The organism is Streptomyces sp. NPDC050636 (assembly GCF_040654775.1).
Taxonomy (GTDB): Bacteria; Actinomycetota; Actinomycetes; order Streptomycetales; family Streptomycetaceae; genus Streptomyces.
Map to the genome: position 1 here is coordinate 1 of NZ_JBFAIP010000020.1, position 57,671 is coordinate 57,671.

Sequence of the window (57,671 nt, forward strand, 5' to 3'; positions counted from 1 at the left end):
TGCGGCGGGGCGGTTGCCGCTGCGCGGGGCTGTCGGGTGCGGTTCCGGACCTCCGGACTCCGTCCTGCGGTCCGGCCCCTCCCGTTGAGTGTGGGAAAGACCGGTGGGGGTGCACGTAGTCGATCACGCGCGCCCAGTGGACGAGTCATAGGGAACTGAACACTCAACGTCCGCCCCCACTCAGCTTCTCCACCCACCCACGGGAGGGGACAGCCCGCAGGACGGAGTCCGGAGGGCTGTCACCGCACCCGAAAAACCACGCCCGCCGCAGGCGCAACGGCGAGTAACCCCAACGGCGGGACAGCCGAAAACGGCCAGCAACCAAGCCGGCTCAAGCCAAGCGCAGCGTCACCGCATAGCGCCCCGCGACGCGCAGATCGGCCTCGATGTCCGCGGCGGCCTCGCGTAGTGCGGGCAGGATGGTCTCCCGTGCCTCGTCCGCCGTGCAACGTCCGGCGTGTGTCGAGACGTTGACGGCGGAGACGACCCGTCCGGTGCGGTCCCGTACCGGTACGGCGATCGAGCGCAGGCCCTCCTCCAGCTCCTCGTCGACCAGCGCGTACCCCTCGGTTCGCACCCCCTCCACGAGTTCGGTGAGCCGCTCCGGATCGGTGACGGTGTGCCGGGTGAGCGGCTGGAGGTCGGTGAGGGCCAGCCGGGCGGACAGCTCGGCCGGGGGCAGGCCGGCGAGCAGCACCCGCCCCATCGAGGTCGGATACGCCGGGAACCGGGTGCCCAGCATGATGTTGACGCTCATGATGCGGACGGTGGGGACCCGCGCCACGTACTGGATGTCGTCGCCGGACAGGACCGCCATCGAGGCGGAGTCGTGCACCCGCTCCACCAGCGCGGCCAGATGGGGCTGTGCGATGGCGGGCAGCGTCAGACCGGAGAGATGCGCGAAGCCCAGTTCCAGGACTTTCGGCGTCGGCCGGAAGAGCTTGCCGTCGGTGGCGACATAGCCGAGGTGTTCCAGGGTGATCAGGGCCCGGCGGGCGGTGGCGCGGGCCAGGCCGGTGGCCTCCGCCACGGCGGTGAGCGGCAGTTCGGCGCGACCCGCCCCGAACGCGGTGAGGGTGATCAGCCCGCGCGCCATCGATTCGACGAATTCGGGGCCCAACTCCTCCTTGGACGCGCGCATCCAGGTCGCGTGGACCGGTCCGGATTCTGTATCGGAGGCGTGGGGAGAGGGCGGCTCCTCCTGGGGCGCGCTCAGGGCGTACTCCATGGCGGACACCGTCTCGCGGAGCCGGGGGAGTACCGCCTCCGGCAGCTCGTCCGCGCTCAGTCGGCTGGTGTGGCTCACGACGCTGAGCGCGCAGACCGTACGGCCGGCAGCGTCCCGGACCGGCATGGCCACCGCGATCAGGCCCGGCTCGATGAGCTGGTCGTCCAGCGACCACCCGGCGGCGCGGGCGGCGGCCACCCGGGCCTCGAAGCCGGCCGCCGGGGCGTCGTCTGCGCGCCGCGGCGGTACGGAGGGAAAGCCGGCGTCCGTCGGGTCCGCGGCGCGGCGCCGCCGCCAGCGCTCCCAGTCGTCCGCGTCCCAGTCGTCGGCGAACAGCGCACCCGGCGCGCCCCGCTCGGCGGGCAGCAGATCACCGATGCGGAAAGCGAGCGACATGGCGCGTCGGCGGGTCGCCTGATGGACGAAGCGCACCCCGTCGCCGTCCGGCACCGCGAGCGAGACCGACTCGTCGAGTTCGTCGGCCAGCCGGTCGGCGAGCGGCCCCAGCCGGTCGGGGAGTTCGGAGGCGGCGAGATAGGCGTTGCCGAGCTCCAGCAGGCGCGGCGCGAGCACCGCGTCCCGGCCCTCGGCCCGTACATACCCGAGCCGGGCGAGGGTGCTCAGCACGCGGTCGACGGTGGACCGCGCGAGCCCGGTGCCGCGCACCAGGTCGCCCACGGCCTGCCGGCCGCCGCCGGCCGCCAGCTCCCGCAGCACGGCCAGGCTGCGCATCAGCGGTCCCACCGCGTCCGGCGGCGGGGCCGGCGTGGACGGGGCGGTGGCTTCGGGGTCGGTCATGGACTCTCCACGGTGCGGCGATCTCGTCGGAACCGTACCCGGCGGACCGTTGACAGGGCCGGGGACGGGGGTGAAAATCGGTGGCGGCTCGATTATGAACTTAAGTTCACTCTGCGAACTAGCCGCCTGTGCAAGGCGCGTGCCCATTCGAACCGAGGGCGAGGACATGGCCGACATCCGTTCCCTGCATGACGCCGTCGAGGAGCTGATCCACGACGGGGACACCGTGGCACTGGAGGGGTTCACCCATCTGATCCCGTTCGCAGCGGCGCACGAGATCATCCGACAGGGCATCACGGACCTCACGCTCGCCCGGATGACCCCGGACGTGGTCTACGACCAGCTGATCGGCGCCGGCGCGGCCCGCAAACTCATCTTCTCCTGGGGCGGCAACCCGGGCGTCGGCTCGCTGCACCGCTTCCGCGACGCCGTCGAGAACGGCTGGCCCGCCCCACTGGAGACCGACGAACACAGCCATGCCGGGATGGCAAACCGCTATGCCGCGGGCGCGGCCAACCTCCCGTTCGCGGTGCTGCGCGGCTACCGCGGCAGCGACATCCCGGGGCGTACGCCCACGGTCTCCACCGTCACCTGCCCGTTCACCGGCGAGGAGCTCGCGGCCGTCGCCGCCCTCAATCCGGACGTCACGGTCATCCACGCGCAACAGGCCGACCGGGCCGGCAACGTCCAGCTGTGGGGCCTGGCCGGCGTACAGAAGGAAGCGGCGCTCGCCGCGCGGCGCGTCCTGGTCACCGTCGAGGAGATGGTCGACGCGCTGGAGCCGTGCCCGGGTGGCGTCGTCCTGCCCACCTGGGTCATCGATGCGATCGCGGTCGTCCCCGGTGGAGCGCACCCCTCGTACGCGGCCGGCTACTCGGTCCGCGACAACGCCTTCTACCAGGCGTGGGACGGCATTTCGCGGGACCGGAAGGCGTTCGGGCGGTGGCTGGAGGAGAGCGTCCTGGGGGAGGGGGGAGGGGCGCGCCCCGCGATGCCGGAGGCGGCCACCGCCACCGTTGCCGACACAGCCACTGACACGGCCACAGCCACAGCCACTGCCACGGCCACTCGCGCCGCCCCGTCAGCCGTCACCGCCTCGGCGGCCACTCTGGCCACCCCCGCATCCCCCGACCCCGCATCGCCCGCCTCCGACTGCCCTCCTGACTGCACCCCCGACGAACTCATGGAGATCAACGCCGCCCGTGCGCTCGCCGGCGCGCGCACCTGTTTCGTCGGCATCGGGCTCCCCAGTACGGCCGCCAACCTCGCCTGCCGGACCGTCAACCCGGACCTGGTGCTCGTCTACGAGTCCGGCACCATCGGCTCCAAACCGACCCGGCTGCCGCTGTCCATCGGGGACGGCGAACTCGCCGACACCGCCGACTCGGTGGTCTCCGTGCCGGAGATGTTCAACTACTGGCTCCAGGGCGGCCGGATCGACGTCGGCTTCCTCGGTGCCGCGCAGGTCGACCGCTTCGCCAACATCAACACCACCGCCGTGCACCGCGGCCCCGGCAAGCCCGAAGGGCGGCTGCCCGGCGCGGGCGGCGCCCCCGAAATCGCCGCCAACTGCGGACAGGTGCTGATGGTCCTCCGGCACAGCCGCCGCAACTTCGTCGGCACGCTCGACTTCGTCACCACCCTCGGCCACGGCAGCGGTCCCCAGGACCGTGCGGCGCTCGGACTGCCCGGTGCCGGCCCCACCGCCGTCATCACCGACCTCGGTGTGCTGCGCCCCGACCCGGTCACCGCGGAACTCGTACTCACCGAGCTACATCCGGGAGTGACGGTGGATCAGATTCGGGACGCCACCGGCTGGGACCTCAAGGAGGCCGCGCGGCTCGGCGTCACGGCCCCGCCCACCGCGGCCGAACTCGCCGCCCTGCGCGCCCTCAAGGCCGCGGCGGCACCCCAAGAGCCCGGCTCCCGTACGTCCGGCGGGCACACCGCCCAGAAGGGCACCTCGTGATCAAAGAACGCGGCACCGAACGCGGCACCGAACGCGGCACCGAGCGCGGCACCGAGCGCGGCACCGAAGGCATCGCCGCATGCGTGGCCGACCGCCCCCGGGACGTCTACGTCGTCGACGCCGTCCGTACCCCCATCGGCAAATACGGCGGCGCGCTCTCCGGCATCCGCCCGGACGATCTCGCCGCCCATGTCGTCAAGGCCCTGGTGGACCGAGCGCCGGGGCTGGACCCCGCCCGGATCGACGATGTGTACCTCGGCAATGCCAACGGTGCGGGCGAGGAGAACCGCGATGTGGCCCGGATGGCCGTGCTGCTCGCCGGGCTCCCGGTGACCGTGCCCGGCGTCACCGTCAACCGCCTCTGCGGCTCGGGAATGGAGGCGGTCATCCAGGCGGCCCGGTCCGTGGCCCTCGGCGATGCCTCCGTGGCCATCGCCGGCGGGGTGGAGTCGATGAGCCGCGCGCCATGGGTGCTGCCCAAGCCCGAACGGGCCTTTCCGGCCGGGCCGCAGACCCTGCACTCCACCACACTGGGCTGGCGGCTGGTCAACCCGCGGATGCCCGACGAGTGGACCATCGCCCTCGGCGAGGGCGCGGAGCTGATCGCCGACCGTTACGGCATCACGCGTGCGCAGCAGGACGCATACGCCCTCGCCAGCCACGAGAAGGCGGCGCGGGCGTGGAAGGACGGTGTCTTCGACGCCGAGGTCGTGCCCTATGGCGAGGGGAGGGGAGCCGCCCCGGACAGCAGCCGCCAGGCGACACCGGCCCGCGATGAGTGCATCCGTGAGCACACCTCCCTGGAGGCGTTGGCGGCGCTGCGGCCCGTGTTCCGTGAGGACGGAGGCACCGTCACCGCCGGCAACTCCTCGCCGCTGAACGACGGCGCGGCCGCGCTGCTGCTGATGGACGAACGGGGCCTGCGCGCCTCCGGGTGCGAACCGCTCGCCCGGATCCGCAGCAGCGCCGTCACCGGCATCGAACCGCAGTACTTCGGCCTCGGTCCGGTCACCGCGGCCGAACGGGCCCTGGAGAAGGCCGGACGGAGTTTCGGCGACCTGCACACCGTCGAACTCAACGAGGCGTTCGCCGCCCAGGCACTCGGCTGTCTCGCCGCCTGGCCCGGCCTCGACCCCGGCCTCGTCAACCCGCACGGCGGCGCCCTCGCCCTAGGCCATCCGCTCGGCGCCTCCGGGGCCCGGATCGCCGGATCCGTCGCCCACCAACTGGCGGCCGCGGGTGCCGGCACGGGGCTGGCGACGCTGTGTATCGGGGTGGGACAGGGGCTTGCCGTGGTATTGGAGCGGTAGTGCCGCACTGCGGTAGCCGCGGCACCGCGGTAGCGCCGCACTGCGGAAGCGCCCGCATCTCCGCCCGCCTTGGCCCTCCTCCGCCCGGCCCCCGCCGCCCGTCTCTCCCCGACTCCCGTACCCGGTCCCGGTCCCCGTCCCCGGACCAACCCCGTGACCCATGACCAGCACCGCATGGAGATGGCACTCATGGCCTTTGACCCACCCACCCCACCCGGCGGTGTCCCCGCCGCGGTGCCCGCGCCCGCGTCCCTGCCTGCGCCCCGGCCGCCGCTCCCCGCCGGGGCCAGGCCCCCTACCCAGGCAGACATCAGCCGCGAGATCGCGGCACTGCACGCCTCCGCCGCACACCACCGCGAGACGGGCAACCCCGCGCCCGACCACCCCGCACGGGACTTCACCCCGTACCGCAGCAGCGCCTCGCGTCACCCCCGGCAGCCGCTGGTCGAGATCGACGGACTGGCGGACCCGGAGGCCGTCGAGCTGAGCGGCCCCGCGTTCGGCGTCACCGACATCACCGACCTGGACGCCGACCTCACCCGCCGGCACGCGGGCGAGCCGCTCGGCGAACGCATCACCGTCACCGGCCGCATCCTGGACCGCACCGGACGCCCCGTACGCCGTCAGCTCGTCGAGATCTGGCAGGCCAACGCCTCCGGCCGGTACGCCCACCAGCGTGACCAGCACCCGGCCCCCCTCGACCCCAACTTCACCGGCGTCGGCCGCTGTCTGACCGATGACGACGGCCGGTACGAGTTCACCACCATCAAGCCCGGCGCCTACCCCTGGCGCAATCACGACAACGCCTGGCGCCCGGCCCATATCCACTTCTCGTTCTTCGGCTCGGCGTTCACCCAACGGCTGGTCACCCAGATGTACTTCCCGGGCGACCCGCTGTTCCCGTACGACCCGATCCTCGCCTCGGTCACCGATCCCGCCGCCCGGGCACGGCTGGTGGCCGCCTACGACCACGAACTGTCCCGCCCCGAACAGTCCCTGGGCTACCGCTGGGACGTGGTCCTCGACGGACCGTCCGCCACCTGGATCGAGGAAGGCCGCTGATGCCCCGCACCGCCTCCGAGCCCCCGGCGCCGGCCCCGCGCGCCGACCCCCCGTCCCCGCTCGCCCCCACCCCGTCGCAGACCGTCGGCCCGTTCTACGGCTACGCCCTGCCGTTCCCCGGCGGTGAGCAGATCGTGCCCGTCGGTCATCCCGACACGATCACGGTGCACGGATGTGTCCACGACGGGGTGGGCGCGCCGGTACCGGACGCACTGCTGGAGTTCTGGCAGGCGGGTCCGGACGGCAGCCTGACGGGCGCGCCCGGCTCGCTGCGCCGCGACTCCGCCACGGGGGCCGTCATCGGCCGCAACGGCATGGACTTCACCGGCTTCGGCCGTGTCCCGACCGACGCCGACGGCCACTACGCCGTACGGACACTCCCGGCCACCGCCCCGGCCGGGCGCCCGTCCGCCGCGCCCTACCTGGCCGTCTGCGTCTTCGCCCGCGGACTGCTCCACCACCTGTTCACCCGCGTCTACTTCCCCACGAACGAGACGGTCAACGCCGCCGACCCGCTGCTGTCAGGGCTGCCCGCGAACCGCGCGCGCACGCTCCTCGCGCGTCCCGACGGCCCGGCCCGTTACCGCTTCGACGTCCGCATGCAAGGGACAGAGGACGGCACGCATGAGGAGACGGTGTTCCTTGCTTTCCGATGACCTGCGGCATGGCCTCTCCGATGAGGTGCCCGGCGGCCTGTCCGATGACCTCTCCGATGACGTGTCCGACGACCTGTCCAATGGTCAGTGCGATGGCCCGTCCGAGGGTCCGCGGCGGGCCGGAGAGCCGCCTCTACCACCCGAAGTGGCCTGCGAATCGGCTGACTTGGGGCTGCTCGCCCCTTCCTGGGCCGGATCGGCAGTTGCCGACGCCACCGGCGACGCCGGATATCTGCGCGCCATGCTCGACGCCGAGGCCGCGCTGACCCGCGCACAGGCCGCACTCGGACTCGCGCCGCAGTCCGCTGCCGCCGCCGTCACGGCTACCGCCGCCGACACCCGCCGCCACGATCCGCGTGACCTCGCGCTGCGGGCCCGAGCCGGCGGCAACCCGGTGGTCCCGCTGGTCGCGGACCTGACCGCCGCCGTTGCCGACCGCGACCCGACGGCCGCCGCATACGTCCACCGGGGCGCCACCAGCCAGGACATCCTGGACACCGCCACCATGCTGGTCTGCGCCCACGCCCTGGACACCGTCCTGACGGACCTGCGCCACACCGCCGACGCGCTGCGCCGTACGGCCGTCGCACACCGCGACACCCCGATGGCCGGCCGTACCCTCACCCAGCACGCGGTACCGACCACCTTCGGCCTCAAGGCCGCGGGCTGGCGCGCCCTCGTCCTCGACGCCCACGACCGGCTCGCCGCCGTACGCACCGCACTGCCAGCTCAACTGGGCGGCGCGGCGGGCACACTCGCGGCGTTCCAGGCGTACGCGGAGGCCGAGGGCACTGCCGGGGAGAGCATCGCGGGGGAGGCCGAGGGCAATAGGGGGGAGGGCGACCTGGGCGAGGGCGCCGGCTCGGCTGCGACCGGGCCCGACCTCGCCGCCCGCCTCCTCGCCGCCTACGCCGCCGAGACCGGGCTCGCCGAACCGGCTCTGCCCTGGCACACCTTGCGCACCCCCGTCGCCGATCTCGCCGGCGCCCTCGCCTTCACCGCCGGTGCCCTCGGGAAGCTGGCGGCCGACGTCCTCACCCTCGCCCGTACGGAGATCGGCGAGCTCGCCGAGGGCAGCGGCGGCTCCTCATCCGCCATGCCGCACAAGACCAACCCGGTGCGCGCCACCCTGATCGCGGCCGCCGCCCGTCAGGTCCCGGCGCTGACCGCGGTCCTGTACGGGTCCCTCGCCGCCGAGGACGAGCGCCCGGCCGGCGCCTGGCACGCCGAATGGCAGCCGCTGCGCGACGCCCTGCGGCTGGTGGGCGGCGCGGCGCGGGACGCGGCCGAGCTGACCGCGGGGCTGCAGGTCCGCCCGCACCGGATGCGGCGGAACCTCGACGCGACCGGCGGCCTGATCACCACCGAACGCCTCGTCGCGGCCCTCACCGCCCTGACCGGTCGTGGCGAGGCCCGCCGCACCCTGGACGCGGCGGCCCGGCGCACCACGGACGACGGCGTCGACCTGTACGAGGCGCTGCGCAAGGCCCTGTACGAGGACCCCGCCGGTCCCCTGTCCCCGCCCCTCCCGGAGAACGAGAGCCGACTCCGCCAACTCCTCGACCCGACGGACTACTTGGGGTCCGCGGCCGTCCTCGTCGACCGGGCGCTGGCCCGCCGCCCCGAGAGCGACCCGCAGGAGCCCGCATGACCCACCCGCCCGCAGGCCCGGTCGTGCACCACAGCGTGGACGGCTCCGAAGGCGCCCCGCCGCTCATCCTGGGCCCCTCGCTCGGCACTTCCCTTTCCATTTGGGACCCCCAACTCCCCACCCTTTCAAGGCATTTCCGTGTCATCCGCTGGGATCTCCCGGGCCACGGCGGCACCTCCACCGATGTCCTCACCGCCGCCTCCACACCCACACCCGGACTCACACCCACCGCCACACTCCCCGGCCTCGCCCGCCTCGTCCTGGACCTCGCCGACTCCCTCGGCGTCGGCCGCTTCGCGTACGCCGGGATCTCGCTGGGCGGGGCCGTCGGGGCATGGCTCGCCGTGCACCACCCGGAACGGATCGCCTCGCTCGCCCTGATCTGCTCCTCCGCCCGGTTCGGCGCACCGACGGGCTGGCGTGAGCGGGCCGCGCTCGTACGGGAAAGGGGCATCGGCCCGGTCGCGGAGACGGCCGCGGCCCGCTGGTTCACCCCGGCCTTCGTCGGCTCCTCCGAGGCCAAGTGCCTGCTCGACGCGCTGCGCGGCACGGTGGCTCCCGCGGGCTACGCGGCCTGCTGCGACGCCCTCGCCGACTACGACCTGCGCGCCGACCTGGGACACATCACCGCCCCCACGCTCGTCGTCGCGGGCCGCGCGGACCCGGCAACCCCGCCCGCCCACGGCCGCGAACTCGCTGACGGCATCCCGGACGCGAGCCTCGTAGAGCTGTCCGGGGCCGCCCACCTCGCGAGCGTCGAACGCCCGTCCCCCGTTCTGGGCGCGCTCCTCGGCCATCTCACCGACGGCGCCCACGGCTTCGTCCCCGTCCCTGCCCCCTATCCCGATCCCGATCCCGTCCACGATCCCGGCTCCGCCCCCACCCCGGCACTCGCCCCCGCCCCGGCACCAGAAACGGACACCTGATGCACACAACGCACCACACCACGGTCGGCATCATCGGCGGCGGCCCGGCTGGTCTGCTGCTCGCGCGCCTGCTGCACGGGTCGGGAATCGACTGCGTCGTCCTGGAGAACCGCGACCGCGCATACGTGGAGCATCGGCAGCGCGCGGGCGTCCTCGAACAGGGCACCGTCGACGTACTGCGGGCCTGCGGGGCGGGGGAACGGATGGACCGGGAGGGCCTCGTCCACGACGGCATCGAACTGCGCTACGACCGGCGTGCCCACCGTCTCGACTTCCCGAAGCTGACCGGCGGCCGCAGAGTGATGGTCTACGCCCAGACGGAGCTGGTGAAGGACCTGATAGAGCTTCAACTCGACTCCGGCGCACCGCTGTTGTTCGAGGCGCAAGCGCTCGCCGTAGAGGGCGCGGACACCGGCCGCCCGCTCATCCGCTACACCCACCACGACCGCGAACAGACCCTCACCTGCGATTACGTGGTCGGCTGCGACGGCTCCCACGGCGTCACCCGCGACGCGATCCCGGAGCATGCCCGCCGCACGTACGAGCGCGACCACCCGTACTCGTGGCTCGGCGTCCTCGCCGACGTCCCGCCCTCCTCCGACGAACTGATCTATGCGCACTCCGAGCGGGGCTTCGCGCTCTTCAGCATGCGGACACCGGCCGTCAGCCGGCTCTACCTCCAGGTCCCGAACGGAACCGACCCGGCGGACTGGCCCGACGACCGTATCTGGGACGAGCTGGCGGCCCGCTCGGCGGTCGACGCCCCCTGGAAGGTGGAACGCGGGCCGATCACCGCCAAGTCCGTGCTCCCGATGCGCAGCTGGGTCACCGAGCCGATGCGGTACGGGCATGTACTGCTGGCGGGCGACGCCGCGCACATCGTGCCGCCCACCGGGGCCAAGGGCCTCAATCTCGCCGTCGCCGACGTCACCGTGCTGGCCCGTGCTCTCGCCCAGTGTTACGAGACCGGCGCGACGGAGCTCCTCGACGCCTACTCCGACACCTGTCTGCGCCGGGTCTGGCGCGCCGAACACTTCTCGTCCTTCATGACGACGACCCTGCACACCGCCCAGGACCAGAGCCCGTTCGAGACCCGGCTGCAGCTCTCCCAGCTCGACCGTGTCGCCACCTCCCCGCATGCCGCCGCCGAACTGGCGGAGAACTACACGGGGCTGCCCCTGGAGTGAGGAGGTCGTGAACCGCGCCAGAGGGCCGTCGCCGGCAGCAGGCCTCTGGCGACAGAAGGTTGCTGCCGACAGAAGGCTGCCGCTGACGGAAGGTTGCTGCTGACGGAAGGCTGCCGACGTCAGCGCTCGTCCGGGTCCGGGTGCGCCGTCCGGTACCGGACCAGCAGCATCGCCGCATCGTCATGCAGGGGCCCCTCGGCATGTTCGACCAGATCCTCGCGTACCGCGCGCAGAGCGGCCTCGGGGTCGGGGTCCTTGAGCAGGGCGGCGCGTTCGTCGAGGGGGTAGAAGCGGTCCGCCGCGTCGCGGGCCTCGGTGACGCCGTCGGTGTAGAAGAGCATCTGGTCGCCGGGCGCGAACGGCACCTCGTAGGGCAGCGGCGCTTCGAAGCCATGGACGGTGAGACCGAGCGGCAGGGCGCGGTCGGGCGGGGCCGCGTAGCCGACCGAGCCGTTGGGGCGGACGACCAGCGGCGCCGGGTGGCCGAAGTTCATCAGCGTCGCGTTCGGGCCGTCCCCGATCTCGGCGAGCACCGCCGTCACGAACCGTTCGCCGGACAGATGCCGGTTCAGCGCCCGTTCCACCCGCTCACCGACCGCCGGCAGATCCGGTTCGTCGTGCGCCGCCTCCCGGAAGGCCCCCAGGACGACCGCCGCGCTCTCCACCGCCTCAAGGCCCTTGCCCTGGACGTCCCCGACGATGATCCGCACGCCGGCGGGCGAGGTCACCACCTCGTACAGGTCGCCGCCGATCCGCGCCTCGGCCACCGCCGAGGTGTACGAGACGGCGATCCGCAGCGGGCCCGCGCCGCGCGGCACCGGGCGCAGCAGAACGCGCTGGGCGACCTCGGCGATCGAGCGGACGCTGGCGAGCTCCTCCTCGCGGCGCTGCCGCATGACGGCCGCCACCACGCCGGCCGCGGTGACCCCGGCCACCGTCAGCAGGGCGATCTCCCCGCGCCGGCCCTCGAACACGCCGTTGTACACCCCCAGACCGACGCAGAGCACGGACGCGATCAGCCCGACGAGTGCCGTACGGCGCCAGCCGCCGACCAGCCCGGCGAACGCGGGCCCCAGAGAGACCAGGGGCAGCAGGCCGACACCGGGGCCCGCGGTCAGGTCCAGCGCGCTGACGACGGCCATGACCGCATACGGGAGCGCGGACAGCACACGGGAGCTCGGGCGCGGCTCCCCGTTCTCCACGGCCAAGGTGTTCTCCGACGGTGTCACGAGGGGGGAGGAATTGGCCCCCGACCTGAGCATATGCAACGTTTGCCGGACTGAATCACCTCGAATGCACCGCTGTTACCGAATCGCAGTGGGGGGCGCGCGGAACGCGTCCCCGAAGTGCGCCCGGTGTGCGCTCCGCCGCCTCACCGGACGTGGCTTCCCATCGGAAGCCGGATCTGCTCTCCGGCGGTTCTCGGCTCTCCGTAGCCTTCCCGGCTGACGATTGCTTACGGAGCTATGACACGGCGGCCGCCGTACGAGCCCGATCGTCGTGCCGCGCTTAGCGTGACCGGTATGCGCGTACTGGTCACCGGCGGTGCCGGATTCATTGGATCGCAGATCGTCGAGGCGCTCGTGGCGCGCGGGCACGAGCCCGTCGTCCTCGACGCGCTGTTGCCGTCGGCCCATCCCGAGCCCCCGCCGCCGCGGCCGGGGGAGCAGCGCGTCGTCGCAGACGTACGGGACCGGGCGGCCGTCGACGCCGCCCTGCGGGGGGTGCACGCGGTCTGTCACCAGGCGGCGATGGTCGGCCTGGGGAAGGGGATCGCGGACGCGCCCGATTATGTGGGCTGCAACGACCTGGGAACCGCCGTACTCCTGGCCGCCATGGCCGCGGCCGGCGTCGGCACGCTGGTGCTCGCCGGGTCGATGGTGGTTTACGGGGAGGGGCGCTACGAGTGCCGGGAGCACGGGGTGGTGCGGCCCGGCCCGCGGGCGGTGGCCGATCTCGACGCCGGGCGGTTCGAACCACACTGCCCTGACTGCGGCACGGAACTGCGGCCGGGGCTCGTCGGTGAGGACGCGGCGGCCGATCCGCGCAATGTGTACGCGGCGACCAAGCTCACCCAGGAGCATCTGGCCGCCTCCTGGGCGCGCGCGACCGGCGGTCGGGCCGTCTCGCTCCGCTATCACAACGTCTACGGGCCCGGGATGCCGCGCGATACCCCGTACGCCGGGGTGGCCTCGTTCTTCCGCTCGGCGCTGGCCCGCGGCGAGGCGCCCACCGTCTACGAGGACGGCGGCCAGCGGCGGGACTTCGTCCATGTACGGGATGTCGCGGCGGCCAATGTGGTGGCGCTGGAGGCCGCGGCGATCCGGGAGACGGACCGGGAGACGGGCCGGGAGACGGGCCGGAACCGGAAGGGCGACCGGAAGTACGACCTGGAAGCGGGGACGTTGACCGCGTTCAACACGGGGAGCGGAGTGCCGCACACCGTAGGGGAGATGGCGCGGACGCTGGCCGAGGCGTGTGGCGGCCCGACGCCGGTGGTCACGGGGGAGTACCGGCTGGGCGACGTCCGGCACATCACGGCGTCGTCGCGGCGGATCGCGGACGAGCTGGGGTGGAGTGCGGAGGTCGAATTCGCGGCGGGGATGCGGGAGTTCGCGCGGGTTGGGATGAGGGCGGGGGCGGCAGCGTGACCAGCTCCCCTTCCCCGGTGCCCCGCCCGACCTCCGTGGACATCGTGCTGCCCTGTCTGGACGAGGCCGCCGCGCTGCCCTGGGTGCTGGAGCGCATCCCGGCCGGCTGGCGGGCGATCGTCGTGGACAACGGTTCCACGGACGGCTCGGCCGGGATCGCTCGCGCGCTGGGCGCCACCGTCGTGCACGAAGCGCGCCGCGGCTTCGGTGCCGCCTGCCACGCGGGGCTGCTGGCCGCCGATGCGGACATCGTCTGCTTCTGCGACTGCGACGCCTCCCTCGATCCTGCCCTGCTGACCCCGTTCGTCCGCGCCGTACACGACGGCGAGAGCGATCTGGTCCTGGGCCGCAGACGACCGCAGGGGCGCGGCGCATGGCCGCTGCACGCCCGGCTCGGCAACCTCGCCCTGGCCCAAATGCTGCACCGGCGCACCGGACTGCGGTTGCACGACCTCGGCCCCCTGCGAGCCGCCCGGCGCACCGCCCTGCTCGGCCTCGGCCTCACCGACCGGCGCAGCGGCTACCCGCTGCAGATGGTCGTCCGGGCCGCCGACGCCGGCTGGCGTATCGAGGAGCGGGACGTGCCCTACCGGCCGCGCACCGGCCGTTCGAAGGTCACCGGCACCTGGCGCGGCACCTGGCACGCGGTACGCGATATGCGCACCGTCCTGCGCCAGCCCGCGCCAGGTGCTTCGGCCGCCTCAAGCACCCCAATTGCCACGGCTACCCCAGCTTCCCCAACTCCAGCTGTCTTTACCACCCCAGCTGCCCCTACCGACCCAACTGCTTCCGACCACCGCTGACCGTGTGCAAGAGCCGGCCGAAGCTGCCGAAGGAGGGAACCGCCCGATGAGCGCAGCCGCAGGTTGTCCGGGGCCGACGACGGATCGCCCGGGGCCGACGACGGTCCTGGTCATCGCCAAGGAACCGGTGCCCGGCCGGGTCAAGACCCGCCTCACGCCGCCCTACACCCCGTACGAGGCCGCCCAGTTGGCCGAGGCCGCGCTGCACGACACCCTCCAGGCGGTATGCGTCATGCCCGCCCGGCGGCGCGTCGTCGTCCTCGACGGGCGGCCGGGGAGCTGGCTGCCGGCCGGCTTCGACGTCCGGCCGCAGTGCGCCGGCGGCCTCGATGAGCGGCTGGCCGCGGCCTTCGCCGACAGTGCCGGCCCGACGCTGCTCATCGGCATGGACACACCACAGGTGACCTCCCAACTCCTCGCCCCGGCCCTGGAGTTCGGTGCCTGGCAGGACTGCGATGCCTGGATCGGACCGGCCGAGGACGGCGGGTTCTGGGCGCTCGGTCTGGCGGTCCCCGACCCGCGGCTGCTGCGCGGCATCCCGATGTCCACCGACCGCACCGGCGCCGCCCAGCGCGCCCGGCTCGCCGCCGCCGGACTCCGGGTGCGCGAACTGCCGCCGCTGCGCGATGTCGACACGGCGGACGATGCCGGGAAGGTCGCGGCGGCCGCGCCCGGCGGACGGTTCGCCGCCACCCTCGCCCGCCTGACCCCGGCCATCGGGCGGTGAGCACCACCATGCCGCCCACACTCCCCTCCGCACGGACCACCCCCGTGCAGCCCTCCGCGCCGGCCGCCCCTGCTGCGACGCCCACCGCCCGCGACGCCGTCTCCTGGTGCGCGGACCCGTACGCCGACGCGCTGCGCAGCGGCCGCGGCCCGCTGTTCCTGCGCCGTACCGACGGCTGGCTGCTGCCGCTGGAGGTTGAGCGCTGGTGCGCCGGGGCGGACGCCGCGGACCTGTCGGCGCTGCGCCGCTGCGAGGGCACGGTTCTCGACATCGGCTGCGGACCCGGCCGGCTGGTCGCCGCCCTCGCCGCGCAGGGCCGCCGGGCACTCGGTATCGATGTCAGCGAGGCGGCGGTGGCTCGTACGGCGGCCATCGGTGGCGCCGCGCTGTGCCGATCGGTCTTCGACTCCCTTCCAGGGGAAGGGAGTTGGGGCACTGCCCTGCTGCTGGACGGAAATATAGGCATTGGCGGCGACCCGAGCGCCTTGCTCGCCAGGACAGCGGAACTGGTCTGCCGCCGTGGGCTGCTGATCGTGGAGACCACACCGGCGGATGTCGATGAACGGGTCCAGGTCCGGGTCGCCAACGGGCACGGCGTGCACCGCGAACAGGGCGGCCTTTTCTCCTGGGCCCGGGTGGGTACCCCCGCGCTGCTGCGGTACGCGACGGCAGCGGGCTGGGCACCCGTCGAGCAGTGGACCGTCGCCGACGGCGTCCCCACGGGAGAGGTGGGTCAGCTGCCGGCTGCCGGACGCTGCTTTGTCGCGCTGCGCCGCCGCCGTGGGATACCGGACAGCCACGGCTGAGCCGTACGCCACAGCAGCCACAAGGCCGAGAGGGCGAACAGGCCGGCGGTGATCAGCAGCCAGCGGGACAGGAAGACATCACCGGGGAGGCCGGTGGCGGCCTCGTAATGCGCCGCCGAGCCGCGCACCGCAGACCCCGCAGATCCCTCCGTGCCCTCCGTGCCCGCCGAGCTCCTCGCGCCCGCCGAACCCGCGATCAGCGGGAACCACACCAACAGCAGCAGCCCGGACAGGGCGGCGGGGACCCGGACGTAGAGGGTCCATGCCCGGTGCCGGCCGGTCCCCGCCGTGACCCTGCGCACCGCCCGGTCGGCGAGCGCGTACAGCGGCAGCAGCACCAGATCGTGCAGCAGCGCCGCCCCGACGAACCACACGACCACGAGCGGCCAATGCTCACCTGCCAGCAGCCGCAACCCCGCATAGCCGGTGAGCGCGAACGAGCCGAGCATCAGCACCAGATGCAGCGGTCCCTCGCCGTACCAGCGGTGCCGTCGCTTCCCCCTCCCGTTCCGTTGAGCCCGTTGGGCCCGATTCGCGCGTCCGGGCAGCGCCAGCACCACCGCCCGCTGCAACCGCGCCAGCCGAGCCTCCCGCTTCCCCCGCGCCGGTCGTTTCGCTTGATCCGCTTGATCCCATTGACTCGATTGTTTTGATCGTTTCCTTCGTGCCACCATCACAGCTCCCCGAAGGTCATACGGGCCACCCACTTCGTGTTGAGCACCCCGGGCGCCGCCGGAACGATGATGCGCGCCGGATAGCCGTGGTCCATCGACAGATCCGCGCCGCCCACCCGCAGCGCGAGCAGTGACCGCGCGTCACGCACCTGGTTGTCGCGCAGCGCCGCCCGCCGGAACGCGCCGTGCAGTTGAAGCGACTCGACAAGTACGTCCGGCGGCTGCTCGCCGAGCCCCACCAGCGCCGCGAGGTCGCGCAGCCGCACCCCGCTCCACCGCTGATCGTCCGTCGACCAGCCCTCCACACAGGCGATCGGCAGCGCCGCCTCGTGCTGCGGCAACTTCAGCAGGTCGGCACGGCTGAGCCGCACCCGTCGCCCGCCGCCCTCGACCGTCAGCCGCCAGTCGTCGCCGATATCGTGCGGCCGGATGCCGCGGGACGCCGCGGTCTTGTTGATCTGGAAACCGTTGGGTCCGCTGCCCGGGTCGGCGCCACCGTGCGGCGCCAGCAGGGCAGTACGGCGCCACCACCCGCCGATGCTCTGCCCCGCCGTCGTCGCGAGCAGCAGCAGCGATCCGGTGCCCACCAGCGCCAGCGCACCGCGCCGTGAGACCGTCGGCGCATCCGGTCGGGGCGCCACCAGCCCGGTGGAGTCGGCGTCCGCCCCGGGGTCCGTACGCTCGCGCAGCGCCCGTACGGTCCGCGGAAAGCGCAGCACGACATGGGCGACGAACGCCCCGGTGAACACCCACGCCCCGTAGAAGTGCAGCGGATAGAACGACCCGGGGAAGAGGTACTCCAGCTGGATGTTGAGGATCCCCGTGACGAACTCGAACAGCGCCCCGCCGACCAGCAGAAGCAGCGACAGCCGCTCCAGCGCATGCCCGAGGGACCGGGCCGGCGGCAGCGCGAAGAGCTTCGGGATCACCGACCAGAGCTTCGCCAGCAGGATCGGCACCAGCGCGACACCGACGGTGACATGAAGGCCCTGGACGACGCGGTAGAGCCAGTACGGGGCGGTCGGCCAGTCGAAGAGATAGAAGCCCAGCAGGCCCTTGTCCGGCGTCATGTCGTTGACGCTCGCCAGATTGGGGTTGTACGCGGCGTACGACAGCATCCCGGTCACGAACAGCAGCGTGATACCGGCCAGCAGGACGACACCGAGCAGCGCCGTCAGCCGGGGACCGCGCAGCGGACTGCGCCAGAAGGACGGCGACGTGGGCGGAGTGAAGCGGTGGTGGGCACCCATGATCTTCCTCGGCGGTTGGCGCGACGACGGTCCGCCGCCTGGACGGGCAAGTCCTGTCCCGACGGTATGCCGCGACCGGTGTGCCGAGGGCGCTGCGACGCATGACGAAACCCTGACGTCGGCGGAACGGAGGCACTGACGGATCGCAGGAAGAACTGACGGATCGCAGGAAGAACTGACGGACCGCGGAAGATCTGACGGACCGCGGAAGATCTGACGGACCGCGGAAGATCTGACGGATCGATGACGCCACCGCCGCCGAACCGCCGTAGCGGTCCGCCGACGCCCTAGCGTGCCGATGTGACCCCCGAAGACCGCACCGCGACCCCCGACGAAGACCGCACCGCGCCCCCCGAGGAACACACCGGGCCCTCCCACCGCCCCGATCTGCTCGCCGCCGCGGCCAGCGTCCTCCTCGTCGCCGTCGCCGCCGTCGTCGGCACCGTCATCCAGCGCTCCAACGGCAGCCTGCACGTCAACTTGCCCCCGCTGTACGCCTCATGGTTCCCGCACCTCGGCCCCGGCACCCCCGCCGCGCTCACCGTCGCCGCCATCGTGATCGTGTACGGCCCCCCGCTTGCGGCCCGGCTGACCTGGCGCGCCCTCGTCCCGGCCGGTTGGGCCGCGGCGCTGGCCTGGACGTGGTCGCTGGCCCTGATCGACGGCTGGCACACCGGTATCGCCGGGCGGCTCACCACGGAGTACGAGTATCTGACGGTCATCCGCCGCTTCGACGATCTCGGCCCGGCGCTGCGCGACTTCACCCACCACATCCTCAACAACGCGCCGGACCACTGGCCCGCCCATGTCGCAGGCCATCCGCCGGCCGCGGTCCTCACCTTCGTGGGCCTTGACCGCATCGGCCTGGGCGGCGGCGCCTGGGCCGGGATCTGGTGCATCACCGTCGGCAGCTCCGCCGTGGCCGCCGTCCTCATCGCGCTGCGCGCCCTCACCGACGAGCCGACCGCGCGCCGGGCCGCCCCGTTCCTCGCGCTGGCACCTGCCGCCGTCTGGGTCGGCACGTCCGCGGACGGCTACTTCGCCGCCGTCGCCGCCTGGGCGCTCGCCCTCCTCGCACTCGCCGCGACCCGAACCACCCGCGCTCCAGCGGCAGCAGCCCTGGCCTCAGGGCTGCTGCTCGGCCTGACCGGCTACCTCTCGTACGGCCTCACCCTCATGGCACTCGTCGCTGCCGGGGTACTGCTGATCACCCGCACAGTCCGCCCGCTGCCCCTCGTACTGGCGGGGGCGGCCGCCGTCGCGACCGCCTTCACCCTCGCCGGATTCACCTGGTGGGAGGGATACTTCCTGCTGGTCGAGCGCTACTACCAAGGCGCCGCGGCCGTCCGCCCCTACGCCTACTGGATCTGGGGCAACCTCGCCTGCACCGTCCTGATCACCGGCCTCGCCACGGTCGCCGGCCTCCGCCGCACCCTCGCGGCAGCCCCCACCGCCCTCCGGCAGCAGCTGCGCCGCCCGCCCCGCACGATCCCACCGGCTCCGCCCGGCCCCACGCTCCTCCGGACCCCGTCCGACCGGCTTGTCCTCCTCGTCCTGGCCGCCCTGATCGCACTCCTCACGGCCGATCTCTCCGGGATGAGCAAGGCGGAGACGGAACGCATCTGGCTGCCCTTCGCCATCTGGCTGCTGCCTGCGACCGCTCTGCTGCCCGCGGCCCGGCACCGCCACTGGCTGACCGCCCAGGCAGCCCTGGCACTCCTCATCAACCATCTGCTCTACACGGGATGGTGACCAGCGGCGTCCACCGTCAGCCAACTGAGCTGCCCGAGCTGCCTAGCTACCTGCGCTACCTGAGCTGCATGGACAGGGGTTACGTGAACTACATGGGCGAGGGGAGGTGGAGGAACGAGCGGGCCGCGTCCACCCGGCCGGGGCGCAGGATGCGGATGGGGCCGCGCTTGCAGGACGGGCAGTCGGCGCGGGTCAGCGGGGAGACGACCCGGCTTCCGTGGGCGAAGTAGTCGGCGCGCCGCCGGCCGGCCAGATCGAGGGAGTGGCGGATCTCGTACGCCTCTTCCCACCCGTGTCCGCAGTGCAGGCAGACGAAGGCATACGCCTCGTGAACCGACTCGTCCCTGTCCATGCTCACCACGCCCTCTCCCGGGCCTGTCACACCCGCGCCAGGACCGGATCCGTGCCGCATTTATCCATTATTGCGCCTGGCGATCGCGATCGGCATCACGCGGGGTGCAGGCGGCGCCCTCCGGCGTCCGCCACCCAGCCCTGTCACCACTGGTGAGCGGTCCGACACTCAGCGTCCAATGGCAGCGACCTACCCCCTCGTCCGCCCCAGAGCCTCATACGCAGCCGTGACCAGGCCGCGGTTACGCGGATCATCACCCGTGGTGTCGCCGCCGAACTTGTTCATCGTGTACGCGAAGGACACATGGTTCTCCGGATCCGCGAAGGCGTACGAGCCACCCGCCCCGCCATGTCCGAACGCCAGGGGATTGGGCCCGGCCTGGCCCTGGTTGAGCATGTAACCCAGCCCCCAGCGGATTTGCGTTCCGGCCGGTGCGAGTGCGTCAAGGGCCAGGTCGCGCTCGCCCGGAAGGCTCTGCGGTCGGCGCATCGCTTCCAGGGTGCGGGGCCGGACCAGCTTGCCGCGTGCCAGGGCGCCGTACACGGTGGCCAGTCCGTGGGCCGTGGCATGGGCGTTCCCCGCCGGGATCTCGGCGGAGCGGTAGGCGGCGCTGTTGACATCGCCGGTGGGGATATACGTCAGCGCCAGCGCGACGGCGGCCAGCGGATGGTCGGACAGCGCGGTGAACGGCGGCTTCGGGAAGCCGGGCAACCGCTCCGCGAGCCGCGCCTCGTTCAGCTGCCCGACCATGTCCGCGCACCGGGCGTGCTCCTCCGTCGGGGTGCCGATGAACACCTGGGCACCGAGCGGTTCGGTGATCTCACTGCGCAGGAACGCGCCGAGCGACTGCCCGCTGATCCGCCGGACGACCTCGCCGACCAGATACCCGAAGGCCATCGCGTGATAGCCCTGCGCCGTCCCCGGCTCCCACCAGGGGCGGGCGGCCGCCAGCGCCGCGCACACGTCGTCCCAGTCGTACGCACGCGGGAAAGCCAGCCGCTCACGGGGCGCGATCAGGCCGGCGCGGTGGCTGAGCAGCCAGCGCACGGGTATGTCCTGCTTGCCGGCCTGAGCGAACTCCGGCCAGTAGCGGGCGACCGGCGCATCGAGGTCCAACTCGCCCCGGTCCACCAGCAGATGCGCGCAGAGCGCGGTCATCCCCTTCGTCGTCGAGTAGACATTCACCAGCGTGTCGCGCTTCCATGCGCGGGTCCTGGCCCCGTCCGCGTGGCCACCCCACAGATCGACGACCGCCTCGCCGTCCACTGTCACGGTCACCGCCGCGCCCACGTCGCCGTGGTCCCGGAAGTTTCGCTCGAATGTGGTGCGTACGCCCTCAAAGCCCGGTGCGCAGTGGCCGTTGACGGTGGCCGGCTCGACGGAGTCCGGTTCCAAGGAGGTTCGTTCCACGGTGGCATCTCCCTAGCGTCGTCGTTCTCGTCCGGGTCGTGCAGGTCGTGTAGGTCGTGCAGGCCCTGCAAGTCGTGCAGGTCATCCAGGTCATCCGGGTCGTTCGGGTGGTCCGGGTCGTCCTCGTGTCGGTCGTGCTTGCGGGCGTCCTCGAATGGGCCTCCCGTACGGGATGATCCGTCCGGGTGGATGCCCGTGGCAACGATGAGAGCCCGTACGGCTCAGCGCCGCGTGTCCGGATTCCATCGGGCGCGGGGATCGCCGCCGTGCCCCGCCCGCAAGATGGTGCGCATGACCGAGACACCGATCAGCCCCGTCGAAGCCCTGCTTGTCGTCGACGTCCAGTCGGCCTTCGTCTCCGGAGACGAAGCGGTCCCCGACGCGGCCCGGGTGCTGGACCGTAGCCGGGACCTGATCGCCCGAGCCCGCGCCGCCGGAGCCCTGGTCGTGCATCTGCAGAACGACGGGCCGCCCGGAGCCGTCGACGAGCCGGAGACGCCCGGCTGGGAACTCCACCTGCCCGTCGAACCCGGCCCCTGGGAGACCGTGGTCCGCAAGATGGACGATGACGGCTTCGAGGACACCCCGCTGGGTCCCCTGCTCACCGGCGCCGGCGTCCAGGCGCTGGCCATCTGCGGTGTGCTCTCCGAAATGTGCGTCGCCGCGACCGCGCGCACGGCCCTGGCGCTGGGCTTCCGCGTCGTCCTGCCGCACGACGGCCACGCCACCTACGACATCCCGGCGGCCCCCGGCATCAGCGAAGCGGTCCCGGCCGCCATGTCCTCCCGGGCCGCCGAATGGGCGCTCGGCGACGAGGTCGAAATCATCGCCCGGGCGGCCGACGCCACGTTCACCGCCCCGCCCCGCCGGCCGGCCCTCGTGGACACGCCGCACGCGCACGCGTACGCCGCCGAAGCGGCCATGTGCACCTGAGGAGACGTACCGAGGTCCCCTTCCGGAAGAATTCCCCCTCCGGAACACGCCGCTGCACGACCGATGAGTCAGCCGCCTGGGCGAGGTCTACACATCTGCAAGAAGGCCCGAAACAACCGGGGCACAAAGAAAGCCCGAAAACACCCGGGGCCCGCCTCACCGGCACCGGGCAGCTCAGCTCAACGGACCTCGCCACAGGAGGACAGTTATGTCTGCCGCCACACCCGCCGCCGTCCAGCCGATCATCGTCACCCCTGACCTCGACCGTCTGCAGCGCTTCTACACCGATCTGCTCGGTGCCGAGGAAACCAGCCGCGTCCCTGAAGAGGGGCCGACTTTCTTCGTAGGGCTGCGGGTCGGCAACGGCGAACTCGGCATCGTGACGGACAACAGCGTCGACACCGGCAGCCCCACCCGGATCCTGCTCAGCATCATGGTCAAGGACGTGGACGGCCTCCTGGAACGGGTGGCACCCCTGGGCGGCAAGGTGCTCGGCCCGCCCAACGACATGCCGTGGGGGCAGCGGGTCGCCCATATCCAGGACCCGGACGGCAACGCGGTCAACCTGACTCAGCCGATCTGAGCCGGCCGATCCAACCGAGCTTGGCTCGCCCCGCCCCCCTCGGCCCCCTCCCCGTCCCCCGTCCCCCCCGCCCCCTGGTCGTCAGCTCCGGGCCTTCTCCAACGCCTTGACGTACGCGTCGATGAAGTGGTCGCGGATGCCGTCGGAGGCCGGTGCGAGAACGTCGGCCGTGAGGCCCTTGGCGCGGTCGAACAGGCCGCTGACCACCGGCATGCCGTCGTGCAGGGCGCCCTTGGAGTCGATGTACCGCACGGCGGCGACGTGGTGGAACACCGGCTCCGGCGGGAGTTGGGGCACGATGTCGTTGTTGTTCACGAAGCGGTACATACGGTTGGTGAAGGCCGCGTCGAACTCCTTGGCCAGCAGCCGGTCGCAGGTGCGGGGCTGGCCGAAGGTGTAGACGCCGTCGGCCTTCAGGCCCGGCTTTTCGAAGTGCAGCTGGGCACCGGCGAGCATCGCCAGTGCGCCGCCGAGGCTGTGGCCCGTGAACCACACGGTCTGGTTGTTGTCGCGGAACTCCTCGATGGCGGCGAGGACCTGCGGCCAGACGGCTTTCAGCGCCTCACCGAAGCCGTAGTGGATGAACCCCTTGCCACCGGGGCCGGGCCAGGGCGGAGTGGTGGCGTCGGACAGCCAGTCGCGCAGCTCCACGGGCTGCGTCCCCCGGAAGGCGGTGATGATCATGTCTTTCCCGGCGAGGGTGTACGCCTGGGTGTCCTCCAGCGGGAACGGCGGGGTGAACCGGGTGTGGTGATGGCGCACCCGGTTGAAACCCCACTCGTGGGACGTGGCTTCGATGGTCTTCTCGTCCTTGTACGCGAGCTCGGCTGCACGGGCCATGCTCAGCGCGTGGTCGAGGCTGTAGCCGGTGGCGCGGTGGTCGATGGTGGTACTGGTCAACGGAGCTCTCCCTACGGGGGATCGGGCGGCAAGCAGCTGGCACACCAGGTGCCACTGCCGCTACAAAGCGTTTGCTCTGACTACACACAGTAACGTCTGTGGGGTGCATTGTGCCGTTGCGTCCGTTCACATCACTCGTTCGAGTCTCAGGTCGCACACACCGGGCCGGCGGGCGAGCCTGGAAGGGTTCGGCTCCCACAGGAAGGCCCCACAGTGAACAGCGCGGAACAGGTGACACACGCGGAACACCCTTCGGCCGAGGTCGTGGTGGAGGTCGACAGTTGCGCGACCGAGGACGCGCACGCCGTCTTCAGCGCGTTGCGCACGACCTTTGTCTCCGACCGTCCGGCGGACGATGTGCCGGAGGAAGTGCCGGGGCCGGGAGCGACCGTGTGGACGGCGACCGTCGACGTGACCGACCTCCGAGCGGAGGCGGAGCCCCGGCCGTTGAGGGAGCCGGTGATCGTCAATATCCAGGGCGGCTACTGGGCGGTGGCCCGGCTGCGTCAGGGCCTGGCGTCCGCGTTCGCGGTGCGGGTGCTCGGCACCGCCGCCGGCGACCAGGAGCAGGAGGTCCAGCTGCGGCTGGAGACCCGGAGGTAGCCCGGCCGCCGATGCCCGGCCGCCGACGCGCGGCCGCCGCCGTCTCCTGGTAGGCAGGAAGCCCCCGGCTCAGACGGATCGCATGGCTTGTCAGACGGATCGCATGACGCAAACGAATCTCTTGGCGCAGGCAGATCTCATGGTTCGGACCGGAAAGGGCGCGAGCGAGTGGAGTCCACCCATCAACCGGCGGACGCGGACCGGCCGCTGTCGGCGGCCGACGAGCGCTCCGATCTGGTCCTGGATGTCAACGGAACGCCGTACCCCCTGACCCTGGACCACCGGACCACGGTCCTGGACGTGCTCCGCGAGCGCCTGGGTCTCACCGGCGCCAAGAAGGGCTGCGACCACGGCCAGTGCGGCGCGTGCACAGTGCTCGTCGACGGGCGGCGCGCCAACAGCTGCCTCCTCCTGGCCGTGGCGCAGGACGGGCGGCAGATCACCACCGTCGAGGGCCTCGCCGACGGGGAGCGGCTGCATCCGCTGCAGAAAGCCTTCCTGGACCGGGACGCCCTGCAATGCGGTTACTGCACGCCGGGGCAGATCTGTTCGGCGGTCGGGGTGCTGGCGGAGGCGGCGGACGGTTTCCCGTCGCATGTCACGCCGTACACCGCGCCCTCCGGGACGCCGGTGGAGCTCACCCCCGACGAGATCCGGGAACGGATGAGCGGCAACCTGTGCCGGTGCGGCGCCTATCCCCGCATCGTCGACGCGGTCGGTGACACACGTGAGGCACATGCTGCCGGAGATGCCCGGGGTGGCCGTGCCGGCAGTGTTGTGGGAGGTGGGGCGGAGTGAAGCCGTTCGGCTATCTGCGGGCCGGGAGCGTCGACGAGGCCGTACGGGCCGGTGCCGATCACCCCGGTGCCCGCTTTCTCGGCGGCGGTACCAATCTGGTCGATCTGATGAAGCTCGGGGTGGAGACCCCGCCGCTGCTCATCGATGTCAGCCGGCTGCCGCTCGACCGCATCGAGGAGCTGCCGGACGGCGGACTGCGGATCGGTGCGATGGTCCGCAACAGCGATCTCGCCGCGGCCGTCGCGGTGCGCGACCGCTATCCCGTCCTGTCGCAGGCGGTGCTGGCCGGTGCCTCGGGGCAGCTGCGGAACACCGCGACGACCGGCGGAAACCTGCTCCAGCGGACCCGCTGTACGTACTTCCAGGACACCTCCAAGCCCTGCAACAAACGCGCGCCGGGCACCGGCTGCCCGGCCCGCGACGGCGCCCACCGGGATCTCGCCGTACTCGGCCACTCCGAACACTGCGTCGCCACCCAGCCGTCCGATATGGCGGTCGCCCTCGCCGCGCTCGACGCGACGGTTCACCTGCATGGCCCCGATGGTGAGCGTGAGGTGCCGGTGACGGACTTCCACCGGCTGCCGGGCGACCGGCCCGAACGGGACACGGTGGTCCGGCCGGGGGAACTCATCACCGCCGTCTGCCTCCCGCCGGGCCGGCCCGGCGCGCACTCCCGCTTCCGGAAGGCCCGCGACCGCGCCTCGTTCGCCTTCGCCCTGATCTCCATCGCGGCCGTGCTCGATGTGCGGGACGGCGTCGTGCGGTACGCGGCGCTGGCGTTCGGCGGGCTCGCACACCGGCCCTGGCGCGCCCGCGCGGCCGAAGAGGTCCTGCTCGGCGCCCCCGCCACCCAGGGCACCTTCGGCCGCGCGGCCGACGCCGAACTCACCGCCGCCCGGCCGCTGCGCGAGAACGGCTTCAAGGTCCCCTTGGCCCGTAACCTCACGGTCGGCGTGCTGGCCGAACTCGCCGCCCGCAGCTGACGGGACGCACAAGGAAGCACAGGGAAGCACAGGGAAGCACTACGAACGAGCCCACCAACCGAGGACGCGCGCCATGACCCACGATCCGTTCCCGCAGGGCACACCCCCGCACCCCCTGGGCACCTCGCCCGTCCGCCGGGAAGGCCGCGAGAAGGTCACCGGCACCGCCCGTTACGCGGCCGAACACACCCCGCCGGACTGCGCCTACGCCTGGCCGGTGCCGGCGACCGTCGCCCGGGGCCGGATCATCGCGGTGGACACCACCGAGGCGCTCGCGCTGCCCGGCGTATGCGCGGTGCTGACCCATGAGAACGCGCCCCGGCTCGGCTCGGCCGACGACCCGATCCTGGCGGTGCTCCAGGAAGACCGCGTCCCGCACCGCGGCTGGTATGTCGCGCTCGTCGTCGCCGACAGCCTCGAAGCCGCCCGCGACGCCGCCGATGCCGTCCGTATCACCTACGAGACCGCCGACCACGACGTACGCTTCTCGGCCGGCCACCCGGGTCTGCACCTGCCGGAGACGGTCAACGGCGGCTTCCCCGGAGTCCGTGAACGGGGCAATTTCGAGGCGGCGTTCGCGGCCGCGCTGATCAAGCTCGACGCGACCTACACCATGACCCCGCTGCACAACCACCCGATGGAGCCGCATGCCTCCACCGCCCAATGGGACGACGGCCATCTGACCGTCCACGACTCCAGCCAGGGCTCCACCAAGGTGCGCGACGACCTCGCCGCGCTCTTCAAAATCGGCAAGGGCGAGGTCACCGTCGTCTCCGAGCACGTCGGCGGCGGCTTCGGCTCCAAGGGGACGCCCCGCCCCCAGGTCGTACTGGCCGCGATGGCCGCCCGGCACACCGGACGCCCCGTCAAGCTGTCCCTGCCGCGCAGTCAGATGGCCGCGGTCGTCGGCCATCGCGCACCCACCATCCAGCGGGTACGCATCGGCGCGACCACCGAGGGCATCATCACCGCCCTCGCGCACGAGATCACCACCTACACCTCCAGGGTCACCGAGTTCGTCGAGCAGGCGGCCGTCCCGGCCCGCGTCATGTACGCCGCGCCCCACAGCCGCACCGCGCACCGCGTCACCGCGCTGGACGTACCGAGCCCGTCGTGGATGCGCGCACCGGGCGAGGCCCCCGGCATGTACGCCCTGGAGTCCGCCGTCGACGAACTCGCCGTCCTCCTGGACATCGACCCCGTCGAACTGCGGGTGCACAACGAACCGGACACCGAGCCGGACAGCGGACGCCCCTTCAGCAGCCGGCACCTCGTCGGCTGCCTCCGGGAGGGCGCGAACCGCTTCGGCTGGCTGCCCAGGGATCCCCGACCGGCCGTCCGCCGCGAAGGCGACCTGCTGGTGGGCACGGGCGTCGCCGCGTCCACCTACCCCATCTACCTCGCCGGATCCACCGCCGAGGCGCACGCCGACGCCGACGGCGGCTACCGCATCCGCGTGAACGCCACCGACATCGGCACCGGGGCCCGTACCGTCCTCGCGCAGATCGCCGCCGCCGCGCTCGGCGCGTCCTCCGAGGAGCGGGTCCGCATCGAGATCGGCAACAGCGATCTGCCGCCCGCGATGCTGGCCGGCGGCTCCGCGGGCACCGGATCCTGGGGCTGGGCCGTCCACAAGGCCTGTACCGAGCTGGTGACGCGCCTGCGCGACCACGCAGGACCGCTTCCCGCCGACGGGGTGACGGTCACCGCGGACACCCGCCAGGAAGCCGCCGAGGAGAGCCCGTACGCCCGTCACTCCTTCGGCGCCCAGTTCGCCGAGGTCCAGGTCGACACGATCACGGGGGAGATCCGGGTACGCCGCCTCCTGGGCATGTTCGCGGCCGGCCATATCCTCAACCCCCGTACCGCGCGCTCCCAGTTCATCGGCGGGATGACCATGGGGCTGGGCATGGCGCTGACGGAAGGCAGTGGACTGGACGCCGCCTTCGGCGACTTCGCCGAACGCGACCTGGCCGCCTATCACGTCCCGGCCTGCGCCGATGTCCCCGCGATCGAGGCGCACTGGCTCGACGAACGGGATCCGCACCTCAACCCGATGGGCAGCAAGGGCATCGGCGAGATCGGCATCGTCGGCACCGCGGCCGCCATCGGCAACGCCGTACACCACGCCACCGGCGTCCGCCTGCGCGACCTCCCGCTCACCCCGGACAAGGTCCTGCCCCATCTGTGATGTGTCGCGGATCCGATCTGTCACGAACCTGATCTGTCGTGGACCTGATCTGTCGTGGGTCCGATCTGTTGCGGATGCCGGCACCTCGGGTCACCATGACCCATACGTGACTATTTGCTCACTCTTCGTGTTCGGGGTTCGTTGGTCCGACGAGGTGAAGTACGTGAGCCTCGCGGTGAGGAGCCATGACATGACACCTTCCAACAGCCGCCACCACTACACGGTCGAGCTGCATGCTTCGGCGGAGCGCGTCCCGCAGGTCCGGCGCATTGTGGCCGCCCACCTGCGGTACTGGAATCTCGAACTCCATATCGCGCCCGTCTGTCGGGGAGTGGTGGAACTCCTCACCAACGTCCACCGCCATATCGGCCCGGAAGCCCGGTGCGTCGTCGAACTCCGCTGGACCGGCCGGCATCTCACCGCCTCCGTCGCCGACCAAGGGCCACCGCTTCCACGGCTGGAGAGCGCCGCTGGTAGCGGACTCTCGGCGGTGGCGGTACTCAGCGACAGCTGGGGCACCTGCGCCACCGCGGACGGCAAGGTCATCTGGTTCACCCGGAGGGTGGAGGCGGCCCGAAAGACCCCGCTGACGTCGCGGGGGCCGCTGCGCAGCGTGCCCGACGCGAAGGGGACGCCGGAGGAGCCGCCGGTCGTGCCGCCGGAGCCCCGGCCGGAGGTCCCGCCCGAGGCCGCTTCCGATTCCGAGGAGTCGCCCGCTGCTTCCGCCGTTTCTCCCGCGGTGGCCTCGTGCCTCGTGTGAGGGCGAGGCGCTGACGGGCGCTCAGGCCCCGTCGCATCCGGCCGGTAACCGCCTCTCATACCGGACGCCCCTCACATCGGCCCCTTCTCTCCGGTTACGCTCACGGCATGGCAACGGCCAGGTCGCCCATCGGTGTCGCGCGGGACCGCATATCAGCGGTTCCGCTTCGTGCGCTGTGGCTGGCCGCGTTGCTGTTCGGCGTGGTGATCGTGCACGGTGCCTGCGCGGGGAGCAGCCAGGCCCATCTCGCCGCTGCCGCGCCGGTCGCGGCGTCTTCCCACGGCGGTCCGCACGGCCACGCCGCCCCGCCTGTCTCCTCGCCAACGGCCGTGCAGACCCCGGTACTTGACGAAGGCGGCGGCGGTACTCCCGCGCATCACCAGGCCGAGACATGCGTGTCCGGCCAGCCGCAGCAGGGCGCCGAACTGCCCGCTCCCTGTGCCGCGCCCACCACGGACTCCGCTGTCCCCGCGCCCGCGCAGGGCCGGTTCGGGGTGGCCGGTGGCACGTCCACGCTTCCTCCGTTGAGAAGTGCCACGGGTTCCGTAGTTCAGCAGGTCTAGATTTCCGGCCAATTCCGGCCCAGAGCTGCGCTGTCCGGATGCCCGAATGCCCGGATGCCCGGCGGCTTGCTTGAGCACGGCGTTGCGCCGTCGTCCCCTCGCCGCGCCTGCTGATCCCGCCGATTCTGCCGACTCCATGTACGCCCGTCCCCCACGCGACGGCTACGTCCCGGAGGACCCGTGCCCTTCCGTACCCGCGCCCGTCCATACCCCTGCCCCGAAACGTCCCGGCCCCGCCGGCTGATCACTCTGCTGCTCTGGGGCGGCCTGCTGCTGTCCGCGATCGCGTGTTCCGCCGGCAGCGGTGTGAGCGGCGATGCCGGCAGTGACGGGCACTCCCGTACGGCCCGCTCTCCGGCGGTGTCCGCCGAGCGCCACACCCCGGTGGCGGCGGCCGCGCAATCGCACGGTCCGCACTCCCCTTCTCACTGCGCGCCCGGTACGGACGGCCGCTCGCCGCAGAGCCGGTCGGCCGCGGAGGCGACCGCGCCCGCGCTCCTCGGGGCGGCCGTCCAGGCCGCCACTGCCCCGCCCGCCGTACGCAGCGCATCCCCGCGGCGCAGACCGGCGCCCACCGGCCGGTCCACGCTCGCCGCCCTCTGCCGGTGCCGCAGATAGGAGCAGCCGCCGCGGCCGGGCGCACCGTCCGGCCGCCGCGCGCCGCCACCCGGAGCACCGTCGTACACCCTGCCCCGGTCGGTCCGGCGCGCGAGACGAGCGCCCCTGTCCACGAACACCGAACGAGAGCGAATCATGCACTCCGTTCCCACGGCAGCCCACTCCGTCCCCGCTCAAGACCCCACACAACCCCACACCCGGATATCCGGCTCCGCCCGCGCCTCCGGTATGTCCGGTCTGGTCGGCAACACGCCCGTCCTGCACATATCCGAGCCACTGGCCCCGGCGGGCCGCGGCTTCTGGGCGAAGCTGGAGGGGCGTAACCCGGGCGGCATCAAGGACCGGCCCGGACTCCACATGGTCGAACGCGCCCGCGCCCGGGGCGAGTTGCGGCCCGGTGGCCGGATCATCGAATCCACCAGCGGGACCCTGGGGCTCGGCCTGGCGCTCGCCGGGATGGTGTACGGCCATCCGGTCAGCCTGGTCACCGATCCCGGCCTGGAGCCCTCCATGACCCGGCTGCTCACCGCGTACGGTGCGGATGTCGACCTGGTCCCCGCACCGCACCCCGGCGGCGGCTGGCAGCAGGCCCGCCGCGACCGCGTCGCCCAACTGCTCGCCGAACACCCCGGCTCGTGGTGCCCGGACCAGTACAACAACCCCGACAACACCACCGCGTACCTTCCGCTGGCCCTCGAACTCGCCTCCCAGCTGGGCCATATCGACGTCCTGGTGTGCAGCGTCGGCACCGGCGGGCACTCCGCGGGCGTCTCCCGGGTGCTGCGCCAGTTCTACCCGGCGCTGCGCCTCGTCGGCGTCGACAGCATCGGCTCGACGATCTTCGGGCAGCCCGCCCGCACCCGGCTGATGCGCGGGCTGGGGTCCAGCATCTATCCGCGCAATGTCGCCTACGACCAGTTCAGCGAGGTGCACTGGGTCGCACCGGGCGAAGCGGTGTGGACCTGCCGCCGACTGGCGGCCTCGCACTACGCCACCGGCGGCTGGAGCGTCGGAGCGGTCGCGCTGGTCGCCGGCTGGCTGAGCCGTACCCAGCCGGAGGGCACCCGTATCGCGGCGGTCTTCCCGGACGGGCCGCAGCGCTATCTGGGCACGGTGTACGACGACGACTACTGCGCCGCCCATGGACTCCTCGACGCACCGCCGGCGGAGGAGCCGGAGACGGTGAGCAGCCTGGACGAGAAGGAGGTCACGGCCTGGAGCCGGTGCGCCGCCGTGGCCGACCCCCTCGGCCTGGCCGGCGCTGAGGCGCCCGTGGTGGTGCCGGCCCTCTCCGACGCGGCGGGGGAGGCCCGGTGAAAGGCACCCTCGCGCAGCTGCGCTCCTACGAGCGCAGCGCCCAGCTGTTGATGGTGAACCAGTTCACCATCAACCTCGGCTTCTACATGCTCATGCCGTACCTGGCCGCCCACCTCTCCGGGACCCTCGGCCTGGCCGGCTGGCTGGTCGGACTGGTCCTGGGCGTCCGCAACTTCAGCCAGCAGGGAATGTTCCTGGTCGGCGGCGCGCTCGCCGACCGGTTCGGCTACAAACCGCTGATCGTCGCCGGCTGCCTGCTGCGTACCGCCGGCTTCGCGACGCTCGGTCTGGTGGACTCGCTGCCCGCGCTGCTGGCGGCGTCCGCGGCCACCGGGCTGGCCGGGGCGCTGTTCAACCCGGCGGTCCGGGCGTATCTGGCCGTGGCGGCGGGGGAGCGCAGGTTGGAGGCCTTCGCGCTGTTCAACGTCTTCTACCAAGCGGGCATTCTGCTCGGCCCGCTGGTGGGCATGGTGCTGACCGGCGTCGGCTTCCGCGTCACCTGCCTGGTCGCGGCGGGGATCTTCGCGCTGCTGAGCGTGGTGCAGATCCGCGCGCTCCCGGCCCGCGCGGAACAGCGCGTACGGGGCGGCGCCGAGGGGAGCGTGCTGTCCCAGTGGCGGGGCATCCTGGCCAACCGGCCGTTCCTGCTCTTCTCCGGAGCCATGATCGGCTCGTATGTGCTGTCCTTCCAGGTCTACCTGGCGCTGCCGCTGGAGGTACGACGGCTGGGCGGCGAGGGGGAGTTCGGCACGGCGGCGGTGGCGGTGCTCTTCGCGGTCTCCGGGCTGAGCACGATCCTGGGCCAGACCCGGGTGACGACCTGGTGCAAGGCCCGGATGCCGGCCGGCCGCGCCCTCGCCTGGGGCCTGCTGACGATGGGGCTGGCCTTCGTCCCGCTGCTGGCGGCCTCGGCGCTGCCCGTGCCCGAGGCGGGCCTCGGCCGCTGGGCGCTCGCCGCGGTTCCACCGGCACTCTCCGCGCTGCTGCTCGCCGTCGGAACGATGATCACGTACCCGTTCGAGATGGACACCATCGTCCGGCTCTCGGGTGACCGCCTGGTCGCCACCCACTACGGGCTCTACAACACCATCTGCGGCGTCGGCATCACCCTTGGCAATCTGCTCACCGGCGCGGCGCTGGACGCCTCCCGGACGGCCGGCATACCCGCATTGCCGTGGATCGCCCTCCCGGTGCTGGGTCTGGCCTGCGCCGCCGCCCTGTACGGGCTGCACCGCACGGGCCGTCTGACCCCGGCCGTGAAGGCGCGGCCGGCGACGGCCTCGACCACCGGCTAGCAGGGCAAAGGCCACAAGCAGGGCGGAGGTCACCACTCGGAGGTCACCACCCGGAGGTCACCACCCGTCAGGTTCTTCGATGCGGAGAGCGGTGGCCGGGTGTGGCAGGGCCGTCCCCGCGCCTGCGGGGGCGGCCGCCTCGCGTGGTGCGCCCCGCGCCCTCCGCCCTGCACCCCTGGCCGGCCTGTTCGTCACACGTACCGTGACTTTTCACGCAAGCGACACCACCCCTTCCCTGCGCCTCGGTCCTCTTGGAACACTCTGCTGACTCCTGTTGCCCCACACTCCAAGAGGTCCCCTCATCATGGCTGAACTCAACCGGCGGCGATTCCTCCAGATCGCCGGCGCTTCCGCGGGCGCCGCGGCGCTGTCGAGCAGCATCGCCCGTGCCGCGGCCATCCCCGCCGCGCGCCGTTCCGGCTCCATCCAGGACGTCGAGCACATCGTCGTGCTGATGCAGGAGAACCGTTCCTTCGACCACTACTTCGGCACGATGAAGGGCGTACGCGGCTTCGGTGACCCGCGCACCGTGACGCTGCCGAACGGCAAGCCGGTGTGGAACCAGCCCGACGGCGGCAAGGAAGTGCTGCCCTTCCACCCGGACGCCGAGGACCTCGGCATGCAGTTCATCGCGGGCCTCGACCATGACTGGGCGGGTGGCCACAAGGCGTTCAACAACGGCAAGTACGACCAGTGGATTCCCGCCAAGTCCGAGCGCACGATGGCGTATCTGACCCGGCAGGACATCCCGTTCCACTACGCGCTCGCCGACGCGTTCACCGTCTGCGACGACTACCACTGTTCGTTCATCGGGGCCACCGACCCCAACCGCTACTACATGCTGTCGGGCCATGTCGGCAACGACGGCAAGGGCGGCGGCCCGGTCCTCGGCAACGCGGAGCTCGGGTACGACTGGACGACGTACGCCGAGCGCCTGGAACAGGCCGGGGTCTCCTGGAAGGTGTACCAGGACATCGGTGACGGCCTCGACGCGAACGGCAAGTGGGGCTGGATAGAGGACGCCTACCGCGGCAACTACGGCGACAACTCGCTGCTCTACTTCAACAAGTACCGCAACGCCAAGCCGGGCGACCCGCTCTACGACAAGGCCCGCACCGGCACCAACGCCAAGGCGGGCGACGGCTACTTCGACGTCCTCAAGGCCGATGTGAAGGCGGGCAAGCTCCCGAAGATCTCCTGGATCGCCGCGCCCGAGGCGTTCAGCGAGCACCCCAACTGGCCGGTGAACTACGGCGCCTGGTACATCTCGCAGGTCCTGGACGCACTCACCGCCAACCCGGACGTGTGGAGCAAGACCGCCCTCTTCATCACCTACGACGAGAACGACGGCTACTTCGACCACGTCGTCCCGCCGTACGTCCCGTCCTCCGCCGACCAGGGCAAGTCCACCGTCGACACCGCCCTGGACCACTTCCCCGGCGACGCGAGCTACGCCGCGGGCCACTACGGCATGGGCCAGCGCGTCCCGATGATCGTGGTCTCGCCGTGGAGCACCGGCGGGTTCGTGTGCTCGGAGGTCCTGGACCACACGTCGATCATCCAGTTCATGGAGAAGCGCCACGGCGTCAAGGAGCCGAACATCTCGCCGTGGCGGCGCGCCGTCGCGGGCGACCTCACCTCCGCCTTCGACTTCAGTGGCAAGGACACCGCCCCGGCGGAGCTCCCGGACACCGCCGGCTACGAGCCGCCGGACCACGAGCGCCACCCCGACTACGTCCCGCACGCCCCCGCGAACCCGGCTCTGCCCAAGCAGGAGTCCGGCTCCCGCCCCTCGCGCCCGCTGAGGTACGCGCCCCTGGCCGACGGCGCCGCCGACCCGGCGGCCGGGAAGTTCACCCTCACCTTCAGCGGCGGCGACACGGCCGGCGCCTGCTTCCACGTACGCTCCGGCAACCGCACCGACGGCCCCTGGACGTACACCACGGAGGCCGGCAAGACGATCTCCGACACCTGGAACTCGGCGTACTCCAAGGACGCTTACGACCTGTCGGTGTTCGGCCCCAACGGCTTCCTGCGCGTCTTCAAGGGCCCCGGCAAGACCGCCGGCCCCGAGGTGACCGCCCGCCACGACAAGGCCAGCGGCAACATCAAGCTGACCCTGACGAACGCGGGCTCCGCCGACGTCAACCTCACCGTGACGAACGCGTACGGCGGCGCGGGCGAGACGTTCAAGGTGAAGGCGGGCGCCACCGTGGAGCAGACGGTGGACCTGCGGGGCAGCAAGCGCTGGTACGACCTGACGGTGGTCTCCGACACGGACACCGGCTACCTGCGCCGCTTGGCCGGCCACGTCGAGAACGGCGAGCCGGGTGTGAGCGACCCGGCGATCATCACCGGCTGAGGTATCGCGAGTGACCCGCCGGCTGAAGTGCTGAGTGAACCGGTGAACCAGTGAACCGCTGAACGGGCCCGGCCCGGACATGAGCGTCCGGGCCGGGGCCCGGTGACCCACCAGCAGCCGGTCATGAAGCTACGGCCCGGCCCTCAACGGGTACCGGGCCGGGCCGCTCTTTGGCCGGCGTCGGTCCATATTCAGGGGACCGAAGACGGAGGCGTTGTTTCAGTTCACTTCACATCGCCTGTTTTATCCGTCGCGGGCCAGAACACTGCGTCTCCCGGCCAGAAAATGCCATTTCCGGGCCAGAAGATTTCTTGGTCCTTGCCGCTGTCAGCGGACGCGGGGGCAGCCATGCCCGCTATGCCGAGAAGAGCAGCGACGGTCAGAGCACTGGCGGCGGCTATGGTGCGGATACGCATCAACGTTCTCCCTCCATCAGGGCACCCCAAGGAGTGCCGTAGTCCGACCTCGCCCGGGCGGGTACCCGAGCCGGAAGGCGTACGAATAAGGAATGCCCCGGCCGAGAGCCGAACGTCGCCGGTCCATTCCACTGCGGGATACCTTCCACTCGAAGGGAGGCGGTGGGAGTGCGGGCGTGGCGGGCATCCGTTAAGAATGGGTATTCGCGAACAGGCCGGTGGTTCGCAGGCAGGCGCGCCGCTTTCCGCTCATGTCCCGCCGGGCGGCTGTTGAGCGAAAAGCCGAGTGCCGGCCCTGGGAGCCAAGGTGCCGCGCGCACCCAGGGCCGGCCCCCGCCACCGCCGGATGCCGGATCAGGATGCCGTCAGGCCGCCCCGGATCTCGCGGGCCGCCGCGACCAGGTTCTCCAGGGAGGACCTGACCTCGGGCCAGCCGCGGGTCTTCAGACCGCAGTCGGGGTTGACCCACAGCCGCTCGGCAGGAATGGCCTCAAGTCCCTTGCGCAGCAACGCCGTTGCCTCCTCGGCGCTCGGGACGCGCGGGGAATGGATGTCGTACACGCCGGGGCCGACCTCGCGCGGATAGCCGGCGGTGGCGAGTTCCCCGGCGACCTGCATATGGGAACGGGCCGCTTCCAGGCTGATCACATCGGCGTCCAGGTCGTCGATGGCCTGCAGGATGTCGCCGAACTCCGCGTAGCACATGTGGGTGTGGATCTGGGTGTCCGGCCGGATCCCGCTGGTGCTCAGGCGGAACGCCTCGGTGGCCCAGGCGAGGTAGTCGGCGTGGTCGGCGGCCCGCAGCGGCAGCGTCTCACGGAGCGCCGGCTCGTCGACCTGGATGACCGAACTACCCGCCGCCTCAAGGTCGTTGACCTCGTCGCGCAGTGCCAGCGCCACCTGGCGGGCGGTGTCGCCGAGCGGCTGGTCGTCGCGGACGAAGGACCAGGCGAGCATGGTGACCGGGCCGGTGAGCATACCCTTGACCGGGCGGTCGGTGAGCGACTGGGCGTAGGTCGTCCAGCGCACCGTCATCGGCTCGGGGCGGGAGATGTCGCCGGCCAGGATCGGCGGCCGGACGTAGCGGGTGCCGTACGACTGCACCCAGCCGTGCTGGGTGGCGAGGTAGCCGGTGAGCTGCTCGGCGAAGTACTGGACCATGTCGTTGCGCTCGGGCTCGCCGTGCACCAGCACATCGATCCCGGCCTTCTCCTGGAAGCCGAGGACGTCCCGGATCTCGGCCGCGATGCGCTCCTCGTACGCGGCGGTGTCGATACGCCCGGCGCGCAGCTCGGCGCGGGCCGCGCGCAGTGCGGTGGTCTGAGGGAACGAGCCGATGGTGGTCGTCGGCAGGAGCGGCAGCCCGAGGTGGGCGCGCTGGGCGGCGGCCCGCTCAGCGTACGGCTGCGAGCGGCGTCCGTCGGCGTCGGTGACGGCCGCGGCGCGGGCCCGTACCGCCGGGTCGTGGGTCAGCGCGGAACCGGCGCGGGACGCCAAGTCGGCCCGGTTCGAGGCGAGTTCGGCGGCGATGGTGTCGGTGCCCTGTTCCAGGCCGCGGGCCAGGGTGACGATCTCGGTGGTCTTCTGCTGGGCGAAGGCGAGCCAGCGGGCGATCTGCGGATCGATGTCCCGCTCGGCGGTGGCGTCCAGCGGGACATGCAGCAGGGAGCAGGACGACGAGACGTCGACCCGGTCGGCGAGACCGAGCAGGGTGCCCAGGGTGGCCAGGGACTTCTCGAAGTCGTTGATCCAGACGTTACGGCCGTTGACGACGCCCGCGACCAGGCGCTTGCCGGGCAGTCCGCCGACGGCCGCGAGATCGGCGAGGTTGGCGGCCGCGGCGCCGGTGAAGTCCAGTGCGAGACCGTCGACGGGCGCCTTGGCCAGCACCGGCAGGGCGTCGCCCAGACGGTCGAAGTAGGCGGCGACCAGCAGCTTGGGACGGTCGGCGGGCGCGCCGAGGTCGCGGTAGGCACGGGCGGCGGCATTGAGCACGGCGGGGGAGCGGTCCTGCACCAGCGCCGGCTCGTCCAGCTGCACCCACTCCGCGCCGGCGGCCCGCAGATCGGCGAGCACCTCTTCGTACACCGGCAGCAGCCGGTCGAGCAGCGTCAGCGGGTCGAACTCGGCGGCGACGCCGGGCGCGGGCTTGGACAGCAGGAGGTAGGTGACCGGGCCGACCAGGACCGGGCGGGCGGCGAGGCCGAGCGCGAGGGCTTCACGGAGCTCGCCGACCTGCTTGGCGGAGTCCGCCGTGAAGACCGTGTCCGGCCCCAACTCCGGTACGAGATAGTGGTAGTTGGTGTCGAACCACTTGGTCATCTCCAGCGGCGCCACGTCCTGCGTGCCGCGGGCCATCGCGAAGTAGCCGTCCAGCCGGTCGGCGGCCACCGCGGCGCGGTGCCGGGCCGGGATCGCGCCGACCATCACGCTGGTGTCCAGGACGTGGTCGTAGTACGAGAAGTCGCCGGTCGGCACTTCGTGGACACCGGCCCCGGCGAGCTGCCGCCAGTTGCCGCGGCGCAGTTCGGCGGCGGTGCTGCGGAGGGCGTCGGCGGTGACGCGGCCCTTCCAGTAGCCCTCGATGGCCTTCTTCAGTTCCCGGTGCTGCCCCTGACGGGGGTAGCCGTGCACGGTGGCGCGTGCTGCCGCGGCTGCGGACTTGCTGGTCACGGAACTCTCCTTCGCGAGCGTGTCTCCATACGAACCCGGGACGGGTCGAGGACGCGAAAGACCGCGAAGGTCAGCACACCGGGCGGACCACCGCGCGATGGCGCCGCGCGTGCCGCCTGTATGTACGCCGACCCGCCCTCGAAGGTCACCGAGATCTCCGCGCACGATTCGGTCGCGCGCGGGCAACGGGCAGGTCTTCGGACTCGCGGGCACATCCGCCAAGGCGGACACCTACTGGCCGTCGCTTCCCAGACCCGGACCGGGCCCAGTGCGTATGACGGCGTTCGTTCCCACTCACCGCTGCGGGGCAGTCCCGGAATTCCACCGGGTTCCCTCTTGCGACGCGCCTGCCTGGCGGGCAGGGCGAACCAGTTGCACGGCCAGCCTAGACGAAGTCCGAAGTGCCGTCTGCCGGACGGGTGCGAGCAGCCTCAGCCACTGCTCGCGCCCGTCCCGCACCCGCCGGGGCGCACCCCGCCCCGGCGGCGAACCCGGGTCCCTCAACCCGGGCCGTGCATCAGGTGGCCGGTGGAACCGGCGTGTGCTGCGTGTGAACCATGCGAAGGTGCAACAGCTGAGTGCCGCTTCTTCTGGGCGACGGCCCGCCGCATCCTCGGGCATGTGGAGTGCTGAGCGATCTGCCGGGGTTGTCGGAGTCCATCGGGCTGCAGGTACGACTCTGGCAGGGGTGCCCAGTGCCGGCAAGCGTGGCGTGATGCCAAGTTCTGCGCATCTTCTCCGCCATTTTTGCCAACATTGCCAATCCTGGTGCACCGGAGATGACTTATGCTGCGCACAGATCCAGCGCACGGCCGGAGGGGGCCTGGTGAGCAAGACATACGCGGGAGCGCGGCTGCGCCGACTGCGCGAAGAACGGCGGCTGAGCCAGGCCGAGTTGGCCCGGACACTCGCCATCTCGCCCAGCTATCTCAACCAGATGGAGCACGACTCCCGGCCGCTGACCGTGCCCGTACTGCTGCGGCTGACCGAGGCGTTCGGCGTCGACCCCGGCTTCTTCTCCGCGCGCGACACCGGCCGCGTCCTGGCGGACCTGCGGGAAGCCCTCGCCGACGAGATGGCCGCCACCCGGGTGTCGCCCGCCGACCTGTCGGAGCTCGCCTCCCGGCTGCCCGCCGTCGCCGCCGTCCTCCTCGACCTGGGCCGCCGCAACCAGGCCCTGACCGAGCGGCTCGCCGAGGCCGCGGAGCACCGTGGCGCTCCCGACCAGGCCATACCCCGCTCACCGCACGAAGAGATCCGCGAATTCTTCTACCGCCGGCAGAACTACCTGCACGACACCGACACCGCCGCCGAAGAACTCGCCGGGGAGATCGGCATCCGCCCCGGCGAGGTGCTCCCGGCCCTCGCCACCCGGCTCACCGAAGCCCACGGTGTGCGTCTCGCCGCCGACTGCGACCGGCTGCACCACTACGACCCGGCCCGGCGGGTCCTGCATCTGTCCAGCCGGCTGCGGCCCGGCCAGCGGGCCTTCCGGATGGCCACCCAGCTCGCCCTGCTCGAATACGGCGCCGAGCTCTCCCGGCTGGCCTCGGAGGACTACGAACCGGACGACCCCACCTGGCCGTTGGCCCGGATCGGTGTCGCCAACTACTTCGCGGCCGCGCTGATCCTCCCGTACCGCGCCTTCCACACCGCCGCCGAGGAGATGCGCTACGACATCGAGCGCCTCACCGACCGCTTCGGTCTCGGCTATGAGACCGTCTGCCACCGGCTCAGCACGCTGCAGCGCCCCCGGCTGCGCGGCGTGCCGTTCTCCTTCGTGCGGGTCGACCGCGCCGGCAATATGTCCAAGCGCCAGTCGGCCACCGGCTTTCACTTCTCCCGGGCCGGCGGCACCTGCCCGCTGTGGAACGTCTACGAGGCGTTCGCCGCCCCCGGCCGGATCCATGTGCAGATCGCCGCGATGCCGGACGACCAGCGGTATCTGTGGACCGCCCGCGCCGTCACCCGCCACCGCGGCGGCTGGGGCGAGCCCGGCAAGACCTTCGCCATCGGCCTCGGCTGTGAGATCCGGCATGCCTCCCGGCTCGTGTACTCCGACGGACTCGACCTCGGCAACGCCTCGGCCGCGACCCCGATCGGCATGGGCTGCCGTGTCTGCGAGCGCCTGGGCTGCCCGCAGCGCGCCGTACCGCCGCTCGGCCGGCCGCTCGCCGTCGATGAGAACAGCAGCACGTTCGTGCCGTATCCGGTGGTGCGGTGACCGGTCGGGCGCAGGGGACGGGCGCCGGGTACGCCGAACGCCGCAGCCCCGATGGCCGGGTGCCGGTGGCTGGGCTCTAGTGGGGGTGGGCGGCCACCTCGGACGGCAGCCCCGTGCCGCCGACCGGTGTGGCGGCAGGACCGGAGGAGTGTCCCTATGAGTGCCCGATGAGTGCCCCGATCAGTGCCCGGACGAGGCGCAGCACCAGGACGGCTGTCGCCGCGGCCACGGCCGCCCTGTTCGCCGTGGCGCTCGGGGGATGCTCGGACAACGGTGGCGGGGCTCCCGAGGAGACCCCGACCCCCACCACCGTCGGCCCGAGCGGGCGGCCGAGCGCCTCGCCGACCGCGGGAGCGGGCACCGTCAACGCCCGCTCCGGCAAGCTCGGGGAAATCCTGGTCGACGGCCAGGGCCGGACCTTGTACCTCTTCGAGGCGGACAGCTCCGAGAAGTCCACCTGCTCGGGCGGCTGCGCGAAGGCCTGGCCGCCGGTGATCGTGACCGGCACACCGAAGGCCGGCGGCGGGGTGAAGGGCAATCTGCTGGGCACGACGACGCGCAGCGACGGCGCAGAGCAGGTCACCTACAACGGCCACCCCCTCTACTACTTCGAGGGCGACCAGCAGTCCGGTGACACCAACGGCCAGGCGCTCGACCAGTTCGGCGACGAGTGGTACGTCGTCGACACCTCCGGCAACAAAATCGAGAAGGAACCGGAGAACAGTACCGGTGGCGGCGTCTACTGATCACCGGCTCCCCGGCCGTGCACGCATCGCCGTGGCGGTCTCTGCCGTCTGCCTGGCGGCCCTCGCCGGCTGCTCCAACGGTGGCGGCGGTGCGTCCACCACCCCGTCCGCTGCCCTTACGTCCGCCGCGGGCGGGCAGGCGCGGATCACCATCAAGGACTTCGCCTTCGACCCCGCCACCCTGACCGTGCGCCCCGGTGCGAAGGTCACCGTCGTGAACGAGGACTCGGCGCCCCACACCGTGACGGCCACGGGCACCAAGTCCTTCGACACCGGAAGCATCGGGCCGGGCGAGACGGCCACCTTCACCGCCCCGTCCAAGGCGGGCAGCCACCCCTACATCTGCGACTTCCATCAGTCCATGAAGGGCACGCTGACCGTCGGCTGACGCCGGCCGTGCGGGCTACTTCAGCGCGCTGCCCACTTCAGGGCACTGCCTACTTCAAGGCGCTGCGCTGCTGCCACTGCGGCCAGGTCTCCTGCCAGACCTCAAGACCGTTGCCGACATCGGTCTTGTTCGTGTTGGTGGTGCCCTTCACCTCGACCGTGGAGCCGATCGTCAGGAAGTCGTAGACCTTCTTGGCGTCGCTGGTGGTCATACCGAAGCAGCCGTGGCTGTTGTTCTCCACGCCGACGGACTTGTTCCACGGGGCCGAGTGCAGGAAGGTCCCGGAGGCGGTCAGGTGGGTGACCCACTTCGAGTCCAGCATCCACTCGTCGCCGTGACCGATGGTGGAGGAGTCCATCGTCTCCGCCGCGTTCTTGCTGCGTACGGTGTGCACGCCGCCGCGGGTCGGGTCCTGCGGGGAGCCCGCGGAGCCGGTGACGGAGCCGACGTTCTTGCCGTTCTCGTACATGGTCAGGGTGTGCGACGGCACATCGATGACGGCCTTGTGGTCGGCCCCGACGGTGAAGCCGAAGTTGTAGTCCCGGGCGAACCAGCCGCCCTCACCGGAGTTGATCCCGGACAGCGCGCCCTTGACGGAGACCTTCGTGCCGGCCGGCCAGTAGTCCTTGGGACGCCAGTCGATCCGGTCCTTGCCGCCCCAGTCCCTGACCCAGCCCCAGGCGCCCTCGACCTTCGGCTGGGAGGTGACCTTCAGCGCCTTCTCGATCTCCGCGCGCCGGTCCTTGTCGACGTGGTTGTCGAAGGTGATCGAGACCGGCATTCCGGTGCCCACGGTCTGCCCGCCGCCCGGGTTGTTGGTGAGCTTGTTGACCTTGTCGGCCTGCTCCGTGGTGAAGGTCGAGGTGGCCGAGGTCTCCTTGCCTTCCGCCGACTTCGCCTTCGTCCGCACGGTGTAGGTGGTCTTCGGCTTGACCTTCCCGTCCGACTTCCATGACGAGCCGTCAGCGGCCAGCCGCCCGCCGACCTCGGCGCCGTCGTCGTCCTTGACCTCGACCGAGGTCAGCTTGCCCCGGTCGGCCTTCACCGATATCCCGGAGCCGAGCTTGACCGCCTTGCTGCCCCCGGCCGGGGTGACGCTCACCTTGGCGTCGGGCGCGTCCGGCGTCGCCGCGTCGGCGCCCCCTCCGCACGCGGTCAGCAGGGTGGCCGCCGCTATCACGGCGGGTATCAACCGGGCATGGTGGCGACGTGATCCGGCGTGCACGAGGGTCCCTCCCAAGCAGAACTACTGACAGTGGCGGAACCCGGCCCGGTGGCGGCATAACCGTCCGGGGCCCCATTCCATCCGCCGTATATGCAGAGGGTTTGTCTGCTTAGGAGGTTGTCTGGCGCATCTGTTATTCAGAACACGGTTTGGTCTCGGTGGATCCCGCCGGTACGGCGTGCGGAATCCGCGCACGCGAACGGCCGGTGACCCGGCGATGGTGCCAGGTCACCGGCCGCGTGTGCGGGCGCTGTGCCGATGAGTTCCGCGTCAGTCCGTGTGCGACTGTGACCCGTGATTGGGCGCCGGCTCGGTCGTGGGGCCGGGGCTGTCGGTCGTGGGGCCGGGGCTCTCGGTCGTCGGGGTGGAGGTGTCCGGAGTCTCGGTCGGAGTCTCTGAGGTCGGAGTCTCCGAGGTCGGGGAGGGGGACGACGACGTGGGCGACGGCGTCCCGGTGGGGGACTCCGTCGAACCGTCCGTCGGATAGTCCGTGCCGCCGGTGTCACCCTTGGGGCGCTTGAACCACTGTCCCGTCTCAGGGTCGACGAGGGTGAAGCTGTCCATCGCGGACGCCGACTTCTCCACGTGGACCACATTCGAGCGCTGGTACCCCGGCCATTTCTGGCCGACCTCCTTCGGTGCCTCTCCCTTGGGGAAGGACATCGGCGGTGTGAGCGGGTTCCCGCAGCGGCAGCGCACCCGCGGCACTCCATACGCGTCGATCATCACGGCCGTGCCGGTCTGCAGCACCGCCTGGTAGGCGTTGGCCTTGCCGTCCTTGTAGCCGTGGTTGGTGACCCAGGTGTCCCGTTGCAGCTGTACGGGGGTCAGCGAGCGCAGATAGGTCGGGATGGCGCTCGCGTCCTTGCCCGCCACACCGGCGAATGCCTCGGCCTTCTGCGGATTGCCCTGCAGGTACTCGATCTGCTTCTCGACATCGCAGCTGGCGGCGTTCTGATTGCCGCCGTACAGGCCGGGCTGCGCGCCGGACACGCTGGGCGCGCGATCGGCCTCGGCCGTCGCGCTGGGCGTCACGGCCGGATCCGTGGCCTTGGCGGACTCCTCCGCCGTCGACTTGGTGAAGGGGTCGTCACCTTCGGCGGAGGTCGGCTGGAGGGTGAGTTCTTCCGCGGCGGCCTTGCCGCTCGGGCGGGTGAGCACGATGGTCAGGATGACGGCGGCGACGACGGCCGCCGAGATGATCGCGATCCGCGGCGCGGACCGCCACCAGGGCCTACCGCCCCCTGGTCCGCCGCGGGGACCGCCGCCTCCGCCCCCTCCGCCGCCGCCTCCGGAGCCGCCGCCCTCGCCGGGGCCGCCCGGCGGTCCGGTCCGGCCCGGTGCCGTGGGCTGATCGGGGCGGCCCGCGGGCGGGCCAGAACCCACCTGTGTCGGCTCGTGCGAGGGGCCGGAGGGGGCGCCGGACGACGGGCCGGAGAGCGGTCCGGACGGCGGTCCGGTGGGGTGGCTGTCCGGCGGCGGTGGAGATGTCACGGGTCCCTCTTCCGGCGCGTGTGGGCCATCCGGCAATGCGAATTTTGCCCTTGTTTGTCTGGGTCGAAGCCATTGTGTGCTCGGAGTCGGCGCTGTCCGCAAGCGGGGCGACGCGTGCGTGCTTACGGTGGTGCGTGCAGGAGTTGGCGGGAAGAGTGGAAATCGTGAAAGCGCCTCAGATCGGGCGGATCATCCCCGCACGGTCCCGCGCCCGGGAGGAGACAGCGTGAGCCAGGTGCCCGGCCCCGCGTCGGCCGTCCCCGCGAAGCCGGCACATCCCGGCGGCGTCACGCCGCCCCTCCGGGCCTGGGGACAGGCCCTCGCCGCGGCCGCCGCGGGCATCGTCACCATGCTCGTGATCGCCGCCCTCGGCCTGTGGGCGGCGGGTGCCGCGGAGCTGCCGGACGGAGCGTTCCTCCGGGTGGTCGCGGCCACCGTCATCATCGCGACCGGCGGCTCCGTGGAGCTGTCGGGCGACGCCGGGATCATCGTCCAGGCGGACGCCGCCCTCGACGTCGTTCCGCTGTCGGTGACGCTGGCCGGCGCCCTGGTGACCGCCACCGTCTTCCTGCTGCCGCTGCGGCACCGGGCGGTGGCCACCACCGGCGAGCTGCTCGGCCGTATCGCCCGGACGGCCGTGTGCTGGCTGCTGCTCCTGCTGCTCCTCGCGCTCTGTGCCCGGCACAGCTTCAAGATCTCCGTTGGCAACGACATCGCCGACGAGATCGGGGCGGAGCTCGGCGCGACACCCACCGTCGGCTTCCGCGCCAATGTTCCCGCGACACTCGGTTTCGGCCTGCTCTGGATCCTGGCGCTGCTGGCCCTCACCTTCATCGTCTCCCGCAAGGCCCCGCTCTCCTCCCGGCTGCTGCACTTCCAGAACTCCGTACGGCCGCCCGCCTTCGCCATGCTGCTGGTGCTGCTCGGCTACGCGGTGATCGGGCTGATCGTCGGCGTGGTCGTGCTCATCACCGAAGGCCATCCGGCCGAGACCCTCGCCGTGATCTTCCTCGGTCTGCCGAACCTGGCCTGGATCGCGCTGGGCGTCGGCACCGGCGGAGCCTGGACGGGCCATGTCGACAAGGCCATCGGGCTGCCCATGCCGCAGGTGCTCGACCAGGTGCTGCACACCCGCGGCGGGCACCGGACCCTCGACCTGGGATCGATCGCGGAGTACGACGGCCGGGCCTGGGTCCTGGTGGCCCTGGCGGCGCTGGTGCTGCTCGCCGCCGCCTTCGCCGCCGCGGTCCGCTCCCCGGCCCGGCTGCCGGCCTGGCGACACGCCCTGGAAATGGCCGCGGCCCTGGCGCTCACCCTCTTCGTCGTCGGACTGCTCACCCGCATCTCCGCCCGTTACGGGCTCTCCCTGTTCAGCTCCGGGGACCTCGGCGCCGGGCTGGGCGGCGAGGTCACGCTGCTCCCGGAACTCCTCCGGCTGGTGGCGGCGGGCGTCGTCTGGGGGCTGGTCACCGGCTACCTCGGCAGCCTGCTGGCACGGCGCGTACGCCACCCAGGCGAGGTCCGGGACGCCGGGACGACGACGGTGGAGTGAGCCAGGCGATCGGACGCAACGGAGGACGCGGGCCCCACCCTCAGGGCGGACGAAGGGACACAGGACTCACTCGTCCAGGGCCTTTCCGGCCCTGACCCATCGGACAGGCCCTATTGGCTCGGACAGGCCCTATCGGCCCGGGAACACCGGCGTCGCCCAGCGAGGCGGCGGCGGGGGAGCCGTGCTCCGCGACCCCTGGTCCATCCGCACATCCACCCGGGTCGCGGCGTGGCCCTCGGACGGGCCGGGCGCCGCTCTGGGCGACGCCGTCCGCCCCGCCGTCCGCAACGCCGTCACGAACCCCCGGCAGGTGTCGTAGCGGTCGTCGGGGGCCTTGGCCAGGGACCCGGCGAACACCGCGTCGACGGCCGGCGGAAGGTCGGGCCGCAGTGTGGTCAGGGGCGGCGGCGGATCGTACTGATGCGCCCAGAGCAGCGCCATGTCGTCATCGCGCCGGAACGGCGGCGCCCCGGTCAGCATCTCGAAGAGGACGCAGGCCAGGCTGTAGACATCGCACCGGCCGTCCACCGGGCGGCCCGAGATCTGCTCCGGCGCCACATAGTCCAGCGTGCCGACGAACTGCCCGACGCTGGTGAAGCCCGTCAGCGACAGTGATTTCTTCGTCAGGCCGAAGTCCGTCAGATAGGCGTGCTCCGGGCGGTCGGAATCGGTGCCCTCGGCGATCAGGATGTTGCCGGGTTTGACGTCCCGGTGCACGAGGTCATGCGCATGGGCGGCGTCCAGGGCCGAGGCCACCTGGAGGGCGATCCGGCAGGCGGTCTCCAGCGGCAGCCGGCCATCGCGGTCGAGCAGCGCCCGCAGGTCGCGCCCCTTGACGTAGCGCATCGCGATATAGAGCACCCCGTCGGTCTCGCCCGCCTCGAAGACCGGCACGATGTGCGGATGGTCGATCGCCGCGGCCACCCGTGACTCGTGGACGAAGCGCTGCCGGAAGGTGTCGTTACGGGCGAGCTCGGGCGCCAGCAGCTTCACCGCCACGGTGCGGCCGAGCCGCAGGTCCTCCGCCCGGTAGACGACCGCCATACCGCCCCGGCCGATCTCTTCCTGCAGCTGGTATCCCGCAATCCGGCGGCCGCGCATCCCGGACGCGTCGGAGCCGGTCCAGCGCTCCCTCGGACGGTCGGGTGCACCCTCATCGCTCACCGGGAGTCACCCAGGCGGGTCGGCTGGTGCGGAGGGCGCGACGGGAGGTCCTCCGGTCGGATGGCGCGGGTTTCGCCGGGATCCGGCGCGTCCGGCGGCCGCGCGCGGGGCTCACCGGTGTCGGCCCCGTCCGGCGGGAGCGCCGCTTCGCCCGGCGACGCCGGCCCGGCCGGCACCGGGTCGGTCGCCGCAGGTGGCTCCTGCTCAGCCGATCGCCCGCGCCCGGCCCCCGGCCCGTACGGGGGTTCCGCCGCACCGACCCCCGATCCTCCGGCCTCCGGCGCTCCGACCTCAGGCCCCCCGGACTCGGCCCCACCGGGCGCCTCGCCGGCCGGCGGCTCCCCCCTGGTCGCCGACGGGCCCTCCGCCACCGCGAACGTCTGCAACGACACACCGTCGCAGTAACACCAGCGCTCGTGCCGTACGTCGTACAGCCAGACCGCCTCGCCGTCCACGACCACCCCCACCCGCATGCCCCGGGTGCGTTCCGCGAAGGACTCGCCGTCCAGCCGCCCCGCGACCAGCTCCTCGACCAGTCGGCGGAACCGGCCCAGCTCACCCTCGGTCGTGCCCAGCAGCGGCCGGGGGTCCGCGGTCCGGGCCGCGGGCTGCCCGGCGGCGGGCGGACCGTGCGGTAGGGACAGCAGCAGCCGTCCGTCGACCCACGCCGACCAGCCGTTGGCGCACAGTGCCAGCGCCCAGTCGCCCCGGCGGTCGACGACCTGGACGGGCAGCAGCGGATCGAGCGGCACCGTCGGCCGGGTGCCGTCCGGTGCCGACCAGGTCGCCATGCCCTCCGGCGGGACGACATGACTGGGGAGGAACTCGGGCGCGGTCACAGGCGGCTCCTCGGCGCTACTTGCGCATGATTTCGGGCTCGCGCCGCCGCAGCAGCTTGCGGACCAGGAACCCGAGGACGACCGACAGCACGATCAGCATGCCCATGTTCAGCAGCCAGATCCCCGGCGAGTGTCCGAACAGCGGGTCGGTGGTGATGTCCCCCGGCACGATCCGGTGCAGATCGATGGTGCCCGCCATCCCGCCGAGCGCCCACCGCGACGGCACCAGCCACGCCAGCTGCTCCAGCCCGAGTACTCCGTTCAGTTTGAGCAGCGCACCGCAGAACACGACCTGCACGATGGCGAGGAGGACCAGCAGCGGCATGGTGACCTCCTCCTTACGCACCAGGGCGGACACGAACAGGCCGAGCATCATCGCGGTAAAGGCCAACAGCGCCACGGCAAGGGTGATTTCGATCAGTGGTGGCAGCAACACCCCTTTGCCTCCCGGGGCGTTCAGCTTCACCCCGAACAGCCCCACCATGGTCAGCACGACGGCCTGCACGACCGTGATCAGCCCCAGTACCAGCACCTTGGACATCAGATACGCCGAGCGGGACAGGCCGACGGCTCTCTCCCGTTGATAGATCACCCGCTCCTTGACCAGCTCCCGCACCGCGTTGGCGGCGCCCGTCAGCACGGCCCCGACAGACAGGATCAGCAGCGCGTTCAACGCTGAGTCCGGGGTGAGTTTGCTGCCGGCCAGGGCGTGCGCCATCGCCCCCATCACGAAGGGCAGCGCGACCATGATGATCAGGAACGTCCGGTCCGCGGACAGCGCCGCCGCGTACCGCCGGACCAGCGTGCTCAGCTGCCCGCCCCAGCTCTGACCCTTGGGTGCGGTCACCGGGCCGCGCGGCGCCTCCGGAATATGCCGGGGCTGCTGCGAGTCCGCGGAGATGTAGTGCCGGTGCGCCGGGGAGGCACGGAACTGCCCGGCCCAGTCCCGATCCCGGTCGTTCTCGAAGGCCTCGAACGCCTCCGGCCACTGCTCGAAGCCGAAGTACGCCAGCGCCTCTTTCGGCGGCCCGTAGTACGCGATCCGCCCGCCCGGCGCGAGGACCAGCAGCCGGTCGCAGACATCCAGACTCAGCACGCTGTGGGTGACCACGATGACCGTACGGCCGTCGTCCGCCAGACCGCGCAGCATATGCATCACCGAACGGTCCATGCCCGGGTCCAGCCCGGATGTCGGCTCGTCCAGGAAGAGCAGCGACGGCTTCGTCAGCAGCTCCAGGGCCACGCTCACGCGCTTGCGCTGGCCGCCCGAGAGGCTGTGGATGGGCTGATCGACCCGCTGGTCAAGGCCCAGTTCATGGATCACCTCGTCGACCCGCGCCTGCCGCTCGGCCTTCGCGGTGTCCTCGGGGAAGCGCAGTTGTGCGGCATAGCCGAGGGCCCGCCGCACGGTCAGCTGGGAGTGCAGGATGTCCTCCTGCGGTACGAGCCCGATGCGCTGCCGCAGCTCGGCGTAGTCCCGGTACAGGTCACGGCCGTCGTAGAGCACTGTGCCGGCGTCCGCCGGGCGCAGCCCGGTCAGCGCGTTGAGCAGCGTCGACTTGCCCGCGCCGCTCGGCCCGACCACCGCCAGCAGCGACTTCTCGCCCACCGGGAAGGACACCTCGTCGATCAGCGTCTTGTGGTCGACGTGCACCGCCAGGCCCTGCACGTCCAGCGACACCTCGCCGGTGTCGACGAACTCCTGGAGCTCCTCGCCGACGAGGGCGAACGCGGAGTGGCCGATGCCGATGATGTCGCCCGGGATGACCGGGGACCGGGTCACCGGCTGGCCGTTGAGGTAGGTGCCGTTGTGGCTGCCCAGGTCGACGATCTCGTAGCCCTCGGGTCCGGCGCGCAGTTCCGCGTGCCGGCGCGAGACCGCGAGGTCGTCGACCACCAGGTCGTTGTCGGTAGCCCGCCCGATCCGGGTGGTGCGGGCCGCCGGCAGCGGCCGCACCGAACTGGGCTGACGGAAGGTGCGGGTGGCGGCCGGATAGGCGACCGCGGACGGCTGATGTGTCGCGGTTTCCGCCGGCTGTGGCGCCCCGGAGAGCACCGCGCACGGCCCGTCGGCCGGATTGCCGAACCGGATCACACTGCCCGGCCCGACATCCGTCTGCTGCACCCGGTGCCCGTCGGTGTAGGTGCCGTTGGTGCTGCCCTCGTCCTCCACCATCCAGTGGCCGGCCGTGGTCCGCAGCACCGCGTGATGCCAGGAGACCCTGGCATCGTCCAGTACGACCTCGCTGGAGGGATCGCGTCCCACGTGGTAGGTCCGGTGCGGACTCATCACCTGGGAGTCGCCGTCAGCCTCCACGACGAGCTCGGGCGCGGTAGGAGAATCCGTCCCCTGTGCCATACCAGGAATTTTACGGCGGCGGCCCGTGCCCCGCCTGTTCGTGCGAAGGCCCCGCCGGCCGCCGACGGGCGAACCATCGGTTACTCGCGCGGAATGGCAGAGGTCAACTAAGGTGACGCTCCGATTGGCGCCACCTGCAAATTCCATGGATATACCGGTATTTGCTTCGCTGATTGAAGGATGTCCTGCCGAACCAGGACGCATTGCGCAGCGCCGGACTATGCGGCGTCGGCAGTGTCGGCAACACCGCTAAACGTCGGCTTTGTATGACCTGAACCGGCGCCGTTCTGCCCCTCCCCGGGGGACAGGGCGGCGCCGGTTTCCCCTCTTATTCACCTACCTCGTGAAGGCAAGGCAGAGATGGCACGAGTCTCCCGACAAACCTCCCAGCAGTCCTCCCACCAGAGGGCTCACCCCGTCGACGAGGTGCTGCCCGTCGGCAAGCTCACGCTCTACGGTTTCCAGCACGTCCTCGCCTTTTACGCGGGAGCGGTAATCGTCCCGATCCTCCTCGGGAATGCCCTTGGCCTTTCCCACGAGGAGCTCGTTTACCTGATCAACGCGGACCTGCTCACCTGCGGTATCGCCACGATCATCCAGGCTCTCGGCGTGTGGAAGATCGGCGCCAGGCTGCCCCTGGTCCAGGGCGTCACATTCACCGCGGTCTCACCGATGATCGCCATCGGCCTGGGCGCGGGCGGCGGCACCGCCGGCCTGCTCGTCGTCTACGGCGCGGTGATCACGGCGGGCGTCGCGACCTTCCTCTTCGCGCCCTTCTTCAGCAAGCTGGTGAAGTACTTCCCGCCGGTCGTCATCGGCACGATCCTCACCATCATCGGCCTCACCCTGATACCCACCGGCCTCCAGGACGCGGCCGGCGGTGCGCAGTTGATCGGGAAGCCCGAGTTCGGCGATCTCAAGAACCTCGGATACGCCCTGGGCACCCTGCTGTTCATCCTGGTGCTGGTCCGGATCGGCAAGCCGTACCTGAGCAGCCTCGCCGTACTCCTCGGTCTGGTCGGCGGCACCACGGTCGCCTGGTTCCTGGGCGACGTGGACTTCAGCGGGGTGACCAACGCCGACTGGTTCGGCGTCAGCACGCCGTTCCACTACGGCATGCCGAAGTTCGAGCTGTTCCCCATCATCGCGATGGTGATCGTCATGATCATCACCATGGTGGAGACCACCGGCGACGTCTACGCCATCGGCGAGGTCACCGGCAAGAAGGTCGACAACGACACGGTCGCCCGCGCGCTGCGCGCCGATGGTGTCGCCACCGTCCTCGGCGGTGCCCTCAACTCCTTCCCCTATGTGGCATTCGCCGAGAACATCGGTCTGGTGCGGATGTCCAAGGTGATGAGCCGGTTCGTGGTGGTCGCGGCCGGCGGTTTCATGATCGTCCTGGGGCTGCTGCCGAAGGCGGGCAGCCTGGTCGCCGCCATCCCGCACCCGGTGCTCGGCGGCGCGGCGATCTCGATGTTCGGCATGGTCGCCGCGGTCGGCATCCAGATCCTGGGCAAGGTGGATCTGCGCGAGGAGCGCAACGCCCTGATCGTGGCGATCAGCTTCGCCGCTTCGCTGCTGCCCACCGCCATTCCGCCGCTCTTCGAGCGGATGCCGGAGGACGTCCGGGCGGTCCTCAACAGCGGCATCACGCTGGGCAGCCTCACCGCCATCCTGCTGAACCTCTTCTTCAACGTCGTCGCGCGCCGTAAGTCGATGGAGATCGACTGGGACGACATCGAGGATGACGAGTTCGACGGCGGCGAGCCGATGGACCCGCACATGGGCACCGCCGCCCGCTGAGCCGCGCCGTACGCGATGGCCGGGGAACGGGCCCGTACGCGGTCCCGCCCCGGCCTACGGCATACCTGCCGAGGCCCCCGTTCCGAGTAATCCGCTCAGTGGCTCACGGTGTTGAACGGGGGAGCCTCGCCCGCATCGCCGATCAGCTCCCAGAAGTGGTCGACCAGCCGGCGCAGATACGCGGACCGCTCGGCCTTGATCCCCTTGAGCAGGGAGTCGTCGTTCCGGGCCACCACATGGGCCATGTAGCGCTCGGAGAACTCCTGGAACTCCCCGTGCATCGTGCGCAGCGCGTCGCCCACCCGGGTCTTGTTGAGCGTGGTGATCTCCGTGATCGGTCCGACATGCGACTTCCAGCGCCCGTCGATGGCCGACCGCAGATGCCCGGCGAGTTCGTCGACCCGGCCCATGACCCCGATCAGCTTCCGCAGCGACAACCCCAGCGCCTCCACCAGCGCCTTGGTCTGCCGGTAGTCGCCGGGCCACTCAAGCGCCGACTCCGCCGCCCGGTAGACCTCCGGGTCCATGCCGATCAGCTGCGCCAACCGCTCCGTGCTCAGCTGCCGGGCCATCCGGTGCTCGGCCAGCGTCCGCGGCTCGACACCCATCAGCACGGTCGGCGGGCACCACAGGACATCGGCGAGCACGAAGAGCTGGTGCTCGGTCGGGATCTGGGAGCCGTACTCCCAGGCCTCGATCATCTCGGGGCGGACCGGGGCCCCGCACGCCGTCATGGTCTGGGCGATCTGAGCCGTGCTCAGGCCCACGCGGGCTCGCGCGGATCTGGCCTCTGCTGGGGAAAACGGAGTGCTGTACACGTACGGGACACCTCGCTGCACCCGGCGCGCGAGGGTGCGTTGGGGGAGCGGTAGATGGAGGAACCTCCAGGGGCGGGCAGATTAACAGATGGTCCAGAGGTACGAATCGCCAGTTCCCTCGCAGCCTGAAGGCCCGAACCGACGCCCGTGGCGCGAGCGGGAGTTACTACCTAGTAGTCCATATCGGTCATCAAACCGCGTACCGGATATAGCCGTTTGGGGAGTACGTAACGGGCGGCGGGGCGATGCGCGGAATCGAAGCGCGGAAATGGCCGGGCGTCGAGGTGTCGGAGCGTTTCCGATCCGCGAGACTGGTAATACAGTCGGCCGTAATGAGAGTGTTACGCAGATGAAGGTGCAGTGTCACAGTGATCGTCGAAGCTGGCGTTGTCGACGGGCCCGCCGAGCAGGGTTGCGTCGACTGCACTGAATGACATCCGGTCCTCCCCCCACAATCCGATCAGGATGGGACCTCCACATGCGAAATCTCCTGGATCGCGCTCGCGCGCTCCGAGGCTTAATACCCGCGCGTCCTGACGGCACAGGCCGACTCGCGGAAAGACGGTCTCCAGGCCCTGTCCGGCGGACAGGGCCTCTCGGCGCCTCCGTTACGTGTGTTTGTCCTGTATCCGGCGTGCGCGAGCGGCGCCGCCCGGCGCCTTCCCGTCATGACGACCGCGCCACCGCGCGCGCTTCCGCTACCGCACGGGCGACTTCCCGTATCCCTCTCCGGGTCAGACCTCGCCACGCCGCTTCCGGCGTCAGATGAAGTCGCCCTCAGGGCAGGCCAGTTGAGCCGCCCGCCGTGCGCATACGGCCATTGAACAGGCCGCCGACCGGCCTCTGATGCCGAGCGGCCGCCGACTGCGCGGCCCCGGCCGCGCAGGCCGCCCTGGTCCACAACTCCCACACCCGTGGCGACCGGACCGGCTTTTGCATGCCTCCGTGCAAGAAAGGACATTCCCGGTGCTCACTTCGCACCAATCAAGCCCCCAGGACTCATCCGTAGCGCTGCTCGGTAGCACGGACACCAGAGTTCACACCGGCATCACCCCCCACACCGAAGCCGCCGACGCTCCCCACGTCGACGCTTCGCACGCTGATGCCCCTCAGGCCGGCGCCCCGTACGCCGATGCCCACACCACCGGCGGGCATGTGCTGGTGGTCGGCCTGCCGGGACCGCGTCTGGACCGGCTGACCCAGACCCTGCGGTCGACCGGACACGAGGTCAGCCACGCCCCGCCCGGCAAGGTGAACCAGCAGGTCCGGCAGGCACCCCCGGACGCGGTCGTCGCCCTCGACGAGCAGCACGGGCGGCATGAATCGGACCCGGCCCGCACGCTGGACGGCCGGCACGCCGGTCTCGACCTGATCCGCGAGGTCCGCACCGTCCCCGGCGGGCGCGCCCTGCCGCTGGTCATGGTCACCGCCGCCCCGGAGCCCGCCGGCGTGGTGGACATGCTGCGCAACGGGGCCGACGACTGCATACCGGAGGCCTCCGCCCCGGTCGAGCTGTCCGCCCGTATCGAGGCCAAACTCCGCCGCGTCCCGGTCCCCGTCGAGAATCTGCTCCTCGACCCGCGCACCGGCCTGTACTCCCACCCGCACTTCCTGGACGAACTCGACCGGGAGCTACAGCGCCCCGAAGCCGGGCGGCGCGGCGGCGTCATCGCCGTGGTCGGCGTCGCCGAGATGAGCGCACTGGAAGCCCGGCTCGGGCCGCGGGTACGCCGGGAGGTCGCCGAGCGGCTGGCGGGAGTGGCGGAGCGGCTGGGCAGCTTCTGCGACCGGCTGGGCTGGGACGACGACGGCCATCTGCTCATGCTGATGCCCGGCGTCGATGAGGAGACGGCACGCCGCGGCTTGCAGAAGTTCGCCAACACCGTGGCCGGCACCCGGTTCATCGTCGCCGACGAGAACGTCCGCCTGACCCCGGCCATCGGCTGGCTGCCGCTGGCCGAGTGCCCCGACGGCACGCAGGCGATCGTCAAGGCGCAGGACGCGGTACAGGAAGCCATCCGGCACCGGGATCTACGGCCCGTCAGGTACGCGCCATGGATGCGCGGCGCACCGCAGCGCCACCGGCGCCGCCCCCTCAGCTCGATGATCCGCCCCGCGCTCTCGGCGCTGTCCCCGGTCCTGGCGCTGCTGCTCGGCGTCGCCGTGCCGTTCGTGCTCTACCAGCAGACGTACGAACTGGGCTGGGACCTCGGCTCGGCCATGTACTGGGTGGTGGTGGCCGGCCTGGTGCTGTCCGCGCTGCTCATCGTCCTGGAGTGCCTGTACTCGCTCGACTCGACCCCGCGGCCCGAGAAGCCCGGCCAGCCGTATCCGCCGGCCAGTGCCGTCATCGCGGCGTATCTGCCCAACGAGGCCGCGACCATCGTCGACACCGTCGAGTCGTTCCTCCGCCTCGACTACCCGAACGAGCTGGAGATCGTGCTGGCGTACAACACGCCGCACCCCCTGCCCGTCGAGGACACGCTCCGCGAGATCGCGGCCCGCGATCCGCGGCTGGTGCTGCTGCCGGTCGCCGGCAGCACCTCAAAGGCGCAGAACATCAACGCCGCCGTCACCCGCGTCCGCGGCGAGTTCGTCGGTATCTTCGACGCCGACCACCACCCGGCCCCGACCGCCTTCCGGGACGCCTGGCACTGGCTGTCCAACGGCTATGACGTGGTCCAGGGCCACTGCGTGATCCGCAACGGCGACAGCTCCCGGGTCGCGAAGCTGGTCGCGGTGGAGTTCGAGGCGATCTACGCGGTCAGCCACCCCGGACGCACCCGGCTGTACGGCTTCGGTGTCTTCGGCGGCTCGAACGGGTTCTGGCGTACGGATCTGCTCGCCCGGACCCGTATGCACGGTTCGATGCTGACCGAGGACATCGACTCGACGCTGCGTGCGCTGAACGAGGGCTCCCGGTTCGCCGTCGACCGCACCCTCATATCCCGCGAACTGGCCCCCACCACGCTGAAGGCGCTGTGGAACCAGCGGTCGCGCTGGGCGCAGGGTTGGCTCCAGGTCTCGCTCAAGCACCTGTGGCACGGGCTGCGTTCGCCCGTCTTCACGGCCCGTCAGAAGCTGGGGATGTTCCTGCTGCTCGGGTGGCGGGAGGTGCAGCCGTGGCTGACGCTCCAGATCCTCCCCATCCTCCTGTACTCGGCATGGCGCGCGGGCGGCTTCGAGCGCCTCGACTGGACCGTGCCGGTCTGCGTCCTGGCCGTGCTGTTCACGACGGCCGCCGGGCCCGTACAGGCGCTCTTCGCGTGGCGGCTGGCGGTACCCGAACTCCGTCAGCGCAGCCCCTGGTTCTGGTCGTACTTCTTCGTGTCGACCTTCTTCTACAGCCACTTCAAGAACATGGTGGCCCGACAGGCCCATTTGAAGGAGGCATTGGGGGACCGGCAGTGGCGGGTCACCCCGCGAGCGGCCGCGAAGGCGGTGGCCCGACGATGAGCACGCTGTCCGAAGCCCGCCCCGCGAAGCCCACCCTCGTCGCCAAGCTCCGTCCGCCGGAGGGAGCCCCGTCCCGCAGCCGAGCAAGCGACATCGACGGCTTCCGCGGGCTCGCCGCGCTGAGCACGGTCATCTTCCACGTCTGGCAGCAGTACTTCCGCTACGACGCGAACGGGATCCACCCACCGGTCGACAACGAGTACGTGGGAGCCGTCCTCTCCCTCGAAGTCATCGACCTCTTCTTCGTGATGTCCGCGTATCTGCTGACGCTGTCGTACGCGCGCGCCGCGATCGACGGACGGTCGACACGGCCCGCCCGGGTCTTCCTCTTCCGCCGGGCGATCCGCATCCTGCCCCTCTATTTCCTCGCGGTCGTGGTCGTCTGGGCGACCCGCAATCCCACTTTGCCGGGCAACTGGCAGGACCTGGTCGAGCACCTCACCTTCACCCATGTCTTCGACCAGCAGCGGATCTTCTACACCCTGGGTCCCACCTGGTCCCTGTCGCTCGAAGTGCTGTTCTACTTCGTGCTCGTCGGGCTGGGGCCGCTGGCGGTACGCGCCTGTCGGCGGCTGCGGCAGCGGAGCACCCGGGTGGCAGTGTGCGCGGCCGGCTGCCTGCTGCTGTACGTCGTGCCCCTGATCTGGATCGCCGTCGCCCATTACGTGTACGGGGTGCCGCACACCGACTGGGCGGTGTACTTCGGTCCGCAGGCCCGTTTCGGCGGGTTCGCGGCCGGCATGGGGCTGGCCGTGCTGATGGCTGCCCTGGGCGACCGGGGCAAACTGCACAAGCGCTCCGCACTGACCCTCTCCATGGCCGCGCTCGCCGGCCTCTACTTCCTCTCCCTCGACTCCGCCCCGGAGAACTTCACCTTCACCTACTACCACCCGCTCGCCTCCGCCTTGTGGATGCTCCTGCTCTTCAGCACCATCCACATACACCGACGGACCCGCTGGAACCGCCTGCTGACGGCCCGTTGGCTCACCGCGGTCGGACTCGTCAGCTACAGCCTCTTCATCTGGCACGAGCCGGTCATGCTCCAGCTCCACAAGGCCGGCCTGCTGCCGACGGGCCAGGCGGGCTTTCCGCTGGCCATCGCGATCGTGCTGCTGGCGGCCCTGCCCATAGCGGTGCTGAGCTACTGGCTCATCGAATACCCGGCAAGCCTGCTCGCCCGCCTCAAGGACAGCAGCGGCCGGCCACGCGATTTCTACCCGGAACCGGCCACTCGCTGACGCCGGGCCCCCGGCCCTGTCCCCGCGAATTCATGCCTTCGCGGGGACCGGGCCGGCAGGGAAGGGGGTGACGGGCCGCCAGCCGGGCGGGTGATCGTCCGGGTCCGGCGTCCTGCATTTCTTCGTGATACGCCGACCGTTGCTCGGCCCGTACA

Annotated in this window: 46 protein-coding genes, 1 pseudogene and 1 riboswitch; of the genes and pseudogenes, 31 read left to right on the plus strand and 16 right to left on the minus strand. The window is 71.5% G+C overall.

The genetic code is table 11. The features are described 5' to 3' along the window. Positions 1-331: 331 nt before the first annotated feature. Complete coding sequence (locus tag AB0I10_RS17675) at positions 332-2,026, minus strand: IclR family transcriptional regulator C-terminal domain-containing protein (protein ID WP_363153379.1); 1,695 nt, start codon at positions 2,024-2,026, stop codon at positions 332-334. 166 nt (positions 2,027-2,192) lie between these two features. On the opposite strand from AB0I10_RS17675, the pseudogene AB0I10_RS17680 reads away from it, so the two are divergent. The 8 genes and pseudogenes from AB0I10_RS17680 to AB0I10_RS17715 all read left to right on the plus strand — a co-directional run. Continuing rightward, positions 2,193-2,981: pseudogene (locus tag AB0I10_RS17680) on the plus strand (CoA-transferase); the annotation flags it as partial. Between the two features lie 228 nt (positions 2,982-3,209). Continuing rightward, positions 3,210-3,995, plus strand: a complete 786-nt coding sequence (locus tag AB0I10_RS17685; RefSeq protein WP_363153448.1) for a CoA-transferase — start codon at positions 3,210-3,212, stop codon at positions 3,993-3,995. A gap of 83 nt (positions 3,996-4,078) precedes the next feature. Then, a complete protein-coding gene (locus AB0I10_RS17690) occupies positions 4,079-5,305 on the plus strand; it encodes a thiolase family protein (RefSeq protein ID WP_363153449.1) in 1,227 nt (408 codons plus the stop codon). Positions 5,306-5,494: 189 nt separating this feature from the next. Then, on the plus strand, positions 5,495-6,367 hold the full coding sequence (gene pcaH / locus AB0I10_RS17695) for a protocatechuate 3,4-dioxygenase subunit beta (protein ID WP_363153380.1): 873 nt from the start codon (positions 5,495-5,497) through the stop codon (positions 6,365-6,367). Then, positions 6,367-7,023 (plus strand): protocatechuate 3,4-dioxygenase subunit alpha, encoded by a 657-nt coding sequence (gene pcaG, locus AB0I10_RS17700; RefSeq protein WP_363153381.1) that lies wholly within the window; start codon positions 6,367-6,369, stop codon positions 7,021-7,023. Before pcaH ends, pcaG begins: the two co-directional genes overlap by 1 nt. A 145-nt stretch (positions 7,024-7,168) precedes the next feature. Next, complete coding sequence (locus AB0I10_RS17705; RefSeq protein ID WP_363153450.1) at positions 7,169-8,674, plus strand: adenylosuccinate lyase family protein; 1,506 nt, start codon at positions 7,169-7,171, stop codon at positions 8,672-8,674. Beyond that, positions 8,671-9,600 carry an alpha/beta fold hydrolase gene (locus AB0I10_RS17710; protein WP_363153382.1) on the plus strand — a complete coding sequence of 310 codons (930 nt, stop codon included), beginning with the start codon at positions 8,671-8,673 and terminating at the stop codon, positions 9,598-9,600. The genes AB0I10_RS17705 and AB0I10_RS17710 overlap by 4 nt, the downstream gene beginning before the upstream one ends. After that, positions 9,600-10,787: a 4-hydroxybenzoate 3-monooxygenase gene (locus AB0I10_RS17715; protein WP_363153383.1), complete on the plus strand. Its 1,188-nt coding sequence runs from the start codon at positions 9,600-9,602 to the stop codon at positions 10,785-10,787. The genes AB0I10_RS17710 and AB0I10_RS17715 overlap by 1 nt, the downstream gene beginning before the upstream one ends. Before the next feature lie 119 nt (positions 10,788-10,906). On the opposite strand, the gene AB0I10_RS17720 is transcribed toward AB0I10_RS17715, so the two are convergent. Then, positions 10,907-11,929, minus strand: coding sequence for a PP2C family protein-serine/threonine phosphatase (locus AB0I10_RS17720; RefSeq protein WP_363153451.1), 1,023 nt, complete (start codon positions 11,927-11,929; stop codon positions 10,907-10,909). Between the two features lie 381 nt (positions 11,930-12,310). Between AB0I10_RS17720 and AB0I10_RS17725 the strand changes: the two genes are divergently transcribed. Genes AB0I10_RS17725 through AB0I10_RS17740 form a run of 4 tightly spaced genes read left to right on the plus strand, consistent with a single transcriptional unit; the run spans position 12,311 to position 15,774 of the window. Further along, complete coding sequence (locus AB0I10_RS17725) at positions 12,311-13,438, plus strand: NAD-dependent epimerase/dehydratase family protein (RefSeq protein ID WP_363153384.1); 1,128 nt, start codon at positions 12,311-12,313, stop codon at positions 13,436-13,438. Between the two features lie 17 nt (positions 13,439-13,455). Continuing rightward, complete coding sequence (locus tag AB0I10_RS17730; protein WP_363153385.1) at positions 13,456-14,241, plus strand: glycosyltransferase family 2 protein; 786 nt, start codon at positions 13,456-13,458, stop codon at positions 14,239-14,241. A 46-nt stretch (positions 14,242-14,287) separates the two neighbouring features. Continuing rightward, positions 14,288-14,968, plus strand: coding sequence for a DUF2064 domain-containing protein (locus AB0I10_RS17735; protein WP_363153386.1), 681 nt, complete (start codon positions 14,288-14,290; stop codon positions 14,966-14,968). Further along, entirely contained in the window at positions 14,965-15,774 is an 810-nt protein-coding gene (locus tag AB0I10_RS17740) for a methyltransferase domain-containing protein (RefSeq protein WP_363153387.1), read from the plus strand. Before AB0I10_RS17735 ends, AB0I10_RS17740 begins: the two co-directional genes overlap by 4 nt. On the opposite strand, the gene AB0I10_RS17745 is transcribed toward AB0I10_RS17740, so the two are convergent. Together AB0I10_RS17745 and AB0I10_RS17750 are read right to left on the minus strand one after the other, a co-directional pair. Then, a complete protein-coding gene (locus AB0I10_RS17745; RefSeq protein WP_363153452.1) occupies positions 15,702-16,223 on the minus strand; it encodes a hypothetical protein in 522 nt (173 codons plus the stop codon). The two genes, AB0I10_RS17740 and AB0I10_RS17745, sit on opposite strands and share 73 nt — an antisense overlap. 224 nt (positions 16,224-16,447) lie before the next feature. Then, entirely contained in the window at positions 16,448-17,698 is a 1,251-nt protein-coding gene (locus tag AB0I10_RS17750; RefSeq protein WP_363153388.1) for a molybdopterin-dependent oxidoreductase, read from the minus strand. Positions 17,699-18,085: 387 nt separating this feature from the next. On the opposite strand from AB0I10_RS17750, the gene AB0I10_RS17755 reads away from it, so the two are divergent. Next, complete coding sequence (locus tag AB0I10_RS17755) at positions 18,086-19,450, plus strand: hypothetical protein (protein ID WP_363153453.1); 1,365 nt, start codon at positions 18,086-18,088, stop codon at positions 19,448-19,450. Between the two features lie 88 nt (positions 19,451-19,538). Here the strand turns inward: AB0I10_RS17755 and AB0I10_RS17760 are convergent, their stop codons facing one another. Both AB0I10_RS17760 and AB0I10_RS17765 read right to left on the minus strand, forming a co-directional pair. Further along, positions 19,539-19,802: a hypothetical protein gene (locus AB0I10_RS17760; RefSeq protein WP_363153454.1), complete on the minus strand. Its 264-nt coding sequence runs from the start codon at positions 19,800-19,802 to the stop codon at positions 19,539-19,541. Between the two features lie 189 nt (positions 19,803-19,991). After that, the gene (locus tag AB0I10_RS17765; protein ID WP_363153389.1) at positions 19,992-21,212 is read right to left on the minus strand and encodes a serine hydrolase domain-containing protein; all 1,221 of its coding nucleotides are present in this window, start codon (positions 21,210-21,212) and stop codon (positions 19,992-19,994) included. A gap of 291 nt (positions 21,213-21,503) precedes the next feature. Here AB0I10_RS17765 and AB0I10_RS17770 point away from each other — a divergent pair, with 291 nt between their 5' ends. Both AB0I10_RS17770 and AB0I10_RS17775 read left to right on the plus strand, forming a co-directional pair. Further along, on the plus strand, positions 21,504-22,145 hold the full coding sequence (locus AB0I10_RS17770; protein WP_363153390.1) for an isochorismatase family protein: 642 nt from the start codon (positions 21,504-21,506) through the stop codon (positions 22,143-22,145). A gap of 208 nt (positions 22,146-22,353) precedes the next feature. Beyond that, on the plus strand, positions 22,354-22,728 hold the full coding sequence (locus tag AB0I10_RS17775; protein WP_363153391.1) for a VOC family protein: 375 nt from the start codon (positions 22,354-22,356) through the stop codon (positions 22,726-22,728). Between the two features lie 81 nt (positions 22,729-22,809). Here AB0I10_RS17775 and AB0I10_RS17780 read toward each other — a convergent pair whose 3' ends face one another. Further along, a complete protein-coding gene (locus AB0I10_RS17780) occupies positions 22,810-23,628 on the minus strand; it encodes a lipase family protein (RefSeq protein ID WP_363153392.1) in 819 nt (272 codons plus the stop codon). Between the two features lie 213 nt (positions 23,629-23,841). Here AB0I10_RS17780 and AB0I10_RS17785 point away from each other — a divergent pair, with 213 nt between their 5' ends. The 6 genes from AB0I10_RS17785 (at position 23,842) to AB0I10_RS17810 (ending at position 29,526) form a co-directional block, all read left to right on the plus strand. Beyond that, positions 23,842-24,231: a hypothetical protein gene (locus AB0I10_RS17785; RefSeq protein ID WP_363153393.1), complete on the plus strand. Its 390-nt coding sequence runs from the start codon at positions 23,842-23,844 to the stop codon at positions 24,229-24,231. A 168-nt stretch (positions 24,232-24,399) separates the two neighbouring features. Then, positions 24,400-25,029 (plus strand): 2Fe-2S iron-sulfur cluster-binding protein, encoded by a 630-nt coding sequence (locus AB0I10_RS17790; RefSeq protein ID WP_363153394.1) that lies wholly within the window; start codon positions 24,400-24,402, stop codon positions 25,027-25,029. Further along, a complete protein-coding gene (locus AB0I10_RS17795; RefSeq protein ID WP_363153395.1) occupies positions 25,026-26,012 on the plus strand; it encodes a xanthine dehydrogenase family protein subunit M in 987 nt (328 codons plus the stop codon). Before AB0I10_RS17790 ends, AB0I10_RS17795 begins: the two co-directional genes overlap by 4 nt. 73 nt (positions 26,013-26,085) lie before the next feature. Next, a complete protein-coding gene (locus AB0I10_RS17800; protein WP_363153396.1) occupies positions 26,086-28,203 on the plus strand; it encodes a xanthine dehydrogenase family protein molybdopterin-binding subunit in 2,118 nt (705 codons plus the stop codon). A 190-nt stretch (positions 28,204-28,393) separates the two neighbouring features. Beyond that, a complete protein-coding gene (locus AB0I10_RS17805; RefSeq protein WP_363153397.1) occupies positions 28,394-28,963 on the plus strand; it encodes an ATP-binding protein in 570 nt (189 codons plus the stop codon). Positions 28,964-29,070: 107 nt separating this feature from the next. Further along, a complete protein-coding gene (locus tag AB0I10_RS17810) occupies positions 29,071-29,526 on the plus strand; it encodes a hypothetical protein (protein WP_363153398.1) in 456 nt (151 codons plus the stop codon). 425 nt (positions 29,527-29,951) lie between these two features. On the opposite strand, the gene AB0I10_RS17815 is transcribed toward AB0I10_RS17810, so the two are convergent. Then, positions 29,952-30,281: a hypothetical protein gene (locus AB0I10_RS17815; protein ID WP_363153399.1), complete on the minus strand. Its 330-nt coding sequence runs from the start codon at positions 30,279-30,281 to the stop codon at positions 29,952-29,954. Between the two features lie 91 nt (positions 30,282-30,372). Here AB0I10_RS17815 and AB0I10_RS17820 point away from each other — a divergent pair, with 91 nt between their 5' ends. The 3 genes from AB0I10_RS17820 to AB0I10_RS17830 all read left to right on the plus strand — a co-directional run bounded on the left by AB0I10_RS17820 (position 30,373) and on the right by AB0I10_RS17830 (position 35,118). After that, positions 30,373-31,461 carry a PLP-dependent cysteine synthase family protein gene (locus tag AB0I10_RS17820; RefSeq protein WP_363153455.1) on the plus strand — a complete coding sequence of 363 codons (1,089 nt, stop codon included), beginning with the start codon at positions 30,373-30,375 and terminating at the stop codon, positions 31,459-31,461. Continuing rightward, on the plus strand, positions 31,458-32,756 hold the full coding sequence (locus AB0I10_RS17825) for an MFS transporter (RefSeq protein ID WP_363153400.1): 1,299 nt from the start codon (positions 31,458-31,460) through the stop codon (positions 32,754-32,756). Before AB0I10_RS17820 ends, AB0I10_RS17825 begins: the two co-directional genes overlap by 4 nt. Before the next feature lie 304 nt (positions 32,757-33,060). Further along, complete coding sequence (locus tag AB0I10_RS17830) at positions 33,061-35,118, plus strand: phosphocholine-specific phospholipase C (protein WP_363153401.1); 2,058 nt, start codon at positions 33,061-33,063, stop codon at positions 35,116-35,118. Positions 35,119-35,342: 224 nt separating this feature from the next. Here AB0I10_RS17830 and AB0I10_RS17835 read toward each other — a convergent pair whose 3' ends face one another. Both AB0I10_RS17835 and metE read right to left on the minus strand, forming a co-directional pair. Then, the gene (locus AB0I10_RS17835; RefSeq protein WP_363153402.1) at positions 35,343-35,534 is read right to left on the minus strand and encodes a hypothetical protein; all 192 of its coding nucleotides are present in this window, start codon (positions 35,532-35,534) and stop codon (positions 35,343-35,345) included. 354 nt (positions 35,535-35,888) lie between these two features. Continuing rightward, positions 35,889-38,207, minus strand: coding sequence for a 5-methyltetrahydropteroyltriglutamate--homocysteine S-methyltransferase (gene metE, locus AB0I10_RS17840; RefSeq protein ID WP_363153403.1), 2,319 nt, complete (start codon positions 38,205-38,207; stop codon positions 35,889-35,891). A 170-nt stretch (positions 38,208-38,377) separates the two neighbouring features. After that, positions 38,378-38,595: riboswitch (cobalamin riboswitch) on the minus strand. 438 nt (positions 38,596-39,033) lie between these two features. Here metE and AB0I10_RS17845 point away from each other — a divergent pair. The 3 genes from AB0I10_RS17845 (at position 39,034) to AB0I10_RS17855 (ending at position 41,565) form a co-directional block, all read left to right on the plus strand. Further along, on the plus strand, positions 39,034-40,431 hold the full coding sequence (locus AB0I10_RS17845; RefSeq protein WP_363153404.1) for a short-chain fatty acyl-CoA regulator family protein: 1,398 nt from the start codon (positions 39,034-39,036) through the stop codon (positions 40,429-40,431). 167 nt (positions 40,432-40,598) lie between these two features. Further along, on the plus strand, positions 40,599-41,177 hold the full coding sequence (locus AB0I10_RS17850; RefSeq protein WP_363153405.1) for a hypothetical protein: 579 nt from the start codon (positions 40,599-40,601) through the stop codon (positions 41,175-41,177). A 31-nt stretch (positions 41,178-41,208) separates the two neighbouring features. Continuing rightward, entirely contained in the window at positions 41,209-41,565 is a 357-nt protein-coding gene (locus tag AB0I10_RS17855) for a cupredoxin domain-containing protein (RefSeq protein WP_363153406.1), read from the plus strand. Between the two features lie 49 nt (positions 41,566-41,614). Here AB0I10_RS17855 and AB0I10_RS17860 read toward each other — a convergent pair whose 3' ends face one another. Both AB0I10_RS17860 and AB0I10_RS17865 read right to left on the minus strand, forming a co-directional pair. After that, a complete protein-coding gene (locus AB0I10_RS17860; RefSeq protein WP_363153407.1) occupies positions 41,615-42,757 on the minus strand; it encodes an Ig-like domain-containing protein in 1,143 nt (380 codons plus the stop codon). A gap of 303 nt (positions 42,758-43,060) precedes the next feature. Continuing rightward, positions 43,061-44,284 carry a DUF6777 domain-containing protein gene (locus AB0I10_RS17865; RefSeq protein ID WP_363153408.1) on the minus strand — a complete coding sequence of 408 codons (1,224 nt, stop codon included), beginning with the start codon at positions 44,282-44,284 and terminating at the stop codon, positions 43,061-43,063. Positions 44,285-44,510: 226 nt separating this feature from the next. On the opposite strand from AB0I10_RS17865, the gene AB0I10_RS17870 reads away from it, so the two are divergent. After that, positions 44,511-45,836: a streptophobe family protein gene (locus tag AB0I10_RS17870; protein ID WP_363153409.1), complete on the plus strand. Its 1,326-nt coding sequence runs from the start codon at positions 44,511-44,513 to the stop codon at positions 45,834-45,836. Between the two features lie 129 nt (positions 45,837-45,965). On the opposite strand, the gene AB0I10_RS17875 is transcribed toward AB0I10_RS17870, so the two are convergent. Genes AB0I10_RS17875 through AB0I10_RS17885 form a run of 3 tightly spaced genes read right to left on the minus strand, consistent with a single transcriptional unit; the run spans position 45,966 to position 50,198 of the window. Next, positions 45,966-46,937, minus strand: a complete 972-nt coding sequence (locus AB0I10_RS17875; RefSeq protein WP_363153456.1) for a serine/threonine-protein kinase — start codon at positions 46,935-46,937, stop codon at positions 45,966-45,968. Between the two features lie 59 nt (positions 46,938-46,996). Continuing rightward, the gene (locus AB0I10_RS17880) at positions 46,997-47,839 is read right to left on the minus strand and encodes a hypothetical protein (protein WP_363153410.1); all 843 of its coding nucleotides are present in this window, start codon (positions 47,837-47,839) and stop codon (positions 46,997-46,999) included. A 16-nt stretch (positions 47,840-47,855) separates the two neighbouring features. Continuing rightward, entirely contained in the window at positions 47,856-50,198 is a 2,343-nt protein-coding gene (locus tag AB0I10_RS17885) for an FHA domain-containing protein (protein WP_363153411.1), read from the minus strand. Positions 50,199-50,558: 360 nt separating this feature from the next. Between AB0I10_RS17885 and AB0I10_RS17890 the strand changes: the two genes are divergently transcribed. Further along, positions 50,559-52,004: a nucleobase:cation symporter-2 family protein gene (locus tag AB0I10_RS17890; RefSeq protein ID WP_363153412.1), complete on the plus strand. Its 1,446-nt coding sequence runs from the start codon at positions 50,559-50,561 to the stop codon at positions 52,002-52,004. Positions 52,005-52,099: 95 nt separating this feature from the next. Here AB0I10_RS17890 and AB0I10_RS17895 read toward each other — a convergent pair whose 3' ends face one another. Then, positions 52,100-52,771 (minus strand): transcriptional regulator, encoded by a 672-nt coding sequence (locus AB0I10_RS17895; protein ID WP_363153413.1) that lies wholly within the window; start codon positions 52,769-52,771, stop codon positions 52,100-52,102. A gap of 1,017 nt (positions 52,772-53,788) precedes the next feature. Here AB0I10_RS17895 and AB0I10_RS17900 point away from each other — a divergent pair. Both AB0I10_RS17900 and AB0I10_RS17905 read left to right on the plus strand, forming a co-directional pair. Beyond that, entirely contained in the window at positions 53,789-56,278 is a 2,490-nt protein-coding gene (locus tag AB0I10_RS17900; protein ID WP_363153414.1) for a glycosyltransferase, read from the plus strand. Further along, positions 56,275-57,516, plus strand: a complete 1,242-nt coding sequence (locus AB0I10_RS17905; RefSeq protein WP_363153415.1) for an acyltransferase — start codon at positions 56,275-56,277, stop codon at positions 57,514-57,516. The genes AB0I10_RS17900 and AB0I10_RS17905 overlap by 4 nt, the downstream gene beginning before the upstream one ends. Positions 57,517-57,671 lie beyond the last annotated feature (155 nt).

Bases quoted from the DNA above. Each gene is read 5' to 3' on its own strand.
- AB0I10_RS17675 (WP_363153379.1), bottom strand. From the start codon at position 2,026: ATGACCGACCCCGAAGCCACCGCCCCGTCCACGCCGGCCCCGCCGCCG.
- AB0I10_RS17685 (WP_363153448.1), top strand. From the start codon at position 3,210: ATGGAGATCAACGCCGCCCGTGCGCTCGCCGGCGCGCGCACCTGTTTC.
- pcaH (WP_363153380.1), top strand. From the start codon at position 5,495: ATGGCCTTTGACCCACCCACCCCACCCGGCGGTGTCCCCGCCGCGGTG.
- pcaG (WP_363153381.1), top strand. From the start codon at position 6,367: ATGCCCCGCACCGCCTCCGAGCCCCCGGCGCCGGCCCCGCGCGCCGAC.
- AB0I10_RS17710 (WP_363153382.1), top strand. From the start codon at position 8,671: ATGACCCACCCGCCCGCAGGCCCGGTCGTGCACCACAGCGTGGACGGC.
- AB0I10_RS17715 (WP_363153383.1), top strand. From the start codon at position 9,600: ATGCACACAACGCACCACACCACGGTCGGCATCATCGGCGGCGGCCCG.
- AB0I10_RS17720 (WP_363153451.1), bottom strand. From the start codon at position 11,929: ATGGCCGTCGTCAGCGCGCTGGACCTGACCGCGGGCCCCGGTGTCGGC.
- AB0I10_RS17725 (WP_363153384.1), top strand. From the start codon at position 12,311: ATGCGCGTACTGGTCACCGGCGGTGCCGGATTCATTGGATCGCAGATC.
- AB0I10_RS17735 (WP_363153386.1), top strand. From the start codon at position 14,288: ATGAGCGCAGCCGCAGGTTGTCCGGGGCCGACGACGGATCGCCCGGGG.
- AB0I10_RS17745 (WP_363153452.1), bottom strand. From the start codon at position 16,223: ATGCTCGGCTCGTTCGCGCTCACCGGCTATGCGGGGTTGCGGCTGCTG.
- AB0I10_RS17750 (WP_363153388.1), bottom strand. From the start codon at position 17,698: ATGGGTGCCCACCACCGCTTCACTCCGCCCACGTCGCCGTCCTTCTGG.
- AB0I10_RS17760 (WP_363153454.1), bottom strand. From the start codon at position 19,802: ATGGACAGGGACGAGTCGGTTCACGAGGCGTATGCCTTCGTCTGCCTG.
- AB0I10_RS17770 (WP_363153390.1), top strand. From the start codon at position 21,504: ATGACCGAGACACCGATCAGCCCCGTCGAAGCCCTGCTTGTCGTCGAC.
- AB0I10_RS17775 (WP_363153391.1), top strand. From the start codon at position 22,354: ATGTCTGCCGCCACACCCGCCGCCGTCCAGCCGATCATCGTCACCCCT.
- AB0I10_RS17800 (WP_363153396.1), top strand. From the start codon at position 26,086: ATGACCCACGATCCGTTCCCGCAGGGCACACCCCCGCACCCCCTGGGC.
- AB0I10_RS17805 (WP_363153397.1), top strand. From the start codon at position 28,394: ATGACACCTTCCAACAGCCGCCACCACTACACGGTCGAGCTGCATGCT.
- AB0I10_RS17810 (WP_363153398.1), top strand. From the start codon at position 29,071: ATGGCAACGGCCAGGTCGCCCATCGGTGTCGCGCGGGACCGCATATCA.
- AB0I10_RS17815 (WP_363153399.1), bottom strand. From the start codon at position 30,281: ATGATTCGCTCTCGTTCGGTGTTCGTGGACAGGGGCGCTCGTCTCGCG.
- AB0I10_RS17820 (WP_363153455.1), top strand. From the start codon at position 30,373: ATGTCCGGTCTGGTCGGCAACACGCCCGTCCTGCACATATCCGAGCCA.
- AB0I10_RS17830 (WP_363153401.1), top strand. From the start codon at position 33,061: ATGGCTGAACTCAACCGGCGGCGATTCCTCCAGATCGCCGGCGCTTCC.
- AB0I10_RS17835 (WP_363153402.1), bottom strand. From the start codon at position 35,534: ATGCGTATCCGCACCATAGCCGCCGCCAGTGCTCTGACCGTCGCTGCT.
- AB0I10_RS17850 (WP_363153405.1), top strand. From the start codon at position 40,599: ATGAGTGCCCCGATCAGTGCCCGGACGAGGCGCAGCACCAGGACGGCT.
- AB0I10_RS17875 (WP_363153456.1), bottom strand. From the start codon at position 46,937: ATGCGCGGCCGCCGGATTGCGGGATACCAGCTGCAGGAAGAGATCGGC.
- AB0I10_RS17885 (WP_363153411.1), bottom strand. From the start codon at position 50,198: ATGGCACAGGGGACGGATTCTCCTACCGCGCCCGAGCTCGTCGTGGAG.
- AB0I10_RS17890 (WP_363153412.1), top strand. From the start codon at position 50,559: ATGGCACGAGTCTCCCGACAAACCTCCCAGCAGTCCTCCCACCAGAGG.
- AB0I10_RS17905 (WP_363153415.1), top strand. From the start codon at position 56,275: ATGAGCACGCTGTCCGAAGCCCGCCCCGCGAAGCCCACCCTCGTCGCC.